Annotated in this window: 52 protein-coding genes (2 of these 52 running past the window's edge); 21 read left to right on the top strand and 31 right to left on the bottom strand. The window is 70.9% G+C overall.

From position 1 onward, the window contains the following. The 6 genes from gyrA to dnaA all read right to left on the bottom strand — a co-directional run. A protein-coding gene (gene gyrA, locus G7063_RS14920) for a DNA gyrase subunit A (protein WP_166415087.1) crosses the window boundary here: on the bottom strand, nt 1-69 show its beginning. It extends 2613 nt beyond the left edge of the window; 69 of the gene's 2682 nt are visible here — the first part of the coding sequence; it begins with the start codon at nt 67-69; its stop codon lies beyond the left edge, outside the window. A 70-nt stretch (nt 70-139) separates the two neighbouring features. After that, nucleotides 140-2167: a DNA topoisomerase (ATP-hydrolyzing) subunit B gene (gene gyrB / locus G7063_RS14915; protein ID WP_166415086.1), complete on the bottom strand. Its 2028-nt coding sequence runs from the start codon at nt 2165-2167 to the stop codon at nt 140-142. 328 nt (nt 2168-2495) lie between these two features. Then, nucleotides 2496-3038 (bottom strand): DUF721 domain-containing protein, encoded by a 543-nt coding sequence (locus G7063_RS14910; RefSeq protein ID WP_240916130.1) that lies wholly within the window; start codon nt 3036-3038, stop codon nt 2496-2498. Nucleotides 3039-3069: 31 nt separating this feature from the next. After that, nucleotides 3070-4281, bottom strand: a complete 1212-nt coding sequence (gene recF / locus G7063_RS14905; RefSeq protein ID WP_166415085.1) for a DNA replication/repair protein RecF — start codon at nt 4279-4281, stop codon at nt 3070-3072. Nucleotides 4282-4296: 15 nt separating this feature from the next. Next, nucleotides 4297-5427 (bottom strand): DNA polymerase III subunit beta, encoded by a 1131-nt coding sequence (dnaN, locus tag G7063_RS14900; RefSeq protein ID WP_166415084.1) that lies wholly within the window; start codon nt 5425-5427, stop codon nt 4297-4299. Between the two features lie 458 nt (nt 5428-5885). Next, on the bottom strand, nt 5886-7334 hold the full coding sequence (gene dnaA / locus G7063_RS14895) for a chromosomal replication initiator protein DnaA (RefSeq protein ID WP_166415083.1): 1449 nt from the start codon (nt 7332-7334) through the stop codon (nt 5886-5888). A gap of 411 nt (nt 7335-7745) precedes the next feature. Between dnaA and rpmH the strand changes: the two genes are divergently transcribed. The 8 genes from rpmH (at nt 7746) to G7063_RS14855 (ending at nt 15349) form a co-directional block, all read left to right on the top strand. Beyond that, nucleotides 7746-7883 (top strand): 50S ribosomal protein L34, encoded by a 138-nt coding sequence (rpmH, locus tag G7063_RS14890; RefSeq protein ID WP_206188174.1) that lies wholly within the window; start codon nt 7746-7748, stop codon nt 7881-7883. A gap of 3 nt (nt 7884-7886) precedes the next feature. Beyond that, a complete protein-coding gene (rnpA, locus tag G7063_RS14885) occupies nt 7887-8246 on the top strand; it encodes a ribonuclease P protein component (RefSeq protein ID WP_166415082.1) in 360 nt (119 codons plus the stop codon). Beyond that, entirely contained in the window at nt 8243-8617 is a 375-nt protein-coding gene (gene yidD / locus G7063_RS14880; protein ID WP_166415081.1) for a membrane protein insertion efficiency factor YidD, read from the top strand. The genes rnpA and yidD overlap by 4 nt, the downstream gene beginning before the upstream one ends. Continuing rightward, nucleotides 8617-9567, top strand: a complete 951-nt coding sequence (gene yidC / locus G7063_RS14875; RefSeq protein WP_166415080.1) for a membrane protein insertase YidC — start codon at nt 8617-8619, stop codon at nt 9565-9567. The genes yidD and yidC overlap by 1 nt, the downstream gene beginning before the upstream one ends. A 46-nt stretch (nt 9568-9613) precedes the next feature. Further along, nucleotides 9614-10114 carry a R3H domain-containing nucleic acid-binding protein gene (locus G7063_RS14870; RefSeq protein WP_166415079.1) on the top strand — a complete coding sequence of 167 codons (501 nt, stop codon included), beginning with the start codon at nt 9614-9616 and terminating at the stop codon, nt 10112-10114. Nucleotides 10115-12614: 2500 nt separating this feature from the next. Continuing rightward, nucleotides 12615-13253 carry a 16S rRNA (guanine(527)-N(7))-methyltransferase RsmG gene (gene rsmG / locus G7063_RS14865; RefSeq protein WP_240916128.1) on the top strand — a complete coding sequence of 213 codons (639 nt, stop codon included), beginning with the start codon at nt 12615-12617 and terminating at the stop codon, nt 13251-13253. A gap of 168 nt (nt 13254-13421) precedes the next feature. Next, on the top strand, nt 13422-14354 hold the full coding sequence (locus tag G7063_RS14860) for a ParA family protein (RefSeq protein ID WP_166415414.1): 933 nt from the start codon (nt 13422-13424) through the stop codon (nt 14352-14354). Beyond that, nucleotides 14351-15349, top strand: coding sequence for a ParB/RepB/Spo0J family partition protein (locus G7063_RS14855; RefSeq protein WP_166415078.1), 999 nt, complete (start codon nt 14351-14353; stop codon nt 15347-15349). Before G7063_RS14860 ends, G7063_RS14855 begins: the two co-directional genes overlap by 4 nt. Nucleotides 15350-15459: 110 nt before the next feature. On the opposite strand, the gene trxA is transcribed toward G7063_RS14855, so the two are convergent. The 3 genes from trxA to G7063_RS14840 all read right to left on the bottom strand — a co-directional run bounded on the left by trxA (nt 15460) and on the right by G7063_RS14840 (nt 19202). Next, a complete protein-coding gene (gene trxA / locus G7063_RS14850) occupies nt 15460-15786 on the bottom strand; it encodes a thioredoxin (protein ID WP_166415077.1) in 327 nt (108 codons plus the stop codon). Beyond that, on the bottom strand, nt 15786-16757 hold the full coding sequence (gene trxB / locus G7063_RS14845; protein ID WP_370520747.1) for a thioredoxin-disulfide reductase: 972 nt from the start codon (nt 16755-16757) through the stop codon (nt 15786-15788). The genes trxA and trxB overlap by 1 nt, the downstream gene beginning before the upstream one ends. 72 nt (nt 16758-16829) lie before the next feature. After that, entirely contained in the window at nt 16830-19202 is a 2373-nt protein-coding gene (locus tag G7063_RS14840; RefSeq protein ID WP_166415075.1) for a hypothetical protein, read from the bottom strand. 104 nt (nt 19203-19306) lie between these two features. On the opposite strand from G7063_RS14840, the gene G7063_RS14835 reads away from it, so the two are divergent. Next, nucleotides 19307-19693: a YchJ family protein gene (locus G7063_RS14835; RefSeq protein ID WP_166415074.1), complete on the top strand. Its 387-nt coding sequence runs from the start codon at nt 19307-19309 to the stop codon at nt 19691-19693. Between the two features lie 44 nt (nt 19694-19737). Here G7063_RS14835 and murJ read toward each other — a convergent pair whose 3' ends face one another. The 3 genes from murJ to G7063_RS14820 are packed head-to-tail and all read right to left on the bottom strand — an operon-like array spanning nt 19738 to nt 24199. Next, a complete protein-coding gene (gene murJ / locus G7063_RS14830; protein WP_240916127.1) occupies nt 19738-21441 on the bottom strand; it encodes a murein biosynthesis integral membrane protein MurJ in 1704 nt (567 codons plus the stop codon). Then, nucleotides 21438-23615, bottom strand: coding sequence for a DUF6049 family protein (locus G7063_RS14825; RefSeq protein WP_166415073.1), 2178 nt, complete (start codon nt 23613-23615; stop codon nt 21438-21440). The genes murJ and G7063_RS14825 overlap by 4 nt, the downstream gene beginning before the upstream one ends. Further along, entirely contained in the window at nt 23615-24199 is a 585-nt protein-coding gene (locus tag G7063_RS14820; RefSeq protein WP_166415072.1) for an NUDIX hydrolase, read from the bottom strand. Before G7063_RS14820 ends, G7063_RS14825 begins: the two co-directional genes overlap by 1 nt. Nucleotides 24200-24339: 140 nt before the next feature. Between G7063_RS14820 and G7063_RS14815 the strand changes: the two genes are divergently transcribed. Continuing rightward, entirely contained in the window at nt 24340-25791 is a 1452-nt protein-coding gene (locus G7063_RS14815) for a CCA tRNA nucleotidyltransferase (protein WP_166415412.1), read from the top strand. A gap of 71 nt (nt 25792-25862) precedes the next feature. Here G7063_RS14815 and G7063_RS14810 read toward each other — a convergent pair whose 3' ends face one another. From G7063_RS14810 to G7063_RS14755, 12 genes are all read right to left on the bottom strand, one after another. Beyond that, nucleotides 25863-26276, bottom strand: coding sequence for a RidA family protein (locus G7063_RS14810; protein WP_166415071.1), 414 nt, complete (start codon nt 26274-26276; stop codon nt 25863-25865). Between the two features lie 44 nt (nt 26277-26320). Beyond that, entirely contained in the window at nt 26321-27685 is a 1365-nt protein-coding gene (locus G7063_RS14805; RefSeq protein WP_166415070.1) for an alanine racemase, read from the bottom strand. After that, nucleotides 27682-29235 (bottom strand): amidohydrolase family protein, encoded by a 1554-nt coding sequence (locus tag G7063_RS14800; protein WP_166415069.1) that lies wholly within the window; start codon nt 29233-29235, stop codon nt 27682-27684. The genes G7063_RS14805 and G7063_RS14800 overlap by 4 nt, the downstream gene beginning before the upstream one ends. Then, nucleotides 29232-30974 (bottom strand): beta-N-acetylhexosaminidase, encoded by a 1743-nt coding sequence (locus tag G7063_RS14795; RefSeq protein WP_166415068.1) that lies wholly within the window; start codon nt 30972-30974, stop codon nt 29232-29234. Before G7063_RS14795 ends, G7063_RS14800 begins: the two co-directional genes overlap by 4 nt. Then, complete coding sequence (locus G7063_RS14790; protein ID WP_166415067.1) at nt 30971-31840, bottom strand: ABC transporter ATP-binding protein; 870 nt, start codon at nt 31838-31840, stop codon at nt 30971-30973. The genes G7063_RS14795 and G7063_RS14790 overlap by 4 nt, the downstream gene beginning before the upstream one ends. Beyond that, nucleotides 31837-32739: an ABC transporter ATP-binding protein gene (locus G7063_RS14785; RefSeq protein ID WP_166415066.1), complete on the bottom strand. Its 903-nt coding sequence runs from the start codon at nt 32737-32739 to the stop codon at nt 31837-31839. The genes G7063_RS14790 and G7063_RS14785 overlap by 4 nt, the downstream gene beginning before the upstream one ends. A 3-nt stretch (nt 32740-32742) precedes the next feature. Continuing rightward, complete coding sequence (locus tag G7063_RS14780) at nt 32743-33747, bottom strand: ABC transporter permease (RefSeq protein WP_166415065.1); 1005 nt, start codon at nt 33745-33747, stop codon at nt 32743-32745. Beyond that, a complete protein-coding gene (locus tag G7063_RS14775) occupies nt 33740-34735 on the bottom strand; it encodes an ABC transporter permease (RefSeq protein ID WP_166415064.1) in 996 nt (331 codons plus the stop codon). The genes G7063_RS14780 and G7063_RS14775 overlap by 8 nt, the downstream gene beginning before the upstream one ends. 46 nt (nt 34736-34781) lie before the next feature. After that, nucleotides 34782-36518, bottom strand: a complete 1737-nt coding sequence (locus G7063_RS14770) for an ABC transporter substrate-binding protein (protein WP_166415063.1) — start codon at nt 36516-36518, stop codon at nt 34782-34784. 258 nt (nt 36519-36776) lie between these two features. Further along, entirely contained in the window at nt 36777-38018 is a 1242-nt protein-coding gene (locus G7063_RS14765; protein WP_370520721.1) for an MFS transporter, read from the bottom strand. Between the two features lie 165 nt (nt 38019-38183). Further along, nucleotides 38184-39278: an inositol-3-phosphate synthase gene (locus G7063_RS14760; protein WP_166415061.1), complete on the bottom strand. Its 1095-nt coding sequence runs from the start codon at nt 39276-39278 to the stop codon at nt 38184-38186. Further along, the gene (locus G7063_RS14755; protein ID WP_166415060.1) at nt 39275-39931 is read right to left on the bottom strand and encodes a PadR family transcriptional regulator; all 657 of its coding nucleotides are present in this window, start codon (nt 39929-39931) and stop codon (nt 39275-39277) included. Before G7063_RS14755 ends, G7063_RS14760 begins: the two co-directional genes overlap by 4 nt. Before the next feature lie 255 nt (nt 39932-40186). Here G7063_RS14755 and G7063_RS14750 point away from each other — a divergent pair, with 255 nt between their 5' ends. The 5 genes from G7063_RS14750 (at nt 40187) to rplI (ending at nt 44470) form a co-directional block, all read left to right on the top strand. Beyond that, the gene (locus G7063_RS14750) at nt 40187-42565 is read left to right on the top strand and encodes a penicillin-binding protein (protein ID WP_166415059.1); all 2379 of its coding nucleotides are present in this window, start codon (nt 40187-40189) and stop codon (nt 42563-42565) included. Nucleotides 42566-42742: 177 nt separating this feature from the next. Next, a complete protein-coding gene (gene rpsF, locus G7063_RS14745; RefSeq protein ID WP_166415058.1) occupies nt 42743-43096 on the top strand; it encodes a 30S ribosomal protein S6 in 354 nt (117 codons plus the stop codon). A gap of 65 nt (nt 43097-43161) precedes the next feature. Continuing rightward, nucleotides 43162-43668 (top strand): single-stranded DNA-binding protein, encoded by a 507-nt coding sequence (locus tag G7063_RS14740; protein ID WP_166415057.1) that lies wholly within the window; start codon nt 43162-43164, stop codon nt 43666-43668. 86 nt (nt 43669-43754) lie between these two features. Then, complete coding sequence (gene rpsR, locus G7063_RS14735; protein ID WP_102510777.1) at nt 43755-43991, top strand: 30S ribosomal protein S18; 237 nt, start codon at nt 43755-43757, stop codon at nt 43989-43991. A 29-nt stretch (nt 43992-44020) separates the two neighbouring features. Then, entirely contained in the window at nt 44021-44470 is a 450-nt protein-coding gene (gene rplI / locus G7063_RS14730) for a 50S ribosomal protein L9 (protein WP_166415056.1), read from the top strand. 147 nt (nt 44471-44617) lie between these two features. Here the strand turns inward: rplI and G7063_RS14725 are convergent, their stop codons facing one another. Further along, nucleotides 44618-45262, bottom strand: a complete 645-nt coding sequence (locus G7063_RS14725; RefSeq protein ID WP_166415055.1) for an NUDIX hydrolase — start codon at nt 45260-45262, stop codon at nt 44618-44620. A 77-nt stretch (nt 45263-45339) separates the two neighbouring features. Here G7063_RS14725 and G7063_RS14720 point away from each other — a divergent pair, with 77 nt between their 5' ends. Continuing rightward, the gene (locus tag G7063_RS14720; RefSeq protein ID WP_166415054.1) at nt 45340-46782 is read left to right on the top strand and encodes an ADP-ribosylglycohydrolase family protein; all 1443 of its coding nucleotides are present in this window, start codon (nt 45340-45342) and stop codon (nt 46780-46782) included. A gap of 116 nt (nt 46783-46898) precedes the next feature. Further along, nucleotides 46899-47429 (top strand): hypothetical protein, encoded by a 531-nt coding sequence (locus tag G7063_RS14715; protein WP_166415053.1) that lies wholly within the window; start codon nt 46899-46901, stop codon nt 47427-47429. Between the two features lie 121 nt (nt 47430-47550). Here the strand turns inward: G7063_RS14715 and G7063_RS14710 are convergent, their stop codons facing one another. Both G7063_RS14710 and G7063_RS14705 read right to left on the bottom strand, forming a co-directional pair. Continuing rightward, nucleotides 47551-48021 (bottom strand): VOC family protein, encoded by a 471-nt coding sequence (locus G7063_RS14710; RefSeq protein ID WP_166415052.1) that lies wholly within the window; start codon nt 48019-48021, stop codon nt 47551-47553. 110 nt (nt 48022-48131) lie between these two features. Then, a complete protein-coding gene (locus G7063_RS14705) occupies nt 48132-49472 on the bottom strand; it encodes an MATE family efflux transporter (RefSeq protein WP_166415051.1) in 1341 nt (446 codons plus the stop codon). 309 nt (nt 49473-49781) lie between these two features. Between G7063_RS14705 and dnaB the strand changes: the two genes are divergently transcribed. Both dnaB and G7063_RS14695 read left to right on the top strand, forming a co-directional pair. Further along, the gene (gene dnaB, locus G7063_RS14700; protein WP_206188172.1) at nt 49782-51146 is read left to right on the top strand and encodes a replicative DNA helicase; all 1365 of its coding nucleotides are present in this window, start codon (nt 49782-49784) and stop codon (nt 51144-51146) included. Continuing rightward, on the top strand, nt 51143-51616 hold the full coding sequence (locus tag G7063_RS14695) for an NUDIX domain-containing protein (RefSeq protein ID WP_166415049.1): 474 nt from the start codon (nt 51143-51145) through the stop codon (nt 51614-51616). The genes dnaB and G7063_RS14695 overlap by 4 nt, the downstream gene beginning before the upstream one ends. A 146-nt stretch (nt 51617-51762) precedes the next feature. Here G7063_RS14695 and G7063_RS14690 read toward each other — a convergent pair whose 3' ends face one another. From G7063_RS14690 to G7063_RS14680, 3 genes are read right to left on the bottom strand one after another with little or no spacing between them, the layout of a single operon-like run. Continuing rightward, on the bottom strand, nt 51763-52749 hold the full coding sequence (locus G7063_RS14690; RefSeq protein ID WP_166415048.1) for an aldo/keto reductase: 987 nt from the start codon (nt 52747-52749) through the stop codon (nt 51763-51765). Nucleotides 52750-52805: 56 nt separating this feature from the next. Then, nucleotides 52806-53852, bottom strand: coding sequence for an alcohol dehydrogenase catalytic domain-containing protein (locus G7063_RS14685; RefSeq protein ID WP_206188171.1), 1047 nt, complete (start codon nt 53850-53852; stop codon nt 52806-52808). 35 nt (nt 53853-53887) lie between these two features. Continuing rightward, the gene (locus tag G7063_RS14680; RefSeq protein WP_166415047.1) at nt 53888-54787 is read right to left on the bottom strand and encodes an aldo/keto reductase; all 900 of its coding nucleotides are present in this window, start codon (nt 54785-54787) and stop codon (nt 53888-53890) included. A gap of 149 nt (nt 54788-54936) precedes the next feature. Between G7063_RS14680 and G7063_RS14675 the strand changes: the two genes are divergently transcribed. Beyond that, nucleotides 54937-55845, top strand: a complete 909-nt coding sequence (locus G7063_RS14675; RefSeq protein ID WP_166415046.1) for a helix-turn-helix domain-containing protein — start codon at nt 54937-54939, stop codon at nt 55843-55845. Here the strand turns inward: G7063_RS14675 and G7063_RS14670 are convergent. Then, the gene (locus G7063_RS14670) at nt 55830-56690 is read right to left on the bottom strand and encodes a LysR family transcriptional regulator (RefSeq protein WP_166415045.1); all 861 of its coding nucleotides are present in this window, start codon (nt 56688-56690) and stop codon (nt 55830-55832) included. The two genes, G7063_RS14675 and G7063_RS14670, sit on opposite strands and share 16 nt — an antisense overlap. A gap of 69 nt (nt 56691-56759) precedes the next feature. Here G7063_RS14670 and G7063_RS14665 point away from each other — a divergent pair, with 69 nt between their 5' ends. Beyond that, nucleotides 56760-57671, top strand: the 5' portion of a protein-coding gene (locus G7063_RS14665) for a DMT family transporter (protein WP_240916126.1). Its footprint extends 78 nt past the window's final position; only the first 912 of its 990 coding nucleotides appear in the window; its start codon is at nt 56760-56762; the stop codon falls past the right edge of the window.

Raw genomic sequence — 57671 nt, 5'->3', positions numbered from 1 at the left:
GATCCGTCCATGGTTGACGACGTTGTACGCGTCGCCGGTCGTCCCGTTCTCGGGGGTGTTCTCGCTCACCGTCTCGTTCCTTCGCTCGGCGCTGGGCCGGGTCGTGCGGGGGGTTCCTGTCGCTGGGGCCGGGCGGCCGTCAGATGTCGAGGAACCTCACGTCCTTGGCGTTGCGCTGGATGAAGGAGCGTCGCTGCTCGACGTCCTCGCCCATGAGCACCGAGAAGACCTCGTCGGCCGTGGCCGCGTCGTCGAGGGTCACCTGGAGCAGCGTGCGGTGCTCGGGGTCCATCGTCGTGTCCCAGAGCTCGGAGTAGTCCATCTCGCCGAGGCCCTTGTAGCGCTGGATGCCGTTGTCCTTGGGGATGCGGCGACCGGCGGCGAGGCCGGCGGCGAGCGCCTGGTCGCGCTCGGCGTCGGAGTACACGTAGTCGTGCGGCGCGTTCGACCACTTGAGGCGGTAGAGCGGCGGCTGCGCGAGGTACACGTGGCCGTGCTCGATGAGCGGGCGCATGAACCGGAAGAGCAGCGTGAGCAGGAGCGTCGCGATGTGCTTGCCGTCGACGTCGGCATCCGCCATGAGGACGATCTTGTGGTACCGGAGCTTCTCGATGTCGAAGTCCTCGGAGATGCCCGTGCCGAACGCCGTGATGAGGCCCTGGACCTCGAGGTTGCTCAACGCACGGTCGAGGCGCGCCCGCTCGACGTTGAGGATCTTGCCTCGGATCGGCATGATCGCCTGGTTGTAGGGGTTGCGTCCGCGGACGGCGGAGCCACCTGCGGAGTCACCCTCGACGATGAAGATCTCAGACTCTTCGGGCTTGTTGGACTGGCAGTCCTTGAGCTTGCCCGGCATAGACGACGAGCCGAGGAGACTCTTGCGCGTGGCCTCGCGTGCCTTGCGTGCGGCCATGCGGGCCTGGGCGGCCTGGACGGCCTTGCGGATGACGTCCTTGGCCTCGTTCGGGTGGGACTCGAGCCAGTCGCCCAGGCGGTCGTTGACGATGCCCTGGACGAAGGTCTTCGCCTCGGTGTTGCCGAGCTTCGTCTTCGTCTGGCCCTCGAACTGGGGCTCGCCGAGCTTGACGGAGATGACGGCGGTGAGGCCCTCGCGGACGTCGTCGCCCGTGAGGTTCTCGTCCTTGTCCTTGAGCAGACCCTTGGCGCGGGCGTAGCGGTTGACTAGGCCGGTGAGCGCCGCACGGAAGCCCTCCTCGTGCGTGCCTCCCTCGGTCGTCGAGATCGTGTTGGCATACGTGTGGACGGACTCGGAGTACGCGCTCGTCCACTGCATCGCGATCTCGACGGAGATGCGACGGTCGGTGTCCTCGGCCTCGATGTCGATGATCTCGGGGTGGACGACCTCGATCTTCTTCGTCGAGTTGAGGTGGCGGACGTAGTCGATGAGTCCGTGGTCGTAGCGGTACGTCACGGTGCGGTGCCGCGGCTCCTCGGCCTCGGCGTCGCTCGCAAGCTCGTCCTCGTCGACCTCGAGCGAGCGCTCGTCGGTGAGCGTGATCTGGAGGCCCTTGTTGAGGAACGCCATCTGCTGGAAGCGGGCGCGGAGCGTCTCGAAGTCGAAGATCGTCGACTCGAAGATCGTCGGGTCTGCCCAGAAGGTCTGCGACGTCCCGGTCTCCGTGGTCGCGGGGCCCTGGCGAAGCTCGCCGACCGGCTTGCCGCCGTCCGCGAACGACTGGTTCCACGTGAAACCATCGCGCTTGATCTCGGTCTCGACGCGCATCGAGAGCGCGTTGACGACGGAGATGCCGACGCCGTGGAGACCGCCCGAGACCGCGTAGCCGCCGCCGCCGAACTTGCCACCGGCGTGGAGGATCGTCATGACGACCTCGACCGTCGGGCGCCCCTCGGTGGGGTGGAGCGCCACGGGGATGCCACGACCGTTGTCGACGACGCGTACGCCACCGTCGTCGAGGAGGTTGACCTCGATGTGGTCGCAGTAGCCGGCAAGGGCTTCGTCCACAGCGTTGTCCACAACCTCGTACACGAGGTGGTGGAGGCCACGCTCACCGGTCGAGCCGATGTACATGCCGGGACGCTTGCGCACGGCCTCGAGACCCTCGAGGACGGTGATGGAGCTGGCGTCGTAGCTGGGAGCGGTGGACGTCGGGGTACCCGCGTCCGGGGTGCTCGGCTGGTCAGTCACTGGAAGAGGTGCTCCTCGGCTCGACGCTTGAAGTTCCGTGCTCTGCGGCGCTGCGCACGGTCTCCGGCCAAAGCCTGGACACCGTCGTGGCCGCGGGCCGACGGACGGCCCGCGCCCCCGGCCGCCCCGGTGCCGGGACGACGAACGAGCGTCGGTCGGGTGGCTTGCGACGCCCCCGCGAACGGGGTGCGGCCACGTGCCCGGCCCAACCTGTCCAGTCTACCTGTCACGGGCGGAATATCGGGCGTCAGACGCGTTGTCCACAGCGATTCTCACAGGCATGTCACGTCTTCCACGGGTCGATCCACAGACGCCTGTGGATAACAGGTCAGCCCCACGTATCCCGAGGTCCACGACCCTTGACGCGGCGGGGTCCGCGACCGAAGGAACGCGTCGTCGGACCGACGATCCGCAGCTCCTCGACGACGCCCTGACCGAGCTCCTCCGCGAGCCGGCCGAGCAGCGACGGGCGAAGGAACTCCAGCTGCGTCGCCCACGCCGTCGAGCCCGCCTGCACGACGAGCACCCCCTCGTCGAACGTCAGCGGCGTCGCATGGTCCGCGATGTCGTCACCGACGACGTCGCGCCACCGACCGATGACGCCGCCGACCGAGACCTCCTTCGTCCAGCCACGCTCAGCGAGCAGCCGGCCGACGACGTCGCCGAAGAGCTGCGGGTCCCGGCCGCCCGGACGAGCGCCAGACCGCTGCTCGGCGAGCGGCGACCGCGTCGTCACTCCCGGCCGAGCGCCCCGGTCCCGCGCCGCGGACCGTGCCCGGTTGAAGGCTTCCTTGGCGACCTGCTGCGGCGGGGGCAGCTCGACGAGCTCACGGACGTCGGGAGCCGGTCCGTCGGGGTCGACCGCGGGCACCCCTCGGGGCGAAGGGAGCTCGACCGGCTCGTCAGAGGACACGGCCGACCACGCCGTCCAGGACGTCGAAGCGTGCCCCGACGAGCGACTCCGGGACGTCGCCCGGGACCGCGGCCGTGATGAGCACCTGCCGCGCCGGCGCGACGAGGTCCGCGAGGCGCTGCCGACGCCGTACGTCGAGCTCGGCAAACACGTCGTCGAGCACGAGGACGGGCTCGCCGTCTTCGCGGGAGTCGACGACCCAGAGGTCGTCGTCGTTCCCGACTCCCTCGGTGAGCAGGTTGTAGGACGCGAGCCGCAGCGCGAGCGCGAACGACCACGACTCCCCGTGGCTCGCGTAGCCCTTCGCCGGCAGCCCGCCGAGCGTGAGGGTGAGGTCGTCGCGGTGCGGACCGACGAGGCACACGCCCCGCTCGACCTCCTTGGACCTCAGCCTCGTCATCGCCTCGAGCAGCTGCGACTCGATCGCCTCCGGCGCCTGAGGTGCGTCGGGCTCGGGCTCGTCGAGCGCCGCGGCGAGGCTCGAACGGTACGTGATCTCCGCGTGCCCCTGGCCCGCGCTCACCCGGCCGTACGCCTCGGCGACGAACGGCGCGAGACCCGCGACGAGCCGCTGCCGGACCGCGATGATCTCGGCCCCGAGCACCGCAAGCTTCGCGTCCCAGACGTCGAGGGTCCGCAGGTCGGGGGAGCCCTGCTCCTCACCGGGCACGGGCCGTCCGCGACGACGCGGGCCCCCAGCCGTCTTGAGCAGCGCGGACCGCTGGCGGAGCACCCGCTCGTAGTCCGCGATGACCGCGGCGAGACGAGGGCTCACGAGGATCATGAGGTCGTCGAGGAACCGTCGCCTGGCGTCGGGGTCGCCCTTGACGAGGACGAGGTCCTCCGGCGCGAAGAGCACCGTGCGCAGGATCCCGACGACGTCCCGCACCCGTGGCACGGGCGATCGGTTGATCCGTGCACGGTTGGCCCGCCCCGCGTTGATCTCGAGGTCGATCGTCGAGGCGCGATCGCCGCGCACGACGCGCGTACGCACCACGGCGCGTTCCTGACCTGCACGGATGAGCGCCGCGTCGGTCGAGACGCGGTGAGAGCCGAGGGTCGCGATATAGCCGATCGCCTCGACGAGGTTGGTCTTGCCCTGGCCGTTGGGCCCGACGAACGCGTTGACGCCGGGCTCGAGCTCAAGGTCGACCTGCGCGTAGGAGCGGAAGTCCTGCAGCGAGAGGTGGGAGACGTGCACCCGGACCTCCGGGTGTCAGCTCGCGAAGCGGATGGGGACCAGCAGGTAGCGGTAGTGGGTCTGGGACTCGCCCTCGAGCGAGTCCTGGCCCGTGAACTCGACCGGCTTGTTCGGGTGCGTGAAGCTCAGTCGGACGAAGTCCGTGCCGAGCGCGCCGAGACCGTCGAGCAGGAAGGTCGGGTTGAAGGCGACGGAGATGTCCTCGCCGACGAGCAGCGCCTCGAGGGCCTCGGACGCCTGCGCGTCGTCGCCCTGGCCCGCGTTGAGGACGACCTGTCCGTCCGAGAACGACAGGCGGATCGGGGTGTTGCGCTCGGCGACGAGCGAGACACGCTTGCTCGCCTCGATGAGCGCCGACGTCGCGACGACCGCGTGGATCGGCGTCTCGTCGGGGAAGAGACGGCGCACGGGCGGGTAGTCGCCGTCCGTGAGCTGCGACGTCGTGTGACGGCCACCGGCCTCGAAGCCGATGAGGTCGACGCCGGCGCCGGTGGAGAGGGCGACGGTGACGTCGCCGGAGGAGCCGAGCGACTTGGCGACCTCCGACAGCGTGCGGGCACGGACGAGCGCGACCTCGGAGATGTCGGTCTGCGAGGGGCGCCACGGCAGCTCGCGCAGCGCGAGCCGGTAGCGGTCGGTCGCGAGCAGCGTGATCGTCGAGCCCTCGAGCTCGGCACGGACACCCGTGAGCAGCGGGAGCGTGTCGTCCTTGCTCGCGGCGACGGAGACCTGGGCGACGGCCTCGGTGAGCTCGTCGCCCGAGATGACACCGACGACCTGCGGCATCGCGGGGAGTGCGGGGTAGTCCTCGACGGGCATGGTGAGCAGCGAGAAGCGGCTCGAGCCGCAGGTGACGTTGACCTTTGTGCCCTCGACGACGACGTCGACCGGGCGGTTGGGCAGCGCGCGCGAGATCTCCGCGAGCAGACGGCCGGAGACGAGGACCTCGCCTGCCTCGGACACCTCGGCGGGGATCTCGGAGCGCGCCGAGACCTCGTAGTCGAACGTCGAGAGACGAAGTACGCCGATGGGGTCGGCCTCGATCCTCACACCGGCAAGGACGGGCGCCGGCGGTCGTGCGGGCAGGGTCCGGGCCGCCCAGGTGACGGCCTCGGCCAGGACGTCGCGCTCGACGCGGAACTTCATCTGCTCGCACTCCTTCTGGTGTCGGTACCTGTGGGCTCGCACCGAGACACAGGACGGGAAGAACACTACGCGACCTCGCGGGTCGAGGTCACCTCGGGACGTGGGACCTCTGAGGCCTGTCTTTCCAGGCCGCAGCGTTCGTGCTCGTCACCCTCATGAAGGTGATGTGGATTCCCTCATGAGAGATCTGTCATCGTCGTCGTAGGGCTTGTGGATCCTGGGGAAACCACATGTCTGTGCAGGTCAGGTGACGAAACTTGTTGTTCCTCGAGCTCGTGGATCTCGTGTGGACAACTGCGGGTCGCTGTGGACGGCGTCTGTGTGCCCAGGCGTCGTCCCCCGTTCTGCATCGCCGCGTCCACAGATCCGTGGGTGTCGTCCACCGTTGTCCACAGGTCTGTGCACAGGTGTGGAAAGACATCCCACGTGACTCTCGACGCAACGTCGAGAGTTGGGCCCTAAGACCTGTGCTCGTGCTTGATCCGGCTCGTCAGCTCGGTCACCTGGTTGTAGATCGAGCGACGTTCCGCCATCTGCGCGCCGATCTTCCGGTTCGCGTGCATGACCGTCGTGTGGTCGCGGCCGCCGAACTCCTGCCCGATCTTCGGCAGCGAGAGGTCGGTGAGCTCGCGGCACAGGTACATCGCGATCTGCCGAGCCGTGACGAGCACGCGGGAGCGCGAGTTGCCGCAGAGGTCATCGATCGACAGGCCGAAGTACGCCGCGGTCTGGGCGATGATGCTGCCCGCCGTGATCTGCGACGCGTCCTCGTCCGTGATGAGGTCCTTGAGGACGATCTCGGCCAGACCGATGTCGACCTGCTGGCGGTTGAGGTTCGCGAACGCCGTGACGCGGATGAGTGCACCCTCGAGCTCGCGGATGTTCGTCGAGATCTTCGAGGCGATGTACTCGAGAACGTCGTCCGGTGCAGCGAGACGCTCGCCGGCGGCCTTCTTGCGGAGGATCGCGATACGGGTCTCGAGGTCCGGCGGCTGGACGTCGGTGATGAGGCCCCACTCGAACCGGGAGCGCAGGCGGTCCTCGAAGCCGTTGAGCTGCTTGGGCGGGACGTCCGAGGTGATGACGACCTGCTTGTTGGCGTTGTGCAGGGTGTTGAACGTGTGGAAGAACTCCTCCATCGTCTGTTCCTTGCCCTGCAGGAACTGGATGTCGTCGATGAGGAGGACGTCGACCTCGCGGTAGCGCCGCTGGAACGCCCCGGCGCGACCCTCACCGATCGAGTTGATGAAGTCGTTCGTGAACTCCTCGGAGTTGACGTAGCGCACGCGGACCCCGGGGTAGAGGCTCTTGGCGTAGTGGCCGATCGCGTGGAGCAGGTGCGTCTTGCCGAGCCCCGATCCGCCGTAGATGAAGAGCGGGTTGTAGGCCTTCGCCGGCGCCTCGGCGACCGCGACCGCGGCCGCGTGGGCGAAGCGGTTGGACGCGCCGATGACGAACGTTTCGAAGACGTAGTGGGCGTTGAGGCTGGTCGGCTCGAACGCCTGGGTCGAGGACGTCGCACCCGAGGGGTTGAACACCTCGGAGTGGGAGATGCGCTGGGGAGCTGCGGGCGCGGGCGTCGGCTCGACGGGCTCGTCCGCCGAGGGACGAGTGAGCGCCTGCTCTTCGTGGTCGTCGGCGAGCGAGGTGTCGACGGTGATGACGAAGCGGGCGTCTCGACCGAGCGCGTGCGTGAGCGCGTCGGTGAGCTCGGTGCGCACGCGGTTCTCGAGGTACTCGCGGGTCCACTCGTTGGCGACCGCCACGATGATCGTGCCCTCGGCGATGGCGAGAGGGCTGCCGAGCTTGATGAAGGCGATCTGCCGCGGGGTCATGTCGGGGCTCGCCTCGAGCTCCGTGATCGCTCTGGACCAGACCTCGGTGACGTCGACGTCTGCTGCAGACATCGTTCTCCTTCGTTCGGGTGACGGACGGCGAGCCTCGCACGGCCGTCGATGTCCACATAGTTTTCCACAGGTTGTGAACTTCGGGGACGCATGATGCTGGCGACCCTCACGCAGGGCGCTCGCATGTCTCCGCGGGGCCTTGTTCCGCGGCTGTGAGCACCTCACCCGTGACTGTCGGCCTGAAGCTGTGGCATGCTGAATGACAACGTTGTGACTTAGGGACGGCAGAGTTGCTGTCCACATCCTGTGATCTTCGACCCGCCGAAGGTCACAGCGGTCCGGCTTGACCGGGGGCGGCCTTTCGGCATAGCGTCAGACAGCCGTTCGGCACCTTCGTCGTGCCCGCGCGCCCTGATCCCTGGATCCTGTCTTCCGTGACAGGGACCCCATGTCAACGTTCTGGAGTTACTCGTGAGCAAGCGGACCTACCAGCCGAACAACCGGCGTCGTGCGAAGACCCACGGCTTCCGCGCCCGCATGGCCACCCGTGCCGGCCGCGCCATCCTCGCCGCACGCCGTCGCAAGGGCCGCGTCGAGCTCTCCGCCTGACCGGTGCTTCCCGCGGCGCACCGCCTTCGGCGTTCGACCGACTTCGGTCGGACGGTTCGCGAGGGCGTGCGCGCCGGACGATCGACCATGGTCGTCCATCATCTCGCCCCCGGCGACGCTGATGGACCGGCCATGGTCGGTTTTGTCGTTTCCAAGGCCGTGGGCAACGCGGTGACGAGGAACCTCGTCAAGCGGCGCCTGCGTTCCGCGATGGCGTCCCGGACCGATCGTCTCCCTGCGGGCAGCACGACGGTTCTGAGGGCCTTGCCTGCAGCCGCTGGGAGCGACTACGCCGTGCTCGTGCGCGACGTCGACCGGTGTCTGGAGCGCCTCACGCGCTCGAGCACGAAGGTCCGGGCGTGACCAGGCGCGGTACTGCGGACGTCGTCCGCACGGCGTGGAGGACGGTGGTCCGGCTCCCCGGACGGTTCCTGCTCCTGCTGCTGCGCGGCTACCAGCTCTTCATCTCGCCCATGACGCCGCCGTCGTGCAGGTTCTACCCGAGCTGCTCGGAGTATGCGGTGCGCGCGGTGCGGATCCACGGCGTCCTCAAGGGCGGCCGGCTCGCGGTGTGGCGGGTGCTGCGCTGCAATCCCTGGAACTACGGGGGCGTCGACGACGTTCCTGGTGACGTGAGACGCCCTGCGGTGCAGGTGACCGAATCGCGCAAGCCCGAGGCTCCGGAGCACACGTGCTCCCGGACCGACGTACCTGCCTGCATGGAGCTGTCCTGATGGAGTGGATGTATAGCCTGCTGTTCCCGATCCAGTGGGTGGTCGCCTGGATCATGTACGGGTGCCACTGGTTGCTCGAGCGAGTCGGCCTCGCCGGCGAGAGCGGGCTCTCGTGGGTCCTGGCCATCGTCGGTCTGACGCTCGTCATCCGTACGGCGCTCATCCCGCTGTTCTTCAAGCAGATCCACGCCTCGCGTGGCATGCAGGTCGTCGCGCCCGAGATGAAGAAGCTCCAGGCGAAGTACGCCAACAAGAAGGATCAGGCGTCCCGCGAGGCCATGGCCCGTGAGATGCAGGAGCTCTACAAGAAGCACGAGACGTCGCCGTTCGCGTCGTGCATGCCGCTGCTCCTGCAGATGCCGATCTTCTTCGCACTCTTCCGCGTCCTCAACACGCTGCCGCAGATCGCCTCCGGCCTGAACGATCCGATCGGTCCGATCAACAAGGTCGTCGCCGGTCAGATCGAGAGCTCGACGTTCTTCGGCGCACCGCTCTCGGAGACGTTCCTCAACTCCGACGTCACGCAGGTGAAGATCGTCACCGCGGTCCTCATCATCGTCATGTCCGTCACGCAGTTCTTCACGCAGCGTCAGCTGACGATGAAGAACATGCCGCCGTCGGCCCTCGAGGGCCCGGCCGCATCGATGCAGAAGAACATGATGTACATCTTCCCGGTCATCTTCGCGGTGTCCGGAGTGAACTTCCCCATCGGTGTCCTCGTCTACTGGACCATCTCGAACCTGTGGTCCATGGGCCAGCAGTTCTACACGATCCGCAAGATCCCGACGCCGGGTTCCGAGGCTGCGCGACGGCTCGAGGAGCGCAGGCGCGCGAAGGGCATCGTCGAGGTGACGACGGCCGACGGCACGACGACGACTGTCGCGCCGCCCGCAGGACAGCGCCAGCAGCCGATCTCGTCGCAGCGCCAGAAGCGCAAGAAGAAGAAGTGACCTGGCGCCGCCAGGATTCCTGACACGAACGCCCTAGGAGCATCAGGTGACGACCCAGAACACCGAGCCGAAGTCGACGACGAGCCGCCTCGAAGAGGAGGGCGAGATCGCCGCGGACTACCTCGAAGAGCTTCTCGACATCGCGGATCTCGATGGTGAGATCGACATGGACATCGACCATGGCCGTGCCACGGTCGAGGTCGTGGCAGACGACGCCGCGCAGCTGGCCGAGCTGGTCGGCGACGACGGCGAGGTCCTCGACGCTCTCCAGGAGCTCACGCGGCTCGCGGTGCAGGCGCGCACGGGCGAGCGCAGCCGGCTCATGCTCGACATCGCGGGATACCGTGCCGGACGCCGGGTCGAGCTGACGAAGCTTGCCGAAGAGACGATCGCGGCCGTCCGCGAGTCGGGTGAGTCGGTGGCCCTCGACCCCATGAACGCGTTCGAGCGGAAGGTCGTGCACGACGTCGTCACGGCTGCAGGGTTCACGAGCGAGTCGCACGGTGTCGACCCGGCGCGACACATCACGATCAGCCCCTCGGCCTGACCTGTTCCCGACGGCCCGCCTCCCTGCAGGGAGGCGGGCCGTCGTCGTTCCTACGGGTGGTCCCTTCGGATGCCCTTGCGCTTCGTCTCTCGCAACGCAACAGCTCTCCAGGCGATCCTCGTCGCACCACCGTTTCACGTGAAACATTGTGTGGTGGCTAGCGCGATCGGCGGCCGGGGTGTGTTCCGGTGGTCTTCGGATATCGGCGGTCGCCCAGTTGGTGTGGCGCCGATGAGACGGTCCACGGGGTCCGTCCAGCATTCACGGTGCGACCGGACCTCTGTGGTGTGGGACCCCGTGGTGGGCCCGGCGCGCGTCAGCCCGGTCCTGTGGTGGGAGTGTCTGCTCGGTGCTCGGTGCTCGGTGCTCGGTGCTCGGTGCTCGGTGCTCGGTGCTCGGTGTCCGGCGCTCGGACCCCAGGGTGAGCAGAGGTCGTCGAGTTCGCCCCCGGAGGTTGGAGTGTGGACCTTGTTCGCTCCTGCGCCGAGTTCCACCAGCTGCTGGCAGGTCGTGGGGAGGGCAGTGGCTCGCGCCCCTTCGCGCAAGCCGTGGCTTTTTGTGCCGTAGTCGCTCGACCCGGTCTGCGGGGGCCGGTGCACCCGGATGAGTGTCAGGAGGCCGGGCGAGCTGTGAACGGTGAGCTGAATGGCGAGAGCTGGCGTCGGCGCTGCGGCGACCGTGCCTACGGCAGATCGCGAGCGCTGATGGGGTGATGCGGATGCCTCTGTGTCTGGGCGGCTGCTGGGTTTCACGTGAAACGACGTGATCGCTCGGCCTCGGCAACACGCCTGGCGGTCGCGGCCTCGTGACTGAGTTGGCCGTGGGCGAAGCTGTGTCCCATGATCTGCCGACGGGTCTCCTTTGACGAGCGGTGAGCGGTTGAGGATCGAGCAGCTCAGGTGGCGACTTTGCTCCGGACCAGGAGGTGGACCTGGATGCGCCGGACCTTGCACGGGACCCGGAGCAGGCCTCGGACCCGGACCTGAAGTCGGACCAGGTGCCGAGGCCGGGCTAACCCCGGATCGGGAGCAGGAGGCGGACGCGAGCCTGGAACCGAATCCGGACGTGGCGCCGGAGCCAGCGCCCGAGCTCGAGTTCGAGCCAGCACGGTCGATGGCTCCGCCGTGTCCTGTCCGTACCAGTTCCTCACCTGGGCCAGCGGCGCGGTCACGTGTGACGCGTCCGAGTTTCGGGAACCGGGGCCCGGCGCGCAGTCGCGGATGGTGAGTCCAGTCCAGTCCGTCCGGCTCGCGACCTGCGTTGGGAGCGCCAGTGCTACGTCGACGCCTCCGCCGCGTGATGTGGCCGGGCCACATCTCCGAGTCGCGCAGCGCTGTACGAACGTCGACGCATCGATCTCCTTTCCCACGAGCCGACTGCGCAGTCACGCAGTGGATGCGTTGTGGCTTGGCACAACCTGTTCGGCGTCCGATCGAGCTGTGTGGCCCGCGTGGCTCATGTCTCGTGAGGAGCTTCCTGAGACTAGGGTCATCGAGGGGGCAGGTCGGCTCGTGCGGGCGGTGAAGGGGTGGGATCCCGTGTGCGAGCGGCGGGACGTCCTGGTCGCTCGTGCGCGCGGCGGAACGGCCGGAGCGCTTCTGCGCGTCGCTGAGTCGCTGCGTCGATACGAGAGGGCGCCGTGTTTCACGTGAAACGTCGACGTGGTCCGGACCCAAACCTGGGTTCGGGGTTGGGTCGCCTGCGGGTGTAGCTTCTCGGTTGAGCGGGGGACCCAGCGGGGTACGCAACGCTTTGCGCACATGTTGGCCGTCCTGCGTCGAGCAATGGGAACGTGCGCCGTCCGGAGGGCCGGCACGCATGGGGATCGAGCATGGCCGGGGTTCGGGGCTCCCGATGCGGCTCGAGCGGAGGGGCCGTGGTCGGTGAAGGACGGAGCTGGTCCTGTCGTAGTCGGCACCGCTGTCGCGCGACGGGTGTCGCCCTCTTGAGATCCCGGACGGCACTGCGCCGGACGTCGTGTCGGCAGTGTCGGAATGAGTAGCGACAGGTTGCACGATCGCTCGATGGATCGACCTCTCGCGTGGGGGAGGGTCTGGTCCCTGGTGGCCTCGAATGTTCGTCCCTGGCGTTGGCGTCGCGGGACACTGCACGGCGCCGGGCTCCGGTTCTGGCTCCGCGCCCAAGACGTGGGCCCCGGGTTCGGACCATTGGGTTGCGGACCCGCGACACGGATCTCCCGGCCCAGACCCCGGGGAGGCTCCCGCGGGGCAACGACTCTGGGGCGTGAGGTACAGGTGTCGGCGCGAGCAACCCACTGGCGTCGACGGATCAGCTCACGGCGTCGTGAGGGGACAGGGTGCAGGGCCCGCGCCTCGAGCGACCCGTGGCGGGACGTGGCTCACAGGGTCATCGTCGCCGCTCTCAAGTGTCGGAGGTGAGGGGTAACCTAGGACGGAATCCCGAGCCGAAGGAGTCCCGCGTGGCTGCAACCCCCCAGGTACACGACGACGTTTCACGTGAAACACCGTCCGTGGAGGCCGTGGCCGAGCAGGACATCACGTCGGAGGACCCGCGGCTTGTCGAGTACTTCGGCGAGTCCTTCACGACGGTGCGCGCCTTTCACGACGCGCTCGTCGACCAGGGTGAGCTCCGTGGACTTATCGGCCCCCGTGAGGTTCCGCGACTGTGGTCGCGACACATTCTCAACTCGGCCTCCGTCGTTCCGTTCCTCCCGGAGGAAGGGACGATCGTCGACCTCGGATCTGGGGCAGGTCTTCCGGGGATCGTCATCGCTGCGATGCGTCCGCGTGCGCAGGTGCTGCTCGTCGAGCCGATGGAGCGGCGATGCACCTGGCTCAGCGAGGTCGCGGACGCCCTCGGGCTCGGGAACGTCGAGGTGAAGCGCGGTCGAGCCGAGGAGTTCCACGACGCCTTCGAGGCTGACGCCGTGACAGCACGCGCGGTCGCTGCGCTCGACAAGCTCGGACGTTGGGCCTTCCCGCTGCTCAAGCGCGGGGGAGAGCTTGTCGTCCTCAAGGGACGCTCCGCACAGGACGAGATCGACGCTGCGACCAAGGTGCTGCGGAAGTACGGCGCGACCGACGCCCAGGTGCATGAGGCGCCGACGATCGACGGCCTCGACACGACGTCCGTCGTCACCGCGACGCGTACCCGATGACGCGGACTCGATGACGCACGACGAGCGATACCCCAGGCCGGAGCCTCAGGGACGAGAGGGAGACGCGTGACCGACGACGCCACGACAGCGCGCACGACGAACGATGTTTCACGTGGAACATCGCCGTACGAGCACCAGAGCCACGAGGAGCGGCGCCGTTCCCAGATCATGGAGAGCGTGCCCTCGTTCGAGGACGACACACCGCTCGCTGCGCAGCTCGCGCTCGACGCGCGCCGACGCATCAGTCTCCGTGGTCGCAGGTTCCCCAAGCCTGAGCGGACGCGCATCATCACGGTCGCGAACCAGAAGGGCGGCGTCGGCAAGACGACGTCGGCCGTCAACCTCGCGGCCGGCCTTGCGCAGTCGGGCCTCAACGTCCTCGTCATCGACAACGACCCGCAGGGCAACGCGTCGACCGCGCTCGGCGTCGAGCACCGCTCCGGCACGCCCTCGGTGTACGACGTGCTCGTCAACGACACCCCGATGCGGGACGTCGTCCAGCGCTGCCCGGACATCGAGAGCCTCTGGTGCGTCCCCGCGACGATCGACCTCTCCGGTGCCGAGATCGAGCTCGTCTCGCTCGTCTCGCGGGAGACTCGGCTCCGCCGAGCCCTCGACGCGTACCTTGCCGAGCGCGAGGCAGCAGGGGAGGAGCGGCTCGACTACGTGCTTGTCGACTGCCCTCCGTCCCTCGGCCTGCTCACCGTCAACGCGTTCGTCACTGGGCGCGAGGTACTCATCCCCATCCAGTGCGAGTACTACGCGCTCGAGGGGCTCAGCCAGCTGCTCAAGACGATCAGCATGATCCAGTCGCACCTCAACCAGGAGCTCCACCTCGCGACGATCCTCCTGACGATGTACGACGGCCGCACCAACCTCGCGCAGCAGGTCGCCGCAGAGGTGCGCGAGCACTTCCCCGACCAGACTCTGCTCACCGCGATCCCGCGCTCGGTCCGCGTCTCCGAGGCGCCCTCGTACGGCCAGACCGTCATGACGTACGACCCCAACTCGACGGGCGCCCTCGCCTACCTCGAGGCGGCCCGCGAGATCGCGGAGCGCGGAACGACCACCCCCACCCCGGAGCAGAGGCAGGACGCATGAGCGAGAAGAGGCGAGGACTCGGCCGCGGGCTCGGGGCCCTCATCCCCACGACGTCGACCGAAGAGCGTCCCGTCGACGTCTTCTTCCCCGGCGGCGGTTCCACCGCCGCGACGATCGCCACGACCATGACTCCCGTGGACATCGTCGACGACGAGGGCCTGGTCCCCGTCCCCGGTGCGACGTTCCTCGAGATCCCGCTCGACGACATCCGGCCCAACTCGCGACAGCCCCGCACCGTCTTCGACGAGGACGACCTCAACGAGCTCATCGGGTCCATCACCGAGATCGGCGTGCTCCAGCCGATCGTCGTGCGTCCCGACCCGAGCGGCGAGGTGCCCTACGAGCTCATCATGGGCGAGCGCCGCTGGCGCGCGTCGCGCGAGGCCGGCAAGGAGACGATCCCCGCGATCGTCCGCGTCACCGAGGACGACGACCTCCTGCGGGACGCCCTGCTCGAGAACCTTCACCGCGCGGCCCTCAACCCGCTCGAGGAGGCCGCCGCGTACCAGCAGCTCCTCGACGACTTCGGTTGCACCCACGAGGAGCTCGCGACCCGCATCTCGCGCTCCCGCCCGCAGATCTCCAACACGCTCCGTCTCCTCAAGCTGCCGGCGCTCGTCCAGCGCCGGGTCGCTGCGGGGGTCCTCAGCGCCGGTCACGCCCGTGCACTGCTCGGGCTTCAGGATGCCGCCGCGATCGAGCGGCTCGCCCAGCGCATCGTCGCCGAGGGTCTCTCAGTCCGCGCGACCGAAGAGATCGTCGCGCTCGGAGGCCTCGAGCCGCGCCCCGCGCCCCGCAAGCCGCGTGCCGGCACCCGTAGCGCGGCCGTCGACGAGCTCGCGACGCGCCTCTCCGACCGCTTCGAGACGCGCGTCAAGGTCAACCTCGGACGCGCACGCGGCAAGATGACGATCGAGTTCGCGTCGGTCGAGGACCTCAACCGGATCCTCGACGTCATGGTCCCCGACGACCCGGGCATCCTCCGCAAGCGCTGAACGCCCCCAGGCGGCCGTACGCACGCTGAAGGCCCCGATCCAAAGGATCGGGGCCTTCAGTCGTCACAGAGGCCGTTCAGCGCCTCCAGCGCGTATAGCAGGGGAGCGGGTCAGCCCGTGAGGACATCCTCGAGCTCCTTGGCGAGCACCTGGCGCGGACGTCCGCCGACGATCGAACGGACGAGCTCGCCGCCACGGTAGATGTTGATCGTCGGGATCGAGATGATGCCGTACGCGGCCGTCGTCGCCTGGTTCTCGTCCGTGTTGAGCTTGGCGACCTTGACGCGGTCCTTGAACTGGACCGCGAGCTCCTCGACGATCGGGGCGACCTGGCGGCACGGGGCGCACCACGGGGCCCAGAAGTCCACGAGCACCGGGACGTCGGCGCCGAGGACCTCGTCGGCCCACGTCGCGTCGGTGACTGTGACGGCACCCATCATGCCTCCACGGCGACGGCCGCAGGGGCGTCGTCGAGAGCCGCGAGGAAGTGCTGCGCGTCGAGCGCGGCCGAGCAGCCCGAGCCGGCCGCCGTGATCGCCTGGCGGTACGTGTGGTCGACAGCGTCGCCGCACGCGAACACGCCCGAGATGTTGGTGCGCGTCGAACGGCCCTCGACGACGATGTAGCCGTTCTCGTCGAGCTCCACCTGACCCTTCACGAGGTCCGTGCGCGGCTCGTGGCCGATCGCGACGAACAGCGCGGTCGCGTCGAGCACGCGCTCCTCACCCGTCACAGTGTCGCGGAGCGTGAGCGCGCTGACCTTCTCGTCACCCGAGATGCCGACAACCTCAGAGTTCCACGCGAACGTGATCTTCGGGTCGTTGTGGGCACGGTCCGCCATGATCTTCGACGCCCGGAGCTCGTCACGACGGTGGATCATCGTCACCTTCGAGCCGAAGCGCGTGAGGAACGTCGCCTCCTCGACCGCGGAGTCCCCGCCGCCGACGACCGCGATGTGCTGGTCCTTGAAGAAGAAGCCGTCGCACGTCGCGCACCACGAGACGCCGCGGCCCGAGAGCCGCTTCTCGTCGTCGAGACCGAGCTCGCGGTACGCCGAGCCCGTCGCGAGGATGACGGCGCGAGCGCGGTACACGTTGCCCTCGGAGGACGTGACGACCTTGACGTCGCCGGTGAGGTCGACCTCGGTCGCGTCGTCCCACTCGATCTCGGCGCCGAAGCGCTCAGCCTGCTGCTGCATGCCCGCCATGAGCTCGGGACCCATGATGCCGTCGGGGAAGCCAGGGAAGTTCTCGACGTCCGTCGTGTTCATGAGGGCGCCGCCCGCCGTGAACGCGCCGGCGAGGACGAGGGGGGCCAGGCCGGCACGCGCCGCGTAGACGGCAGCCGTGTACCCGGCAGGACCCGAACCGACGATGATGAGGTCGCGGACGTCCCCGCTGGTCTCGATGCTCACGTGCTCTCCACTCTTGAGGTCTGCCCCCGGTCAACACCGGGCGGCACGCAGGTTGTTCCCCGCTGGTCAGGACACCGAGATCTCACGGATCTCGGCACGGTTCTGCCCCGACGTCTGCGGGAGCTCGGTGAACCACAGGACGATGTGCTCCGCCTCGACGGGCTTCGTCAGCTCGATCTCCATGTCCTTGGCGACGGGCCCCTCGAAGAGGATCGTCCCGCCGTCGGGCTTTGCCGGGTCGGTCGCGCGGACCTGCATGTGGCCGCCCGTGCTGTTCGACTGGATGTAGACCGTCGAGACCGGCGCCTTCTTCTCGAGCGTGACCGCGATGCCGACACCGCGCTTGCCCATGCCGGCGAACGTCGGCGACCGGTACGTCCGTGTGTACCAGAACGTTGTCGGGTCGAGGTCGATCGCGCGCGAGACGGCCTCCGGGTGCTCGTTCTCGTCGCCGTCCGGGTCGAGCTGCTGCGCGGAGTCGATCGCGGGCAGGACGGGCGGCGTGGTCGATGTCGCGGGGGACGAGGGTTCCCCGTTCGCGCCCGTCTCGACCGGCCTGGCGTTCGAGCCCCACTGGAACGGCGACCTGAAGCCCGTGAGGTTGTCCACCGACCACAGCACGCCGCCGAGGACCGCGACGAGCGCGACGACGAGCACCATGGCTGTCGGGTTGAAGCGGAACGACGTAGGCCTCGACGTGCGGGCCTGGCCACCGGGACGGGGCGCCTGACCCGGACGGGGCGTCGCTCCGCCCGGGTCAGGGACGAGAGAGTCCCACGACGGTGCGGAGCCGGTGCCGCCCGATGCGGCGGCGACGGTCACGCCGGGAGCGGTCCCGCTCGCCGCGGCGAACGATGGTGACGGGGCTGCCGCCGGACGTACGCCCGTCGCGGACGCGCCCGCGGTCGTCGACGCTCCTGCCGCGCCGCCGAGACCGCCGGACGCCGCTGCGCCGGACACCGCAACGCCCGCCGCCGAGGCGCTCACTGCCATGCCTGAGGCGGCCGCGCCGGCACCGGCGACGGATCCGGCGACAGCGCTCGCGATGCTCCCGCGCGCCGCGCCCGCGACGCCGGTGCCCGCGGTGCCCGCCGCTGCGGCGGTTCCAGCAAGAGCAGCGCCACCCGCGAGGGCTGTGCCACCGACGGCGCCTGCTGCGGCACCCGCCGCGGCGCTCGTCGAGGCACCCAGCACGCTCGTGCGCCGTACGGGAGCCGCGGAGGGCGGAGGCTGAGGAGTCCCGGGGATCGTGGGCGCGAGGGCGCTCGCGTCGAACATGCCACGCACCGACGTCCGCGCGGGGGACGACGGCGGCGTCGGGACGCCAGGCACGAGGGCCGCGTCAGCGAGGGCCTCGCCGACCGAGGCGGCGTCGACCGAGGCGGCGTCGACCGGAGGCACGTCGGGTGCCGGGACCGGAGGGGCGGGAGCGAAGGACGGCGGTGCGGCGCCGTGCGGGGTCTCGGGGACGACCTCGTCGACCGTGGATCCGGTCGCGTCGTGAGCGTCGGCGCCCGCGATCTCGTCGCCCGCAGCAGCGTCGGCCGAGACCTCGTGAGGAACGGCACCGCCGTCGGGGAGCTCGTCCGCGGTCGGGTAGTCGGCCGGCTCGTCGTCAGGCTGCGGGACGTCGCCCCCGGCGATGTCAGCCGCGTCGGCCACCGGAACGTCCGGCGTCGGGGGAGCGGGCACCGCACGCGGCGCCGGCAGCCTCACCTCGCCCCACGGACCCAGCTCCTCCGCGATCGCGCTCGGCGCGCGCAGCGACGGCGTGAGCGTCGTGAGGAGCGAGGCAGCGATGCTCGCGAGAGCGACCGCCTCGACGTCGTCGTCCGCCGGGGAGTCGAGTGCGCCGTGAGGCACCGGTACGTCGCCGATGCGCTGCCCGGTGAGCGCGAACTGCAGCAGGCGTCCGAGGCCCGCGGCGTCCGCGGGCAGGCTCGCGCGCGAGCCCCCGAGCGTGCCGTCGGCGAGCGCCCCGTCGAACCCGAGCCCCTCGACCTGGACCTTGCCCGGAACGACGTGGACGACACCCGGACGCAGCGCGACATGGTGCACCCCACGCCTCTCGGCGACAGCGAGGGCCTCGGCAACCTCGCCGACGAGCGCACGCGCCTCCGCGCCCGAGAACGGGCCGTCCGCGTGGACGATCTCCTCGAGGGTGCGTCCCGACGGGCGCTCGACCACGATGTACGGGGAGGCCTCGACCTGGCCGACATCGAGCACGCGCACGAGGCGCGGGTCCATGACGAGCGACGCGCGACGCGCCTCGTCGAGCGCGACGGTCGCGCGCGGCCCCGCGACGAGCGTGACGAGCACGTCCCGCCCGAGGATCTCGTCCTCGCCCCGCCAGCGCTCGGCATCCTCGACGTCGTACGGGACGCGCTCGCGCAGGCGATACCGCTCGGCGATGAGGTCTCCGACGTGCGACTCGGTCACGGTGCCCCTTCCGGTGGACTCCTGGGCCACGTGGCACGTGCCGCGCCGCCCGCGGTCAATCCTACGGGGGCGGGTCGCCCCGAGGGTGAGGCTAGCGTGAGAGCATGCCCACCACCTGCCCCTGCGGCTCCGGCTCACCGCTCGGGACGTGCTGCCTGCCGATCCTTCACGGGGAGCGGCCCGCCGCGACGGCCACGGAGCTCATGCGCTCCCGCTACACCGCGTACGTCCGCCACGATGCGCAGCACGTGTGGCGGACGTGGCACCCCCGTACGCGCCCGGCCGAGCTCGACCTCGACGACGGTCCCGCGTGGAGCGGGCTGACGATCCACGGCGCGACGGGCGGCGGACCCGACGACGAGACGGGCACGGTGACGTTCACGGCGACGTGGGACGGGCCCGACGGCGGCGGACGCATGCACGAGACCAGCAGGTTCGCGCGCCGCGCGGGCCGCTGGTTCTACGTCGACGGCGACGTCGACGAGGCCTGAGGAGCGCCAGGGCCGAGCAGCACTGGGGCCGAGCAGCGCGGGTGTCAGCCGCGGCGGCGGACGACACGCAGGACGAGACCGCGCAGCGCGGCGGTCTCCTCGACACGCATGAGCCGCAGCAGGCCCAGGTAGACGAGCCCGATGACGAGGCCGACGACGACGCACGCGAGCACCGCCCACGGCCATGACGCCGACGCCCGCTCCCCGAACGTCGAGAGCACACCGAACCCGGCCGCGCCCCCGACGAGCGCCGCGATGCCCGCCCTGACGTGCAGCCTGATGACGCGCGGCCCGTCGATCCCGCCGAGCCGGCGCGAGAGCGAGCCGGCGCGCAGCAGCACGCCCGCGAGGTTCGAGAGCGCCATCGCGGCCGCGACGCCGACGACCCACAGCTTCGGCGGCAGGACGAGCGACCCGATCCATGACCCTGCCGCAAGGGTGAGCGCGATGGGGATCTGGATCGCGAAGACGGTCCGCCCGTCCTCGAACGCGAAGTACACCCACTTCATCGACACCATCGCGCCGAGCGGCGCGAGGCCCAGCGCCATGACCCCGAGCACCTGCGCGACCGCCTCCTGGCTCGCGAGCGACATCGACGGGACGAGGACGCGGACGAGCGGCTCGCGCAGGACGACGAGCACGGCCGTCGCGAGGATCGTGAAGACGCCGATCGTGCGGAGCCCCCGCGACAGGTCGCGGCGCACGAGGTCGTCGCGGCCGGCGTGCGCCGCCGCCGCCATGCCCGTGAAGAGCGCGGTCGCCACGGACACCGTGACGAGGGAGTGGGGCAGGAGGTAGATCATGAGCGCCTGCGTGTACGCGCTCGGGCCGGCGACGCCCGCGACGGCAGCAGAACCGTCGCCCGCGGCCCACGGGGCCGACGACGCGATCCGGGTCGTCAGCGCGACGACGCCCTGGTCGAGGAACGTCGCCGCGAGGGTCCACATCGCGACCTTGCCGGCCGTGCGCAGGCCGGCGCCCCGCGGGTCGAGGTTCGGGCGGACGCGGACGCCCGCAGCGCGCAGCGCCGGGACGAGGACGACGGCCTGCGCGACGATCCCGAGCGTCGCGGTCCCCGCGAGGAGCGCGATGCGCGGCGTCGTCCACCAGGCGACGGCGTCGAGCGGGGCTGACGGCTCGTACCAGCCGTAGATCGCGATGAACACGCCGAAGCCGAGGATCGAGACGACGTTGTTCATCGCAGGGGCCCACATGCCGGGGCCGAAGATCCTGCGGGCGTTGAGCACCTGCGAGAGCACTGCGTACATGCCGTAGAAGAACAGCTGCGGGGCGCACCAGAGGGCCATGACGACGCCGAGCGCCTGCTGCTCGGGCGACCACCGGGAACCACCGAGCGCGAGGACGACGAGGCCCGTGCCGAGCATGAGGACGGCCGTGAGCGCGACGAGCGCGAGTGCCGCGCTCGTCACGAGCTTGTCGACCGTCCGAGCGCCGTCTCGGCGTGCGTGCGCCTTGACGATCGCAGGTACGAGGACGACGTTGAGCATGCCGCCGAGCACGACCGTGTGGATCATCGTCGGGATCTTGTTGGCGACGTCGAACGTGTCGGCGGCCACGCCCGTCGCGCCGATCGCGCCGACGAGGAGGATGTTGCGGACGAACCCGAGACCGCGCGACGCCGCCGTGCCGGCTGCCATGACGAGGCTCGACCTGCCGAGGCTCGCGCCGCCTGAGGACCCTGCTCCGTCGGAGGTCCCCGGCTCGTCCGAGGGGCGGGTGTCGCTCACGCGTCCTCCATCGGGCGGATCGGGGCCGTGCGGCGGGCCGAGCGGCCTCGGCGGATCGTGCGGACGACGCCGCCGAGGACGAGCAGCGCGAGCAGCCCGGCGATGACTGCCGTGCCGACGGTCTCCCACTCGGCCCGTACCCGGACGTCGAAGGCGTACGGCTCCGCGACGACCACGCCGTCAGGGCCCGTGAGTCGGACGAGCACCCTCACGTCGCCCGAGCCGATCGCGCGCACCGGCACCTCGACGCTCTGCTCGGTCCCGGGCTCGAGCGTCGCCTGAGGGACGTCGAGGACGTTGAGCCGCGGGTCGTCGGGGACGAGCGCGACGCCGACGGCGATGCTCACCGGGAGGTCGTTGCGGATGCGGATCGGCAGGTTGCCGTGATCCGAGATGAGGTTGATGTCGCTGCCTGCGACGACCGAGATGCCGGCGAGCATCTCTTCGACCTCGTCACGTGCCGCCTCGAGCAGCCGCACTCGATCCGGCCTCCGGTCGCCCCACGCGACGGACAGCGCGGCTGATGTCGTCGCGGCGGGGCCGGCGCTCAGCAGCCCCGGGTCGGGCGTCACCTCAGCGAACTTTCGGATGTCGCCCACACGGCCCCAGGCCAGCGCGACCGTGCTGGGGCGGAGCGATGCGACAGGCGTCGCGCTCACGGGCAGCGGATCGCGTGACGCGGCCGCCTGCGGCGTGCCTGCGAGCGTCGAGACGGGAACGAGGTCGACGAGCCGGTCCTCGCCGAGCGTGCTGAGAACGTGTGCGAGGGCAGTGGGGTCGGGGGACCAGTCGCGGTCGGTCGCGACGACGAGGTGAGGGAGCGTGGCGACAGGCTCCTCCGCGACGGTCGCGAGCTCCGCGAGCAGCAGCAGGAGGTCGTGGGACCTGGTCGCGGAGGCGACGGCCGCAGGGAGCGTCGGGTCGAGCGCCGACGTCGCGGCGACGAAGAGCTCGTCCAGACGCGTGTCCGGCACGAGCGCGGTGACGTCGCCCGCGGCCGTCGGCACGGTCGTCGAGCCGGGAGCCGTCGTGGGGCCCGTGCCCGCGAGACCGTCGTCGACGACGACGAGCCTGCGGCCCACCCTGGCGGCTGCCTCGAGGAGCTGCGACGACGCGGTCCCCGACGCCGGCAGCGCGAGGTCGGTGCGCCACGAGCCGGCGGCACGGCGGGCCGCGCCGACAGGGTCGTCAGCCGGGGTCTCACCGTCGTCGGTGGGATCGTCGGGCTGCTCGGGCGAGACGGGGGGCTCGCGGTCGTCCGCGAGGGGGGCGACGTCCGCGGCGGCGAGCGCGGCGAGGTCGGGGTCGTAGCGGTCCGTCGCGAAGACGTCACGCCCGGCGGCCCCCGCGAGCAGCGCCGTCGACCACGCGACGGTCTCCGGGGTGCCGGACGCCGCCTGCTCGACGAGCGCCGGGTCGACGACCCACGAGACGTTGCGCGTCCCGGCGGTCCCCGCGACGATCCGCTCGAGGCGGCCTCCGACCGCGGTCTCGGAAGCGATCTGCGTCGTCCACCCGGGGAGGTCGGTCGGGTCCGGTGCGGGCCCCGTGACGGGGACGAGGATCGACAGCCGGACAGGGTCGGCGTCTCCCGACGGTGCCCACGTGAGGAAGCCGCGGCCCTCGCCCACCTGACCGCGCGCGTCGTCCGCGAGCGTCACCACGAGGCCGCGGACGCCGCTCGACTCGGGGTAGGGCAGGAGCCGCAGGTCGCTCGCGGGCACCTCGAACGTCACGCTTCTCGACGCACCCGGGGCGAGGGGCTCGTCGAGGTCGACGTCGGCGACGGGCGTCGGCACCAGGGTCGTCACCTCGCCGGCGGCCCACCCGCGCAGCGCCTCGCGCGACGAGAGCCGGTAGCGGACGACGCCGAGGTGCGCGTGCGCGGCCTCGAGCGGCTCGTCCGTCGTGTTCGTGAGCAGCGCCGACACCGTCACGTCGTCGTCGACCCCGACAGCCGTCGGCGTCACCTGCGTGACGACGACCGCGGGGGTCGGCGTGACCTCGTCGGTCGCGACCGGGCCCGACCCGGGCACCGCCGCCGTGGCGGGGGGTGTGCCGAGCGAGAGCGGCGCGAGCACGAGCGCTGCGGCGATCGCTGCGCGGAGCCCCGTGCGGCCGAGCACGCGCGCCCCGCCGCCCCGCGCGGGGCGACCTGTGCGTCGTACGGCCATCAGGTCGCCGTGCCGCGGGTACGCCTGTCGTGCCCGAGCAGCGAGCGCACCTCGGCCGCGAGCCGACGCTCGTTGGGGTAGGAGAGCACCGTGTCGAGATCCGTGAGCGGCACCCACGCGACGTCCTCGGCCTCGTGGTCAGGGTCGCCCTCGACCGTGAGGAAGCCGCCGACGGCGTCGAGCAGGAAGTGGTGGACGACCTTGTGGACGCGCCTGCCGTCGCCCGAGAACCAGTAGTCGATCGCTCCGATCCGCTCGACGATCTCCCCGAGGATGCCGGTCTCCTCGTGGATCTCGCGGACCGCGGCCTCCTCCGGCGTCTCGACGCCCTCGAGGTGCCCCTTGGGCAGGCACCACTCGAGGCGGCCGGCCCGGTTGCGGCGGGCGATGACGGCGACGGACGGCGTGCCGTTCTCGAGCCCGACGACGAGCCCGCCGGCCGACGTCTCCTCGACGACGGGCAGCTGGGAGGTCGAGTGCACGACCGAGCGGCGCACCGCCACATGGTCGATGCGCAGCGCGTGCCCGCCGGGTGGCGAGGGGACGTCGGGACGCCCCTGGCTCTCGGCCGCGTGCTCCTGCATAACGCCACTGTAACGAAGGCCACGGGGTGACCGAGCCACGAACCGCTGGGCCGGTAGGCTGCCGGGCGCTCCATCTGGCACGCTTGGACGTCGTGGACGACGACCTTCTCACCCCGCACGGCCCCCGGACGCTCGAGCAGATGCGCCGCCGGGCGCTCACCGTCGTCGCCTCCCTGCCACCCGAGGTCCTCGAGCTCGGCGAGGTCTTCGCCGCCGCAGGTCACGAGCTTGCGCTCGTCGGCGGACCGGTCCGGGACGCGTTCCTCGGCCGTGCGTCGAACGACCTCGACTTCACGACGTCCGCGTCCCCCGACGAGACGCTCGCGATCCTCGCCCGCTGGGGCGACGCCCACTGGGACATCGGCAAGGCCTTCGGCACGATCGGGGCCCGCCGTTTCGCGCGGCTCGACCGCGCGGACGTCGTCGTCGAGGTGACGACGTACCGCAGCGACGAGTACGACCCTGAGTCCCGCAAGCCCGTCGTGACCTTCGGCGACACCCTCGAGGGAGACCTCTCACGCCGCGACTTCACGGTCAACGCCATGGCGCTGCGGCTGCCGCAGCTCGAGCTCGTCGATGTCCACGGCGGTCTCGAGGACCTCGCCGCAGGCGTCCTGCGGACGCCGATCGCTCCCGAGCTGTCGTTCGACGACGATCCGCTGCGCATGATGCGCGCCGCGCGCTTCGCCGCCCAGCTCGGCCACGAGGTCGAGCCCGCGACGTACGCCGCGATGACCGCGATGTCCGACCGCCTGACGATCGTCTCCGCCGAGCGCATCCGTGCCGAGCTCGACAAGCTCCTTCTCGCGCCGTTCCCGCGCCGCGGCCTCGAGGTCCTCATGGACACGGGCCTCGCCGCGCACGTCCTTCCTGAGCTCGCGACCATGCGCGAGACCGTCGACGAGCACCGTCGGCACAAGGACGTCTACCAGCACACGCTCACCGTCCTCGAGCAGGCCATCGACCTCGAGACGGGCGCGGACGGCCCCGTGCCCGGCCCGGACCTCGTGCTGCGGCTCGCCGCGCTCCTGCACGACTGCGGCAAGCCCGCGACGCGCCGCTTCGAGGACGACGGCTCCGTGAGCTTCCACCACCACGAGATCGTCGGTGCCAAGCTCACGACGAAGCGCCTGCGGGCGCTGCGCTACGACAAGGAGACCGTGCAGCAGGTCTCGCGGCTCGTCGAGCTGCACCTGCGGTTCCACGGCTACGGCGACGGTGCGTGGACCGACTCGGCCGTGCGGCGCTACGTCACGGACGCCGGACCGCTCCTCGAACGGCTCCACCGGCTCACGCGCGCCGACTGCACGACCCGCAACAAGCGCAAGGCCTCACGCCTGCGCGCCGCGTACGACGACCTCGAGCAGCGCATCGCGACGCTTGCCGAGGCCGAGGAGATCGCCGCGATCCGTCCCGCGCTCGACGGCGGCCAGATCATGGCGGCTCTCGGCATCAGGCCGGGTCCGCTCGTCGGACGCGCCTACAAGCACCTGCTCGAGCTCCGCATGGATCGCGGCCCCATGAGCGAGGACGAGGGCCGTGAGGCGCTCCTCGCCTGGTGGGCCGCGCAGCCCGAGGCCACCGAGAGCTGACACGGCACGGCCCCCTGCACCGTCCACGAGCAGGGGGCCGTACCTTGCGCCGGACGAGGTCCGGACGTGCGTCAGTCCGCGACGATCGCGAACGCGTCGATCTCGACGAGCATCTCCTCGCGCGGGAGGCCCGTGAAGACCGTCGTGCGCGACGGCAGGACGCCCGTCGTCGAGTGCTCCTCGACGAAGGCCCCGTACGCCTCGTTCATGATGGGGAAGTCCTCGCGGCGCGTGAGGTAGACCCGCAGCATCATGATGTCGTCGAACGTCGCGCCCGCGGCCTCGACGATCGCGAGGACGTTGCGGAGCGTGCGCGTCGTCTGCGCCGCGACGTCGCCGGGGAAGAGGTACTCGCTCGTCGCCGGGTCGACCGGGCCCTGGCCCGAGACCTGGACGAACGGGCCGCGGCGGACCCCCTGGTGGAAGGTGTGCGCGGGGGCCGGCGCGTCCGGCGTGCTGACGGCGACCTTGGGTCCGACGGTCATGGTTCTCTCCTCGATGGTGACGTGCTGCGCCGACGTCCGTGACGTCAGAGCTGGGTCTCGACGACGTCGACGGCGTGGCCGTCGGCGTCGACGAGGATGGCCGTGCGCCACTTGTCGAACGCGGTGCACGGGTGGGAGAGGCCGAGCGTGACGACCTCCCCGGGCTGGAGCGACGCGGGACCCGGTGCGCCCGGCTCCGCCTCGGTGTGGCGCAGGTAGGCGTGCTGGTCGTCGACCTTGACGATCTCCCACCCCGGCAGCCCGAGGGGCACCGGCAGGTCGATGTCGTAGGGGACGTGGCGGCGGCCCGCGCCGATGATCGCGAGGCCCGGCTCGGGCGTCGAGAGGACCTGTGCGTGGACCCGCAGCGCGGGCTGCGGGACGGTCACGACCCAGTCGGCCGGCATGCGGGACCAGGGGTCGGCGCGTACGAGGAGCCCGTCGTCGTGGGTGAGGTACGCGCCCGCGCGGACGACCGGACGGACCTCGACCGGCGAACGGTGCCCCGGGGGCACGATCGAGCCCGGCAGGGTGTCGAGCACGACGTCGAGGTAGGCGCTGCCGCCGGCCGAGACGACGACGCCCGGCGTCTCGTCGGGCGCCGCGGCCGGGGTGAGAGAGATGACGCCGCCGGCGACGAGCCGGCCCGCGAGCTCGCGCAGCTCGCCGACGAACCGTCGGACCGCGGCGAGCGCCGCGGCGTCGTGCCCATGGGTCACGGAGCCCTCGTAGCCGCTCACACCGCGGACCTGCACCCGCTGCGCGTGCGCGAGGCGACCGAGCGCCTCGGCCTCCTGGAGGCTCCGCGCGCCTGCACGGCCGCCGCTCGCGCCGAGCTCGACGAGCACGGCCGGGACGGGCGCGCCAGGCTCGGCCGAGCCCGGGATCCCCGCGAGGATGCCCGCGAGCACCTCGATGCCACGCGCCGAGTCGACCTGGACGAGAACCTCGAGGGGCCGACCGAGGGCGGCGCGGCGCGCGAGCTCCGCGCACAGCCAGCGCAGGTCGCGCGCGTCGAGCATCTCGTTGGCGACGACGACACGGCGCAGATCCGCGAGCTCCCACGCGAGGACAGCGCGCAGCTGGGCTCCGTCGGCCACCGTGAGACCCCATGCGCCGGCCGCGATCTGGCGCGCCGCGAGCTGCGGCGACATGTGCGTCTTCGCGTGCGGCGCGTGAAGGACACCACGGGCGGCAGCGACGTGTGCCATCGCCGCGAGGTTGTTGTCGAGCGCGTCCGCGCCGAGCGTGAGCAGCGGCCACGAGAAGAGGGGGTCGTCAAGAGACGGACGGTCGACCGCGAGGCGCGCCCGCAGCTCCTCGATCGGCAGCGCGCCGTCGAGGCACAGGCCCTTCGTCCAGGGCCCGAGGACGGTCCCGGTCGCCGTCCTCGTCGTCGTCGCAGTCATCGTCGACCGCCTTCCGGGTCGGGGCGCAGCGCGCGCCCGGGCGTGGCTCCCGTGAGCCGTCCGTCCGTGAGGACCTGCACTCCGGCGACGACGACGTCGTCGATGCCCTCCGCAGGGAGACGCGGGTCGTCGTACGTCGCACGCGCCGCGAGACGGTCCGGGTCGACGAGCACGAGGTCGGCCACCGCGCCGACCGTGAGCGTCCCGCGCGCGAGCGAGTGCGCGCGTGCCCCGCGACCTGCGAGGTGCTCGGCGGCATCCGCCCACGACCACGGCCCCGTGGGCGCGAGCATGCGGGCGAGGGTCGCGGGGAAGGTCGCCCAGCCGCGCGGGTGCGGGCGGGAGCCGGGGTAGATCGAGTCGGAGCCGACCGTGTGGCCGCCGTGCGTCGCGAGCGCGGTGAGGGACGCCTCCGTGCCCGTCGGGGGCTGCTGGAAGATGCACGTGACGCGCAGGTCGGACGCGACGAGGAGGCGCAGCGCTGCGTCAGCGGGTGTCGTGCCGAGCCGCGACGCGACCTCGAGCAGCGCGAGCCCCTCGGTCCACGCGAGATCGCCGGGGACGGAGGCGAGCGTCACGCGCGGCCAGAGGTCGTCGAGCGTCGCGAGGTGCTCGCCGACGCGTGCGGCGGTCGCCGGGTCGCCGAGCGCCGCGCGCGTCGCTGCGGCGTCAGCGAGCGGCAGCCACGTCGGCAGGGCGACCATCGAGAGGATCGAGCAGCCGCGGAGGAAAGGGTAGGTGTCGTGGGTCATGCTCACGCCGCGGGCCTCGGCCGCGGCGAGCGCCCCGAGGACCTCGGCGGCCGGGCCGTGCAGGTGCGAGACATGGGTCCGCACGCCCGTCGCGAGAGCGAGGTCCGCGAGCTCGCCGAGAGCGCGGGCCGCGTGCTCCTCGTAGCCGCGCATGTGGCTCGCGTGGACGAGGTCGCGGCGTGCGACCTCCGTGAGCAGCGCCTCGAGCTCGGCCCGGTCCGCGTGCGCGGCCGGCACGTACTCGAGACCGGTCGACAGGCCGACGGCGCCGTCGTCGAGCGCCTCGCGCAGCAGCGCGACGATGCGCGCGCGTGCGTCGTCGTCCGCCGGGGCGTCCGACGCGCCGAGCACCGCGTGCCGGATCGTGCCGTGCGGCGCGAGGTAGGCGACGTTGACGGGGACCGCGCCCTCGTACGTCGCGAGCAGGTCCGCGACGGAGCCGCCGCGGAACGTCGGGTGCGCACCGAGGATCCCGGCGAAGTACTCCCCGGCCCAGCCACGGCCGTTCGGGTCCGGTGCGTACGAGACGCCGTCAAGACCGAGGACCACGGTCGTCACGCCCTGCCGCAGGAGCGCGGCCTGGACGTCGGCGTCGAACACCGCCGACTCCGCGTGCGAGTGCGCGTCGACGAAGCCGGGCAGCGCGACGCGCCCGCCCGCATCGAGGACCGGTCCCTCGGGAAGGTCGACGCCGCGGCCTGCGGGCACGACGGCGGAGACCCGGTCACCCGTGACATGGAGGTCGACGGGTGCCGAGAGATGCGTGCCGAGCGGGAGGCGGGCGCCGCGGACGATCACTCCGGGGTCCCGTCGGCCGGCGCCGCCGCGAGACCCGCGTCGCCGTGCTCGTTGCCCTCGTGCCACCCACCGACATGGCCCTCGGGGCCCGCTGCGGCGAGGGTCGCCGCGAGGTCGATCGGCCAGCCCGGCAGGCCCGGCAGCTGCTGCCAGGGGAGGGGACCGTCGAGGGGGCGGTGCTCGACGCCCGCGGCCGCGAGGCGCGGCAGGTGGGCGTCGACGAGGCGCGCGCGGAACTCGTCCTGCGCCGCCGACCCGAGGGAGCGGTCCGTCGCGGGCGACCACGCGACCTCGGCGAACGCCGCGAGGCGCGGGAACGCCGCGTAGTCGCGCCGTCGGGCGTCGTGGAGGTACTCCGACCACAGGCACGCCTGGACGCCGAGCACTCGACCCGGGCCCACGGGGCCCGTCCGTGCGAGCACGTCGTCCGGCAGCGGCTCGAACGCATACACGTCCTCGAGCGTGCGTGCGAAGCCGACAGGCACCGGCTCGTCCTCGCGCTCCGAGGCACGGTGGTCGAGGTAGACGACCTGCTCGGGCGCCATGACGACGTCGTGGCCCGCCTGGGTCGCCCGGACGCCGGCCGCGAAGCCGCGCCACGACGTGACGATCGCCTGCTGCGGGAGGTGCTCGGTCACACCCTCGTCCCACACGACGGGCCGGCGACCGCGTGCGAGGACGTGCTCGGCCAGACGGCCGAGGAACCAGCCGTGCAGCTCTGCGACCGAGCCGAGGCCCAGGGCCTCGGCCTGCGCGACGACGTGCGGCGCGTCGAGCCACAGGTGCGGCGGGACCTCGTCGCCGCCGATGCCGAACCAGGGCCCGTCGAACACCTCGACGAGCTCGTCGACGACGGTGCGGAAGAAGTCGAGGCTCGCCTCGGACGGGTCGAGCACCTGCGTCGAGATGCCCCACGTGGTGCGGACCTGGTGCGGCTTCTTCGACACGCCGAGCTCGGGGTACGCCGCGATCGCGGCCTCGACGTGACCAGGCACGTCGATCTCCGGCATGACCTCGACGCCACGGGCGCGCGCGTACGCGACGATCTCGCGCAGGTCGTCCTTCGTGTAGAAGCCGCCGTGCGGGCGGCCGTCGAGATTGGGGAAGCGCCACGAACCGACCTGCGTCGTCGGGCGCCACGAGCCGACCTCGGTGAGCCGGGGGAACGCGTCGATCTCGACGCGCCAGCCCTGGTCGTCCGTGAGGTGCAGGTGGAGCACGTTGAGGTGGTGGGCTGCCGCGAGGTCGATGAACCGCAGGACGTCGGCCTTCGGCAGGAAGTGCCGGGCGACGTCGAGCAGGATGCCGCGCCACGCGAAGCGGGGGGCGTCCTCGACCTGGATGACGGGAAGCTCGATCCGGCCCGCGTTCCGCACGGGACCGCGCCGGAAGCCGTCGGGACCTGCGAGCTGGCGCAGGGTCTGCACGGCGGCGAAGGCTCCGGCGAGGTCGCCCGCGCCGATCCGCACGCGCGTGCCGGTGCGGCGGGTCGTCAGCGTGTACCCGCCCGCAGGGAGGACGGGGTCGATCTCGAGGACCACGGGTGCGTCGACCTCGTCCGTGAGGACGAGGTCGACACCGTGGGCTTCCGCGGCGTCACGGGCCCAGGCGCGGGCTGCCGGACGGAGCTGAGGAGCGACATGCATCCGCGAACCGTCGTGGAGGGCGACGGTCCCCTGACCCGCGGCGACAGATCGCGGGAGGGGGAGCAGGCTGCGTGACGCCGCGGAGCCGGTCACAGGCCGCTGGTGCCGAAGCGGTCGCCGGGGCCGGCGCCGCTCGCGAGCTCCTCGCGGACCTCACGGCGGAGCTTGCCCTGGTTGGTGGGCTCGGGCGCCGCGGAGAGAAGCAGCTTCGTGTAGTCGTGCTGCGGGTTGAGGATGACCTCGTCCGACGGCCCACGCTCGACGACCTTGCCGCGGAACATCACGAGGATCTCGTCGGAGAAGTGTCGTGCGGTTGCGAGGTCGTGCGTGATGTAGAGGACGCCGAGGTTCTCCTCGCGCTGCAGGCGGGCCAGCAGGTTGAGGACACCGAGGCGGATCGAGACGTCGAGCATCGAGACCGGCTCGTCAGCGATGAGGAACCGCGCGCCGGGCGCGAGTGCCCGGGCGATCGCGACGCGCTGGCGCTGGCCGCCCGAGAGCTCGTGCGGACGACGCTGCGCGTAGCTGTTCGCCGGCGTGAGGTTGACGCGCTCGAGGAGCTCGTTGACCGTGGCGTCGAGGTCGCTGCGCGACTTCGACCGGCCGTGGATCCGCAGGGGACGCTCGAGGTGGTGAGCGATCGAGTGGAACGGGTTGAGCGACGCGAACGGGTCCTGGAAGACCATCTGCACGTTGTTGCGGTAGGAGCGCAGCGCGGCGCCGTGCGTCGCGGAGTCCTTGCCGTCGAGGAGGATCTGGCCGGACGACGGCGTCTCGAGCTTCGCGATCATGCGGGCGACGGTCGACTTGCCCGAGCCGGACTCGCCGACGAGCGCGATGGTCTTGCCGGGCTCCAGCGTGAAGCTCACGTGGTCGGCCGCGCGCAGCTGGCTGCTCTTGAGGCCCTTGCGGATCTTGAAGTCCTTGGTGAGGTCGCGGACCTCGAGGCTCTCGGTCACTTGCCCGCCTCCGTCTCGGTCATGCCGGAGCGGACGAAGTCGCCGCGCTCGCCGAAGAGGCTGGGGAAGGACCCGAGGAGCTTCTTCGTGTAGTCGTGCTGGGGTGCCCCGAGGATGTTCTCGGCGGTGTCGAGCTCGACGATCTCGCCGGCACGCATGACCGCGATGCGGTCGGAGATCTCCAGAAGGAGCGGGAGGTCGTGCGTGATGAAGACGACCGCGAAGTTGAAACGCTCGCGGAGCCGCATGATCTCGCGGAGGATGCCTCGCTGGACGACGACGTCGAGAGCCGTCGTCGGCTCGTCCATGATCATCACCTGCGGGTTGAGCGCGAGGGCCATGGCGATCATGACGCGCTGGCGCATACCGCCGGAGAGCTCGTGCGCGTAGGAGCCGAGCCGGTTCGGGTCGACGCCGACGAGCTGGAGCAGCTCGGCCGAGCGCTCCTCCTTCTCCTTGCGCGACATCGACGGACGGTGCGTCGTGAAGATGTCGAAGATCTGGGCGCGGATCGAGATCACCGGGTTGAGCGAGTTCATCGCGCCCTGGAAGACCATCGAGACCTTGTCCCAGCGGAACGTCCGCAGGCCCTTGCCGTCGAGCGCGACGACGTCGATGTCCTCGCCGCTCTCGTCGTGGAAGATCACCGAGCCGCTCGTGAGGAGCGCCGGCGGCTTGAGGAGCCGGTTGAGGCCGTAGGCGAGGGTCGTCTTGCCGCAGCCGGACTCGCCGGCGAGGCCGAGGATCTCGCCCCGGTTGAGGGTGAGCGAGACGTGCTTGACGGCCTCGACCGGGGGCGTGACCTCGTAGGTGACGGAGACGTCGGTCGCCGTGAGGACGGGCGTCTGCTGTGCGAGGTAGGCCTCGTGGGCCGCAGAGCTCAGGGGTGCCGTGACCATGGTTCAGGCCTCCTTCGTCGTGGCGGAGGACGTGACCTCGGCGCCGGCCTTGCGCGCCTTGCGGACGCTCTTGACGGCGGCCGGTGCGTTGCGGAGCTTGGGGTTGATGATCTCGTCGATCGAGAAGTTGATGAGCGAGAGACCGCAACCGAAGAGGGCGATGAGGAGGCCCGGCGGGACGAACCACCACCAGGCGCCGACCTGGAACGCGTTGTGCGCCATCGCCTGGTTGAGCATGACGCCCCAGGTGAGCGAGCCGGAGGGGCCGAGACCGAGGAAGGAGAGGCCGGCCTCCGCGAGGATCGCGGCGACGAACGCCCCGAGGAACTGCGCCGCGAGGAGCGGGAGCAGGTTCGGGAGGATCTCGACGGTGATGATGCGTAGGGGGCGCTCGCCGGCGACGCGTGCGGCGGCGACGTAGTCGCGGTTGCGCAGCGATCTTGCCTGGGTCCTCAGGACGATCGCGGGTCCGGCCCAGCTGGTGAGGCCGAGGATGATCGCGATGACCGTGAGCGAGCGGTTCTCGAGGTAGGCCGCGATGACGATGATGAGCGGGAGGCCCGGGATGACGAGCATGATGCTCGTGATGAGGGAGAGGACCTCGTCGGTCCAGCCGCCGAGGTAGCCCGCGACGATGCCGAAGACGAGCGAGAGCAGGATCGCGATGACACCGGTGACGAGACCGACCATGAGCGATCCGGCCGCACCTTCGGCGAGCTGGGCGAGGACGTCGGCACCGAGGTTGTTGGTTCCGAGCAGGTGCCCGGAGCCGGGCGGCAGGAACCGGTCGGAGTCGTAGTTGCGCGGGTCCTGCGTCACGTGCGGCGCGATGAGCGCGAAGGCCGTGATGCCGAGCGTGAGGACGAGGCCGATGGCGAGCTTGCCGGAGAAGCTCGGCAGGAACGACTTCAGTCCGCCGCGCTGCGGAGCGCCGCTGAGCGCTGGTGCGCCGGCCGCCTGGGCGAGCGCCGTGTCCGGAGTGGTCTGGGTGGTGGAGTTGTCAGACATTCTGGCGCGCCCTCGGGTCGATGAGTCCGTAGAAGATGTCCATGAGGAAGTTCGCCGCGAGCACCGTGAGGGTGATGACGAGGAACACTCCCTGCATGAGCGCGAAGTCCTTCTGCGTCACCGCGGTGATCATGAGCTTGCCGATCCCGGGGTAGGAGAAGACCTGCTCCATGACGATCGATCCGGCGACGACGAAGCCGAGGGTGATCGTGAATCCTGCGAGCGAGGGGAGCGACGCGTTGCGCGTCGCGTAGGTGAGGAAGACGCGGGAGGGCTTGAGCCCCTTGGCCTCGGCCGTCGTCACGTAGTCCTCGGAGAGGGTCGCGACCATCATGTTGCGCATGCCGATGAGCCAGCCGCCGACGGACGAGATGACGATGGTCGCCGCGGGCAGGACCGCGTGCTTCGTGGCGCTCGCGATGAACTCCCACGACATCTCTGGCCCGCCGCGGAACTCGCGGGCCGAGTAGCCGCCGATGATCGGGAACCAACCGAGGTTGACCGAGAAGATCGCGACGAGCACGAGCGCGAGCCAGAAGTACGGGATGGACTGCATGAGTGCGGAGCCGGGGATGAGGCTGTCGACCCACGTGCCGCGCTTCCAGCCCGCCCAGGCGCCGAGCCCGACGCCCAGGACGAAGGCGATGACGGTCGCGGTGCCGACGAGGATGAGGGTCCAGGGGAGCGCCTCGCTGAGGAGCTCGGTGACCGGAGTCGGGTACTTCGTGGTCGAGATTCCCAGGTTGCCCTGGAAGAGGTTCGACCAGTACCGCGTGTACTGCTCCCAGAGGGAGTCGTCGGGAGAGCCGAAGAGGAGCTGGATCGTCTTCTCCATGGCCGGGGTGACCTCGCCACCCTGGCGGAGAAGGTTCTCCCGGAAGATGTCGGCAGGATTGCCGGGCATCAGCTTGGGGATGAAGAAGTTGAGGGAGATGGCTGCCCAGAGGGTCACCAGGTAGAAGGCGATCCTTCGGATGTAGAACTTCATGGCGTTGCCGTCCTCACTTCGATCCAGCTCCTCTTCGGCTCAGGTGTCACTTGCTCGGGCCGGTGATGCTCGAGAGCACGACACCCGAGGAGACGGAGCCCCATGCGGCCGGGAAGGCGAACATGTTGCTCTCGGTCGGCCAGTTGCCGTAGTCGACCGTGTTGAACCACGTCTGCGTGGCGTTGATGATGAGCGGGATGTACGGGAGGTCGCGGACGATCTCCGTCTGGATCTTGCCGTACGCCTCCTTCTTCGCTGCCTCGTCACGCGTGCCGGCCGCCGTGGCGATGGCGTCGTCGACGATCTTGTTGGAGTAGCGCGTCATGTTCCACTCGCCGGGCTCGAGGTTCGTCCCGACCTTCTGGGTGTGCGTACCGGCGAACCAGTCGCGGTAGAGCTGGAACGGGTCGGACAGCGACGTGCCGACCATGCCGCCGATGATGAGCTCGTAGTCACCGGAGAGACGCGCGTTGGAGAAGCCGTCCCAGTCGGTCGTCTCGACCTTGACCTCGATGCCGGCCGCCTTGGCCTGCGAGGAGATGAGCTCGACCGCGGAGACGTAGTCGGACCAGTCGGAGATGACCTTGAGCTTCATGGAGACCTTCTGGCCATCCTTGGCGAAGATGCCGTCCGAGCCCTTGGCGTAGCCGGCGTCGGTGAGGATCTTCTCGGCGCCCGCGACGTCGGCCGTCTGGCCGATCTCCTTGGGCATGCCGTCGGCGATCCACTTGTCGTCACGACCGAGGAGCGCGAACGTGGGCGAGATGGTGCCGGCGAGGCCGACGAACGCCTTGTCGTTGATCGTCTTGCGGTCGAGCGCGAGGCTGAGAGCGTTGCGCACGGCGACGTCCGTCTGGGCACCCTTGCAGCCGAGGTCGGCGTTGGCGCAGGTGTAGAGGACGGTCGGGTCCATCGGCGTGTTGACCATCGCGATGTCACCGGTGCCGGTGAGCGACTCGGGGTTCGGCACGAAGAGCGACATGTAGTCGATCTCGCCGGCCTGCATCATCGCCTGAGCAGAGCTGTTGCCGTCGATGCCGAGGTACTGGACCTCCTGGAGGGCCGGCTTGCCGGTCTGCCAGTAGTTCGGGTTGGCCTTGAGGGTGTACGACGCGGAGGTCGCGGCCTCGAGGACGAACGGGCCGGTGCCGACGGGCGCCTTGTCGTTCGCGAAGGCGACGAGCTTCTCGAGCTCGGTGAACTCGCCGAAGACGTGCTTGGGGACGATGAACGTCGCGCCGAAGATCGCCCACTCGTTGGTGAAGGACGGGGCGTTGAACTTCAGCTTGACGGTCGTGGCGTCGACGGCCTCGGCCGAGTCGATGTAGTTCGCCTTGGCGACGTTGGTGAAGGAGAACACGACGTCGTCGGCCGTGAAGTCCTTGCCGTCGTTCCACTTGACGCCCGCGCGGAGCTTGATCGTCGCCTCGGTGCCCTCGGCGTTGAACTCGAAGGACTCACCGAGCATCGGCGTGGCCGGGTCGGCCGACGTCTTGTTGTAGTGGAAGAGCGTCTCGTAGATGGGGCCGAGCGCGCCGTGCAGGACGGTCGGCGCGTACGGGTTGAAGTTCGCGGTGATCGGCGTCTGCGAGCCGGCGAACACGACGAGCGGGCGGTCGACCTTCTCGGCCGGCTTGTCGGACGGCGCCGAGGAGCCACCCGCACCGGGCTTTGACGTCTCTTCGGTCTTGCCGTCGCCCGAGCATGCGGTGGCGAACAGCGCGACGCTGGAAACCAGCGCCACCAGCGGGATGAGCCGCTTGCGGCTTCCTGTACGGAGCATCGTTGGTCCTTTCTCTGCGGCGCAGCACTGCACCGACGAGTCCTCCACCGTGGAGGTCTAGAGCCATAGTAAGGAAGGGTTACTTAAATCTGCACCCCTGGCGCAGGGTCGTTACCAAGATGAGACTTAGTTAGGCATCCGTCCTGACTAACTCGCACAGAAGCCCCGTGGGTGCGGTCTCACGCTGCCATCCAGCGAGGAAGCGCTCCCATGGATAACGAACAGTGTGACACACGTCCCAGCGCGCCACCCGGGGAGTCAGGCCCCGGTGACCCCGACGACCTCGCGGGGCTCGCGCACGCCGCGTCGGGCGTACACGACCGCGACGACGACGTACACGACGGCGAGCGCCGCGTACAGCGGCCGCGAGTAGCCGCCGTCCGGGAGGGCCGCGGCGGCGAGCGCCGCCGCCCCGATGAGACCCGTGTTGTACAGGACGTCGTACAGAGCGAACGCGCGTCCCCGGAAGTCGTCGGCCGTGTCCCGCTGGACGATCGTGTCGACCGCGATCTTGGCGCCCTGCGACGACAGCCCGAGCGCCGCCCCCGCGACGAGCATCATCGGGAGCGACACGTGCACGGCCAGTGCGGCCTGGGCGAACGCCCCCAGACCCAGGCACACGAGGATCCACGGCCGCTGGCCGAGCCGCGCGCCGAGCGTCGGCGAGAGCACGACCGCCGCCGCAAAACCGAGCCCCGTCGCCGCACCGATCTGCGCGAACACCGCGAGCCCGCCCGACGCGTCCGACGGGGAGGCGAGGTAGTTCTTCGCGAGGAGGATCCCGTAGACCATCGTCATGCCGAAGAGGAACCGGTGCAGCGACATGACGACGAGCGCCTGCCCGGGCGTGCCCCGCCGCGCGAGGTAGCGCGCCCCCGCGACGAGGTCGCGGGCCATGACGCCGAGCGAGTCCCGCAGGGGCGTGCGGTCCGGCTCCTCCGGGCCCAGACGGTCCCGGCGCAGGCGCAGCGCGAGAGCCGACGCCGCCGACATGAGCAGCGCCGCGACGACGACAGCGGCCGCATCCTTGAGCCGGCCGGCAGGTGCGACGAGCCCGATGAGCAGCCCCAGCCCCGCGCCGACGCCCGACGACACCGCGCCGAGCGTCGGGAGCAGCGAGTTCGCTGTGAGCAGCAGCTGCCCGTCGACGAGCCGCGGCAGGCCCGCCGACAGGGCCGAGAGCAGGAAGCGGTTGATCGACAGGTTGACGAGCGCGAGCGCATAGATCCCGACGCCGAGATCCTGGCCGGCCGGCGTCGCCAGCATGAGCCCACCGATCACGAGGGCGACGAAAGCCCGCACGAGGTTGCCGACGAGCAGCACCTGACGGCGACGCCAGCGGTCGAGAAAGACCCCTGCCCACGGCCCGACGATCGTGAACGGCGCGAGGAGCACAGCGAATGCGATCGCGACCTGGCCCGCGCTCGATGCGCGCTCCGGCGAGAAGAAGAACAGGGTCGCGAGGCCCGCCTGGAACATGCCGTCGGCCGACTGGCTCACGATCCTGATCGTGAACAGCCGTCTGAAGTCACGGATCCTCAGGAGGGTCCGGAGCTCGGCGAGTACGCGCACGCGCCCACGCTATCGGCCACCTGCAGGAACGGGAGAACCCCCGCGCCGTGCGGCGCGGGGGTTCTCCCGTCGATCTGGTCCCGGAGAGCCGGGTCAGCGCTCGATCTCGCCCGCGAGGAAGGCCTCGAGGCGGGCGCGGCCGACGCCGTCCTCCATCTGGAGCGGCGGCGACTTCATGAAGTACGTCGCAGCAGCGTGGATCGGGCCGCCGACGCCGCGGTCCTTGGCGATCTTCGCCGCGCGGAGCGCGTCGATGATGATGCCGGCCGAGTTCGGGGAGTCCCAGACCTCGAGCTTGTACTCGAGGTTGAGGGGGACCTCGCCGAACGCGCGACCCTCGAGGCGCACGTACGCCCACTTGCGGTCGTCGAGCCACGCGACGTAGTCCGACGGGCCGATGTGGACGTTGCGGTCCTCCTTCTTGCCGGCCAGGGGGCCGTCCTCGAGGTTGGACGTCACGGCCTGCGTCTTGGAGATCTTCTTGGACTCAAGGCGCTCACGCTCGAGCATGTTCTTGAAGTCCATGTTGCCGCCGACGTTGAGCTGGTACGTCCGGTCGAGGATGACTCCACGGTCCTCGAAGAGACGCGCGAGCACGCGGTGCGTGATGGTCGCGCCGACCTGCGACTTGATGTCGTCGCCGACGATCGGCACGCCGGCCTCCTCGAACTTCGCGGCCCACTCCGGGTCGGACGCGATGAAGACGGGGAGCGCGTTGACGAAGGCGACCTTCGCGTCGATGGCGGCCTGCGCGTAGAACTTCGCGGCCTTCTCCGAACCGACGGGGAGGTAGCAGACGAGGACGTCGACCTTGTTGTCCTTGAGCTGCTGGACGACGTCGATCGGCTCGGCGTCAGACTCCTCGATGGTCTCGGCGTAGTACTTGCCGATGCCGTCGAGGGTGTGGCCGCGCTGGACCGTCACGCCGAGCGGCGGGACGTCCGAGATCTTGATGGTGTTGTTCTCCGAGGCGAAGATCGCCTCCGAGAGGTCGAAGCCGACCTTCTTCGCGTCCACGTCGAGCGCCATGACGAACTCGACGTCCTTGACGTGGTACTCGCCCATCTGGACGTGCATGAGGCCGGGGACCTTCTGGTCGGCCGGGGTGTCGCGGTAGTAGTGGACGCCCTGGACGAGCGACGCGGCACAGTTGCCGACGCCGACGATGGCGACGCGGATGGAGGTCATCCTCGCTCCTTGCTGGTTGTGCCGGGACGCTGCTCGTCCGCGGCTTCGTTCTGAGTGGTGCTGCCCGTTGCGCGGCGCGCCGCGGACCGCGGAGCACGGGCACGCCCGCGCTCGGTGTCGATGAGCTCGTCGAGCCAGGCGACCTCGTGCTCGACCTGCTCGAGGCCGTGCCGCTGAAGCTCGAGCGTGTACTCGTCGAGACGCTCGCGGGTCCGGCTCGCGCTCTCGCGCACCATCTCCAGGCGTTCGGCGAGCCGCGTGCGACGTCCCTCGAGGATGCGCAGGCGGGTCTCGGCGTCGGTCTTCCCGAAGAGGGCGAACCTGACGTCGAAGCCCTCGTCCTCCCAGGCCGCGGGGCCCGAGGACGAGAGAAGCCCCTGCAGGTGCTCCTTGCCGTGCGCCGTGAGCTCGTACACGATGCGCGAGCGACGTCCGGAGAGCGCGTGCTGGGGAGGCGCGTCCGTCGTCTCCGTGCCGGCGATGAGCGCGCGCTGCTCGAGCGAGCGCAGTGCCGGGTAGAGGGAGCCGTACGAGAGGGCGCGGAACGACCCGAGCAGCACGTTGAGCCGCTTGCGCAGCTCATAGCCGTGGAGGGGGGAGTCCGCGAGGATGCCGAGGATCGCGGTCTCGAGGACCTCCGACCGTGCGCGCACCCTGCACCTCCTCCTGGGTCGTCCGGGGCGCCGTGGCCCCGAGGACGTGTCGATGTATCGAACCGATACATCGACGAGCGTAGGACGCGCCGCCCGCCGCCGCAAGCACCCGCGCGTGCGCTGCGTCACCGCCCCTGTGAAGATCGTGCGGAGCACGCGGGGCAGGGCCGGGCAGAGTCCGGGTCGGGTCCCCCGCCGGCGCTGCGCGAGCGCATAGGGTGCCTACGGCCGTACCAGCGACAAGAAGGGGCCACCGTGACCGGGACGAGGAAGGCAGCGAGCGCGAAGCGTGCCGCCGCACCGGCGTCGGGCCGTCGCCGTCTGTTCAACTACCCGCGAGCGGGCCGAGGCCGCATCCACCGCTGGGTGCCGTCGTGGCGCTTCGTCCTCACCTCGGTCCTCTTCGTCGGTGCCGTCGGCGTCGGGGCACTCGTCACCGCCTACGCGCGCACCGAGATCCCCGAGGCCTCCGCCTTCGCGCTCGCCCAGACGACGACCGTCTACTACTCGGACGGCACGACCGAGATGGGCAAGTTCGTCGAGAACAACCGCGAGATCATCGCCGACGACGTCATCCCCGACGTCGTCAAGGATGCCGTCGTCGCCGCCGAGGACCGGACGTTCTGGGAGAACGCAGGGGTCGACGTCAAGGGCATGGCCCGCGCGCTGTGGGTCAACGTCACGACCGGCAAGCGCCAGGGCGGCTCGACGATCACGCAGCAGTACGCCGAGCGCTACCTCGGTGACGAGACCGTCACCGACTACGTCGGCAAGCTCAAGGAGGCGCTGCTCTCCCTCAAGCTCGGGCAGCAGGCCGACAAGGACGAGATCCTCTCCGGCTACATCAACACGATCTACTTCGGTCGCGGCGCCTACGGCATCCAGACCGCGGCCCAGGCCTACTTCGGCGTCGACGCCAAGGACCTCACGACGGCCCAGGCCGTCCTCCTCGCCGGCATCATCCCGTCGCCCACCAACTTCGACCCGCGCACGAGCGAGACCAACGCCGAGCGCCGGTTCGACTACGTCCGGGACTCGATGGTCCTCACCGGCGCCCTCACCCAGGCCGAGGCCGACAAGCTCAAGATGCCCAAGACCATCGAGGTCAAGCGGTCCAACTCGCTCGCCGGCCCGCGCGGCTACCTGCTCGACATGGTGCGGCGCGAAGTCGTCGCCGCGGGCCTCACGACCGACGAGGAGATCGGCGCCGTCGGCCTGAAGATCATCACGACGATCGACCGCAAGGATCAGGCCGCGCTCCAGGAGACCATCCAGAAGGAAGGCCTCCTCGAGGGCTCCTCGAAGAACCTCCGCGCCGCAGCGGTCGCCCTCGACGCCAGCACGGGTGCGATCCGTGCGCTCTACGCGGGCGAGGACTACACGAAGGTCCAGCAGAACCGCGTCACCCAGGACCGCGCCCAGGCCGGCTCGACGTTCAAGCCCTTCACGCTCGTCGCCGCTCTCGAGGCCGGGCACACCCTGGACGACCGCTTCAACGGCAACAGCGGCCGCCGCTTCGACGGCATCAAGGATCCGGTGCGGAACTTCGGCGGCACCAACTGGGGCAACATCAGCCTGCTGCGCGCCACGGAGAACTCCGTCAACACCCCGTTCGTCGAGCTCAACCTCGAGCTCACCCCCGAGGTCACCAACGCCGTCGCCGTCCGCGCAGGAATCCCGACCGACACCCCGGACCTCAAGGACGTGCCCTCGTCCGTGCTCGGCGTCGCGGCCGTCCACCCGATCGACATGGCGGAGTCCTACGGCACGCTCGCCTCCGGCGGTCTCCACAACGACCCGTTCATCGTCGACTCCGTCCGTCGGATCGGCGGAGACTCCGACATCTACCGCGGTGCCAAGGCACCCGAACGCGTCATCGAGGCCGACGTCGTCAACGAGACCACGTACGCGCTCACGCAGGTCGTCCAGCACGGCTCCGGCACGACCGCCAAGCAGCTCGGCCGCCCCGTCGCCGGCAAGACCGGCACGTCGAACGACAACCGCTCCGCATGGTTCGTCGGCTACACCCCGCAGGTCGTCACCGCCGTGGCCCTCTACCAGAGCGGCGACGACGGCAGCCAGCAGTCGATCGACACGTTCCGGGGCTACCGCGAGATCACCGGCGGCACCGCGCCCCTCGACATCTGGACGTCGTACATGACGAAGGCGCTCGACGGCGTCCCCGTCGTCGACTTCCCCGCCCGCGCCGTCCCCGAACGCCCCACGCCGACGGACACCCCGAGCGTGGAGCCGACCGACGAGCCCTCCGAGACGCCCAGCGACGAGCCCACGACGCCGCAGGCAGCGGCCGTCCCGGGCGGCATCGTCGGCGTCAAGGAGGAGACCGCGCGCCGTCTCCTGTCGAGGGCCGGCCTCGAGGCCGTCGTCATCTATCGCGAGGACGCGAACATCCCCAAGGGGCTCGTCATCGAGTCCCAGCCGGGCGAGGGCACCGAGGTCCCCCCTGGCTCGAGCATCACGATCGTCGTCTCCTCCGGGCCCCCGGCCACGCCCGACCCCACGCCGACCGACGACCCGACCGAGCCGGAACCCCCGGACCCCACGACAGAACCGGCCCAGGACCCGACGACGCAGCCCGCGGACGCACAGGGCGGGGAGGGTCGGGAGCCATGACCTCGGTGGACGGGCCTGAGCGGTCCGTCACACCGTTGGTGAGGGTGCCGACGTTTCCGGTACCCTGACACCCTGCCCTGCGTCGACCGTCCGCCATCGGACGTGCCCGCCGCAGGGAGACGCAACAACCCTCCTGTCACGGAAGTCCCGTGGCCGCCAAGTCCAGAGGAGGTGGGTATGAGCCTGCGTCAGTACGAGCTGATGATCATCCTTGATCCCGAGATCGAGGAGCGCACCGTCGCCCCGTCGCTCGACAAGTACCTCACGGTCGTCACGACCGAGGGTGGGTCCGTCGACAAGATCGACATCTGGGGCCGCCGTCGTCTCGCCTACGACATCAAGAAGAAGTCCGAGGGGATCTACGCGGTGGTCGACTTCACCGCGACCCCCGCGACCGCCAAGGAGCTCGACCGCCAGCTCGGCCTCAACGAGGTCGTCCTGCGCACGAAGGTGCTCCGCCGCGAGGAGTCCAAGGCTGCAGCGGCTCCCGCCGTCGCCGCCGAGGTCCCCGCCGAGGCCGACGCTTCCTGACGTCTCCACGCTCCACCCCCGCCGGCAGCAGCCGGTGGGTCCCGTACATCTCGAAGGAGTAGGCAATGGCTGGTGACACCGTCATCACCGTGGTGGGCAACCTCACCGCGGACCCGGAGCTCCGTTTCACCCCGTCGGGTGCAGCGGTGGCCAACTTCACGGTGGCCTCCACGCCCCGCGCCTTCGACCGCCAGTCGAACGAGTGGAAGGACGGCGATGCGCTGTTCCTCCGTTGCTCGGTCTGGCGCGAGGCCGCCGAGAACGTCGCAGAGACCCTCACCAAGGGCATGCGCGTCATCGTGCAGGGTCGGCTGACCCAGCGGTCGTACGAGACCCGTGAGGGTGAGAAGCGCACCGTCGTCGAGCTGCAGGTGGACGAGATCGGTCCGTCCCTGCGGTACGCCTCCGCCAAGGTCACGCGAGCCCAGCGCTCGGGTGGCGGCGGTGGTGGCAGTTTCGGCGGCGCACCCCAGGGTGGTGGTGGCGGTGGCTACCAGCAGCAGAACGACCCGTGGGCCACGTCCGGTCCCGCCTCCTCCGGCGGCGGCTTCTCCGACGAGCCCCCGTTCTGACCGTTCCCCCGCCCGGGACACAGACACGACGACCCTCCGCCCGCCTCGCGGCGCGGAGGGACAGCACCTGACAAGGAGCCCCCACGATGGCCAAGGCCGTTGTCCGCAAGCCCAAGAAGAAGTCCAACCCGCTGAAGTCCGCGAAGATCGACGTCGTCGACTACAAGGACTCTGCGCTCCTGCGCAAGTTCATCTCTGACCGCGGGAAGATCCGTGCGCGCCGCGTCACGGGTGTCTCCGTCCAGGAGCAGCGTCAGATCGCGCGCGCCGTGAAGAACGCGCGCGAGATGGCCCTCCTGCCCTACTCGTCCTCGGCTCGCTGAGCCGGCGCCACGAAGGGAAATCACAGAAGATGGCAAAGCTCATCCTCACGCACGAGGTCTCCGGCCTCGGTGAGCCCGGCGACGTCGTCACCGTCAAGGACGGTTACGCGCGCAACTACCTCGTCCCCCGTGGCCTGGCGACCGCCTGGTCCAAGGGTGCCGAGTCCGAGGTGACGGCGATCCGCAAGGCCCGCAAGGCCCGCGAGATCGCGACGCTCGAGGGTGCCCGCGCTGTGCGCGACGCGCTCCAGGGCAAGCCGTACGCCGTGTCGGCCAAGGCCGGCAACGGTGGCCGCCTCTTCGGCGCCGTGACGACCGCGGACATCGCCGCGGCCGTCGAGGCTGCCGGTGGCCCGAAGCTCGACCGCCGCAAGATCGAGGTCGGCCAGACGATCAAGTCGACCGGCGAGTACACCGTGTCGGTGCGCCTGCACGCCGAGGTCGCCGCGAACGTCAAGATCAAGGTCGTCGCCGCCTGAGCGCAGCGCTGACCAGCGAAGCCCGGTACCCCGTCAGGGGTGCCGGGCTTCGTGCTTCTGCGCGGCTGCCTCCCCGCGCCCGACGTACGAGACCCCGCGCCGCCGTGGCTCGATAGCCGATCCGACCGGCTCAGGTGGTCGGATCGGCTATCGAGCCACGGGGGCCGGGTCGGCGGGGTGGGTGAAGAGGGCGGCCGGCTTGCCGACGGTGCCGCGGCGTTGCTCGCCCGAGTCCACGAGCCACGGCAGCGCCCAGCGGCGGAACGTGTCGGGCTGCAGGCGCTCGCCCGCGACCGCCTCGTGGAGCTCGCGGAGCTCCGTCATGGGGAAGGGCTCGCCGAGCAGCCGGTTCGGGTCGGGGCGCGTGGCGTGGTCCGCGCGGACGCGCGCGACGGCGAGGTCGACGATCGCGTCGTGGTCGTGGTCGAGCCCGTGGGCCTCGGCGACAGGCGCGGGCTCGAGGCCCGCGAGCGTGCTGGCCGGGACGACGGCGAGGTGCGCGACGGACAGGACCCATCCGCGATCGTCGCGCTCGGGGTCGTCGAGGACGCCGAGCTGGACGGGCTCGAGATCGTGGAGGCCAGCCTTCGCGGCGAGGGAGCGGCGGACGGCGTCGGCGAGGCGTTCGCCCGCGTGAAGGAAGGTCCCGGGAAGGCGTCGGCCACCCGTGCGGTGGTCGACGACGAGCGCGACGACCAGCGCGCCGTCGACGACGGAGAGGACCGCAGTGTCGACGGCGACCGAGGGGCGCGGGTAGTCCGTGAGCCTCTTGCCGTGGGAGTCGACGTGCATGTTGACATCTAATCATGTCCGCGCTTATTCTCTCGATAATCGCAAGTTTCAGCATATCGACCTTCAGGGAGGTCAGCATGGTGCTCACCACGCAGCAGAAGGACCGCGCCGTCGGCGTCGTCCTCGGCGCCGCCCTCGCCGACGCTGTCGGAGCCCCCTACGAGTTCCAGGCGCCGCTCGCCGCAGACCAGCCCGTGAGGCTCGCCGCCGGCGGCACCTTCGGCTGGGAGAAGGGGGAGTGGACCGACGACACGTCGATGGCCGTCCCGATCCTCCGCGCCCTCGCCGCGGGCGAGCCGCTCGACGACGCCGCGACGCTCGGAGGCATCGTCGGCGCCTGGAAGGACTGGGCCCGCGACGCCAAGGACGTCGGCATCCAGACCCGTCAGGTGCTCGGCCGCGCCGAGTCCACCGAGGCGTCAGCCGTCGCCGCCTCGGACGCCCTCCACGCGGAAACCGGACGCTCGGGCGGCAACGGGTCGCTCATGCGCCTCGCGCCCGTCATCGTCGCGACGCTCGACGACGCCGGACGCACCGCCGCGGCCGCCGCCCGCCAGTCCACGCTCACCCACCACGACCCCGAGGCCGCCGAGGCCTGCGTCCTGTGGGCCCTCACCGTCCGCCACGCAGTCCTCACGGGCGAGGCCGACCTCCGCGCCCTGCCCGCCGACCGCGCCGCCCACTGGGCCGCGCTCCTCGACGAGGCCGAGGCGCACCTGCCCGTCCACTGGTACGGCTCCAACGGGTGGGTGCGCTCGTCGCTCCAGTCCGCCTGGTCCGCCGTCGTCCACGGCACCGACTACCGCAGCCGCGTCGAACTCGCCGTCCGCGGAGGCGGTGACACCGACACCGTCGCCGCGATCACCGGCATGCTCGAGGGCGCGCTCGCCGGGCACTCCCGCCTGCCGCTCACGTGGCTGCGCCACCTGCACGGCTGGGGCGGACGCGACATCATCGCGACCGGGGACGACCTCGCACGCCTCACCGAGATCGTGCTCGACGGGGCGCCGGGCAGGCCGGGCGCGTGGCCGCGCGTCGAGCGGATGCCCGTCTCGGACGACACGACGCCTCCCGTCGCGCACCCCGACGACCCGGGCGTCCTCCTCGCGGACCTCTCGGCGCTCGACGGCCCGCCCGCCGGGGTCGACGCCGTCGTCTCGCTGTGCCGCGTCGGCACCGCGCAGCCCGCACCCGCCGCCGGGGTGCGGCCCGAGCACCACGTGCGCGTGCGGCTCATCGACCAGCAGGGGACGAACCTCGACCCTGCCGCCACGCTCCGCGAGGTCGCGGACGTCATCGCCGACCTCCGCGCCGAGGGCCGCACCGTGCTCGTCCACTGCTACGAGGCCCGCAGCAGGACCGCCGCAGCCGCCGCGGCCTATTCGGTGCTGCGGTTCGGGGTCGAGCCCGAGACCGCGCTCGAGCGCTCGATCAAGGTCCTGCGCCACGCCAACCCCCGGGGCTTCCTCCGCGACGCTGTGCGGAGCCTTACGCCGCGGGACGGGGCGGCGACGCGCTGAGCCCGTGGACGTGACCCGCCCGTGCTCCGGCGCGTCACGTCCACATCCCTCGTAACGGGACGAAATCATCCCAAGGTCGGATGCTCGGGGTCGTGGCGTCGTCCTAGCGTGGGCGGATGGCAGGCCATCTCGTACGACCCGGTCAGGCGCGTCGCGCGCGCGTCGTCGCCGTCGTCGGTCTGGTGCTCGTCACCCTCTACGCGGCCGTGGCCGCCGTCCAGGCCCTCGTCCTCAACCCGCTCGCGGCCGCGCCCGGCCGCTCGCTCGCGCGCATCATCGACGACGTCGAGGCGAACCACGACTCGCTCGGTACCTGGGTGACGCTCGGGGTGCTCGTCGGCGGCGTGCTCCTCGCGCTCGTGCTCGCGCTCATCACGTGGCTCTCCGCTGCACCGCGTCCCTGCCTCGTCGCCGCATGGTTCCTCGGGATGCTCGCCGCCGGCTCGCCCGCCTACTTCATGGCGAGCTTCGGGCCCGGCACGGCGCTCGCCGACACGTACGGCACCAGCGGCGCCGACAGCTCGACATGGGGCCTGCCGCTCCATCTCCTCTCCGGAGCGGCGCTGCTCGCGCTCGTCGGCGTGCTCGTCCGCGACGCCCGCCGCACCGGCCCCGTCGGGCTCGCACGCCCCCTGCCCCCTGCTTGAGGCGCTGCTCCCCGGTACCCACGCGGCTTCCGGCGCCCGTACCTCCCGACGGACTGATGCGTTCCTCCCATCGAACGGGGGTGCTGCGTCGATCCGTCGTGGTGGTGGGTCGAGCGGGGAGTCAGCCCTCCGTGCCTCGCTCGTCGAGCGCCGCACGCGTTCCCGCCGTCCAGCCGCCGCCGTTGTCGACGACGAGGCAGAACTCGTTGCCCTCCGGGTCGCGCAGGACGACGTACCCGTCGCCGTCGTCCCCGATCTCCCGACCGCCCGCGAGCGTCGCCCCGAGCGCGACAGCGCGTGCGGCCTCCGCGTCCGCATCCGTGGCGAGCACGTCGAGGTGCAGGCGGTTCTTCGGAGAGCTCTTGGGCTCCGGGACCTGCTGGAACGCGAGGAACAGCGGGTCCGCGTCGACCACGGCCCACCCCTCGTGCTGCAGGACCCAACGCGTGCGCAGCAGGCCGGCCCAGAACTGGGCGAGAGCAGCGGGGTCGGCGCAGTCGACCACGATCTCCTGCAGGGCGAGACGGGGTGCGGGGTGGCTCGTCGCGTCCGAAGGCGCTGCAGCGGGCGGGGTGTCGGTCGTGTCGGTCATGCGCCGAGCGTAGCGACGCCGATCCGTTGCTCGACGGATCGACGCTCTCCCCCCGTCGGACCGGGGGAGAGCGTCAATCCGTGGGGAAGGGTGAGAGAGGGGGCGTCGGGTCAGGAACCCGTGACCATCCACGCCGTCGTGCGCGCGCGCAGACCTGTCGTCAGCGCCCGCGCCAGCATGAACACGCCGCTGAACGCGAGCCACAGCCACACGACCCCCCACGCCCCGGACGGCGCCCACGCGCGCACGGCGAGCGCGCACGGCACGTACGCGACGAGCGTGGCCATGCCCGCCCAGGCGAGGTAGCGACCGTCGCCCGCACCGATGAGCACGCCGTCGAGCACGAACACCCAGCCCGCGAGCGGCAGCAGCACGGACGTCGTCACGAGGCCCGCGACCACCGCGCGACGCACCTCCGCGTCCTCGGTGAACAGCGGCGCGAGCAGCGGTGACGCCGCCGCGACGATCACGCCGAGGACGGCGCCGGCGCCGAGACCCCACTGCAGCGTGCGCCGCAGGACCGTGCGGACCCGCGCCGTGTCGCCCGCGCCGAGGCCGTGGCCGACGAGTGCCTGCGCGGCGATCGCGAGGGCGTCGAGCGCGAACGCCGTGAGGCCCCACACGCTGTTGACCACCTGGTGCGACGCGAGCGTCACCGCCCCCAGCCCTGTCGCGACCCACACCGTGAGGAGGATCGCGAGCCGCAGCGAGAGCGTGCGCACGACGAGCGGAAGTCCACCGCGCGCCGACGCCCAGATGCCGCCTCGTTGCGGCCGCAGGCTCACGCGCTCCCTGCGTGCGAAACGGACGACGACGACCACGAGGACGACGGCCATCGCGAGCTGCGCGACCGCCGTGCCCGCGCCCGAGCCGGCGATGCCGAGCCCGAGGCCCCACACGAGCGTGACGTTGAGGACCGTGTTGAGGATGGCGCCGCCGACCGCGACGTACAGCGGTGTGCGCGTGTCGAGCATGCCGCGCAGGACGCCCGTCGACGCGAGGACGACGAGCATGCCGGGCAGCCCCGGCACGGACCAGCGCAGGTAGTCGGTCGCGTGCCGTGCCACGTCCGTGTCCGCGCCGAGCAGCCCGATGACGTGCGGAGCCGCGAGACCGAGCCCGGCCGCGAGGGCGAGGCCGAGGGCGAGCGCGAGCCACAGCCCGTCGATTCCCGCCTGGAGAGCCTCGGCGCGGTGGCCCGCGCCCGCGCGGCGCGAGACGGCGGCCGTCGTCGCGTACGCGAGGAAGACGCAGAGGCCGACGACGGTCATGAGGATCGTGCTCGCTAGGGAGAGCCCGGCGAGCTCTGCGGTGCCGAGGTGACCGACGACGGCGGAGTCGACGAGGACGAACACGGGCTCGGCGACGAGGGCGCCGAGGGCGGGGACGGCGAGCGCGAGGATCGACCTGTCCAGCGCGCGATCACGTGATCGTTCAGCTGGTGGACGCATGGAGGACAACTTTCTGTCCACAGGCGTGAACGGCGGAATCTTGCGGATCGTGAAGCGGTGTGACACCGCGCTCCCATGTTATCCCCCGAGTGATCCACAGGCTGTGGGTTCCCTGACGGGCTGTTTCCACAACCGTGGAGTTCGCTGTGGATAACTCGGTGCACGACGACGTTGGCCCCACGGACCGTCGCGCCGTAGTGTGCGGGTGTCCCGGGCCCGTCGGCCCGGACCACCCACCGAGCCCGGATGTCCGAGGCTCGAGGGACGATCCGGTGGAGCGGCCACCGGGTCGCACGAGAGGCGGGGCGCATGTCGGCGGAGCACAACGACGAGTACGGCAGCCCCGAAGGCCGCACCTTCGACCGCACCCCGCCCCAGGACATCGCCGCCGAGCAGTCCGTCCTCGGCGGCATGCTCATCTCCAAGGACGCCATCGCGGACGTCGTCGAGGAGCTCAAGGGCAACGACTTCTACCGGCCCGCCCACGAGCTCATCTACGACGCGATCATGGACCTCTACGGTCGCGGCGAGCCGGCCGACGCCATCACGGTCCTCGCCGAGCTCACCAAGCGCGGCGAGGTCGGGCGCATCGGTGGCGCCCCCTACATCCACGAGCTCATCGCGATGGTGCCCACCGCCGCGAACGCCGGCTACTACGCCCGCATCGTGCGCGAGCGCGCCATCCTCCGCCGCCTCGTCGAGGCCGGCACCCGCATCGTCCAGCTCGGGTACGCCGCCGACGGCGGCGACGTCGACGAGATCGTCAACAACGCCCAGGCCGAGGTCTACGCCGTCACCGAGACCCGCGCGACCGAGGACTACGTCATCCTCGGCGAGGTCCTCGGCTCCACGGTCGACGAGATCGAGGCCGCGGGAAGCCGCGGCGAGGGCATGGTCGGCGTGCCGACCGGATTTGCTGATCTTGATAAGCTGACTAATGGTCTTCACCCAGGTCAGATGATTGTTATCGCCGCCCGTCCGGCCATCGGAAAATCGACCCTCGCCATTGATTTCGTGCGCGCCGCGGCAATTAAGAACAACCAGGCTGCCGTTGTTTTTAGTCTTGAGATGAGCAAGACCGAGATCACGATGCGTCTGCTCTCCGCCGAGGCGCGCGTGCACCTGCAGAAGCTGCGCAACGGCTCGATGAGCGACGACGACTGGCAGAAGCTCGCCGGCACCATGGGCCGCATCTCCGAGGCCCCGCTGTTCATCGACGACTCCCCGAACATGTCGCTCATGGAGATCCGCGCCAAGTGCCGCCGCCTCAAGCAGCGCCACGACCTCAAGCTCGTCGTCATCGACTACCTGCAGCTCATGACGTCCGGCAAGCGCGTCGAGTCGCGCCAGCAGGAGGTCTCCGAGTTCTCCCGTGCCCTCAAGCTCCTCGCCAAGGAGCTCGAGGTCCCCGTCATCGCGCTCTCGCAGCTCAACCGTGGCCCTGAGCAGCGCACCGACAAGAAGCCCGCGATGAGTGATCTGCGTGAGTCCGGCTCGATCGAGCAGGACGCTGACATGGTCATCCTCCTGCACCGCGAGGACGCCTACGAGAAGGAGTCGCCGCGCGCGGGCGAGGCCGACCTCATCGTCGCCAAGCACCGTAACGGCCCCACCGACACGATCACCGTCGCGTTCCAGGGCCACTACTCGCGCTTCGTGGACATGCAGGCATGAGCGAACGCACGGGCTACGCCCTCATCCCCGCCTCCTACGTGTTCCTGCGACGGGGCGAGGAGGTGCTGCTGCAGCACCGCGCCGGCACCGGCTACATGGACGGGCACTGGGTCGCGGGCGCCGCCGGGCACGTCGAGCCCGGGGAGACCGCCGCCCGGGCCGCGGTGCGTGAGGTCGCCGAGGAGCTCGGCGTGACCGTCGACGTCGCCGACCTGCGGCTCCTCACCGTCCTGCAGCGCACCGACGGCTCCGACGCGCCCATCGAGCAGCGCATCGAGTGGTTCTGGACCGTCGAGACCTGGGCCGGCACGCCGCGGATCGTGGAGCCGCACAAGTGCGACGGCCTCGACTGGTACGCCCTCGACGCCCTGCCCGAACCCGTCCCGCACTACGAGCGCTTCGTCCTCGACGGCCTGCGCACCGGGACGCTGCCGGTCGCGAGCTCCTTCGGGTACCCGTCGCAGGCCTGACCTCGCCGAGGCTCAGGGGGCTGACTGGACGGCTGACGCGCGCAGGTGAGGTCACCCGATCTGCTCTCGAGCGGCCCGGGGAGGTCGCCTCGACGGTCAGGTGCTGGACCAGGCATCGCCACGGGACCCACGGCCGCAGCCGCCGATCACAGACCCACCATCCGCATCCCCGACTCGCCGTACCTCTCGCCCTGCACGGGCCTGTCACGTACCAGCGAGTCGAGACCCGCGAGCTCTTCCGAGGTGAGATCGAGGTCCGCAGCGCCGAGGTTCTCGGCGACCCGCTCGAGACGCCGCGTCCCTGGGATCGGCACGATCCACGGCTGCTGGGCGAGCAGCCATGAGAGCGCGACCTGCCCGGGCGAGACGTGGTGCGTCTGTGCGACGTCCCTCACCGCGCCGAGAAGTCGTTCGTTGAGGGACCGGTTCTGCTCCGAGAACCTCGGGATCGTCGTCCGGACGTCCCCCGGCGTGAACGTTGTGGTCGGGGTGACCGTGCCCGTGAGAAAGCCCTTGCCGAGCGGGCTGAACGGGACGAACCCGATGCCCAGCTCGGCCAGGACGGGCAGGACCTCGGCCTCAGGGTCACGGGTCCACAATGAGTACTCGCTCTGAACTGCCGTCACCGGGTGGACGGCGTGCGCACGACGGATCGTCCCCGCGCCCGCCTCCGAGAGCCCGAGGTGGGCGACCTTGCCGGCCGCGACGAGCTCGCCGACGGCGCCCGCGACCTCTTCGATCGGCACGTCCGGGTCGACACGGTGCTGGTAGAAGAGGTCGATGCGCTCCGTGCCCAGACGTGACAGCGACTCATCGGCGACACGACGGATCTGCTCGGGCCGCGAGTCGAGCCCGACCACGTGGCCGTCCCGGATGTCCCAGCCGAACTTCGTCGCGATGACGACGTCGTCCCGGATCGGGGCGAGCGCCTCTCCGACGAGCTCCTCGTTGACGTAGGGGCCGTAGACCTCGGCCGTGTCGACGAAGGTCACGCCGAGGTCGACGGCACCCCGGAGAACCGCGATCATGTCCTCGCGGGAGCCAGGATTGGGCCCGTACGACTGGGACATTCCCATGGCGCCGAGGCCGATCGCGGACACGACGAGGTCGCGGCCGAGCGTGCGGGTGTGCATGGAAGGACTCCTTCAGGTGGGCTGTCGGGCTGAGGTGGTGCTGCGCCGCCGCGTCCTCAGGGACGCAGCGACACCTTGAGGGACTCACGTGAATCCATGAGCCGGTACGCTTCGGCGGCATCGACGAGCGGCAGCGTGCGGTCGAAGACGAGCCCTGGCTCGAGGTCGCCCGCGAGGACCTCCGCGATCGCAGCGTCCTGGTAGGCGCGTACCGGTGCCGGCCCTCCTGCGAGCCGCGCGTTCCTGCCGAACAGCGAGCCGAACCCGACGGGCGCCGACTCGTACTGCGGGACGCCGACGCGCGAGATGACACCACCCGGTCGCACGATTCCGTACGCCTGCTCGTACGCCGGCATGTGCCCCACAGCTTCGAGCACGACGTGCGAGCCCTCGCCGTCCGTGAGGTCCATGACCTGTGCGACACCGGCCGCGCCGCGCTCTGCGACGACGTCCGTCGCGCCCCAGAGCCGCCCGAGATCCGTGCGGGTGACGTGGCGTCCCATGAGGATGATGCGCTCAGCTCCCATCCGTCGCGACGCGAGCACGGCCGAGAGACCTACCGCACCGTCACCGACGACAGTGACGGTCGTGCGTGGGCCGACCCCACCCATGAGCGCCGCGTGATACCCGGTGAGGTAGACGTCGGACAGTGCGAGGAGCGAGTGGAGCATCGTCTCCGTCGCCGACGCCGGGTCGAGGTCGGGCACGACGGCGAGGCTGCCGTCGGCGAGCGGGATGCGCGCAAGCTCGGCCTGGAGGCCTCCGGTCTCCGGGCGCCCGTAGAAGCCGCCGTGCGGGCACGACGTCTGGAAGCCCTCCCGGCAGAACACGCACGTGTTGTCGGAGAAGGCGAACGGGGCGACGACGAAGTCGCCGACGCGGACGGTGCGCACCTCGGCTCCCACCTCCTCGACGACGCCGATGAGCTCGTGACCCATGGGTCGGGCGGGCCCGGCCGGGAGCGAGTGGTACGGGTGGAGGTCGGACCCGCACACGCAGGCGCGGACGACGCGGACGATGGCGTCGGTCGGAGCGTGCAGGACCGGGTCCGGGACGGTCTCGACGCGGACGTCGCCCGCGCCGTGCATGTAAGTGGCTCGCATGGAAGGTGCCTCTCTGTGGGGCGGTGGGGTGGGACTCAGGCCTCGGGGATCGGACGACCGAACGACTCGAGGGTGATCGTCGAAGGGTCGGGGCCGCCGCGGACCCCCGTGTCGAGGGCGTCGATCGCGGCGAGATCCTCGGCCGTGAGGTCGAAGGTGTCGATCGCGAGGTTCTCCGCGATGCGGTGAGGAGTCACGGACTTGGGGATCGCGGAGCGTCCCTGCTGCACGTGCCAGCGGAGCATGACCTGCGCGGGCGTCGCGCCGTGCGCGGCGGCGATCGCCGAGATCGTCGGGTCCTCGAGCGTCGAGCGACGTCCCTCGCCGTAGCCGGGGTAGAACGTGATGCCGCCGATCGGCGACCACGCCTGCGTGAGGATCCCGAGCTCGGCGTGAAGAGCACGGAGCTCGGGCTGGCTGAAGTACGGGTGCACCTCGATCTGGTTCACCGCCGGCACGACCGACGCGGTGTCGAGCAGTCGACGGAGGTGCTCAGGCATGAAGTTGCTCACGCCGATCGCGCGGACCGCTCCGTCTGCGAGCAGCGTCTCGAGCGCACGGTAGGCGTCGAGGGTGAGATCGAAGCGCGTGGGCAGCGGCTGGTGGAGCAGCAGGAGGTCGATCTGCTCGACGCCGAGCTTGGTGGCCGACTTCTCGAAGGCGTGGAGCGTCGCGTCGTACCCGTAGTCGCTGATCCAGACCTTCGTCTCGACGATGACCTCGTCGCGGGTGACGCCAGAGGCAGCGAGCGCCTTGCCCACCTCGCGCTCGTTGCCGTACGCGGCGGCCGTGTCGATGTGGCGGTATCCGAGGCGCAGCGCCTCGGCGACCGCGTCGACGGTCTGCTGCTGCGGCGTCTGGAAGACGCCGAGGCCGAGGGCAGGGAGCGTGAGCCCGCCGCCGAGCGGGATCTGAGGAACGTGAGAATCGGTCATGACTCTGACGGTACGAATCTCGACGACGACGAGGAAGGCCCTGGCGGTACCCCGCTGGCGAGGACCCCGTGCGGCCGGGCCGCGACCTTCGCGATCGGGGTACCAGCAGGCCCTCCCCGTCGAGGGGTGGCCCGACGTACCGTCGAGCCATGGATCTGAAGGCCGAGACCCGGGAGTTCCTCACGACACGCCGCGCGCGGCTCACCCCCGTCCGAGCGGGGCTGCCTGCCTACGGTGGTCATCGTCGCGTCCCCGGGCTGCGCCGCGAGGAGGTTGCGATGCTCGCGGGCGTCAGTGTCGACTACTACACGCGCATGGAACGCGGGAACCTCGGCGGCGTCTCGGAGGAGGTTCTCGAGGCGCTCGCGGCCGCGCTCCAGCTCGACGAGGCCGAGCACGGCCACCTCTTTGCCCTTGCGCGTGCCGCGCACGCGAGCGGTGCGAGCCGGGCTCGCGCCCGACGTGCCCGACCCGCGTCGTTGCGTCCCGTCGTGCAGCGCACGCTCGACGCTCTGCGTGACGCGCCCGCGCTCGTGCGCAACGGTCACCTCGACATCCTCGGCGCGAACCCCCTGGGGCGCGCGCTCTACTCACCGCTGTACGACTCGCCGACGGCCGTCCCGGGACGGCCGGTCAACACCGCGCGCTTCCAGTTCCTCGACCCGGAGGCCGCAGAGCGCTTCTGGGGCGACGCGACCGCACGCATCGCGCACGACGCGGTGGCGATCCTGCGCGCCGAGGCCGGCAGCAACCCGTACGACGTCGGCCTCACGAACCTTGTGGGCGAGCTCTCGACCAGGTCGGAAGAGTTCCGACAGCTGTGGGCCTCGCACGATGTCCGCTACCACCGGTCGGGGACGAAGGTCTTCCATCATCCGGTCGTCGGGAGGCTGGAGCTCGACTACGAGGCGCTCATCCTGCCCGCCGACGCGGGGCTCCAGCTGAACGTCTTCACGGCGGATCCGGGCTCAGCGTCGGAGGACGGGCTCGCGCTGCTCGCGTCGTGGGCCGCGACGCAGGCGCCGGCGGGTGCCGAGATGCCTCAGGTCGACGCGTAGAGCTCCGTCACCGTGTGGACGAGCTCGTCGAGGCCCGCGGGCCTCGCGTCGCGCAGCCACACGAGGCGCACCGCGATGCGCGGGCCGTCCTTGATCGGTCGGTAGGTGACGCCCGGGCGCGGGTGGTGGTCCGCCGTCGCCTGCGCCGTCGTGCCGACGCCGCGGCCCGCCGCGATCGCGTCGAGCCACGAGTCGACGTCCGTCGACTCGACGAACGTCGGCAGCGTCGCCGCTCCCTGCCACAGGTCCGAGCCCGTCGTTCCCGTGCGGGGGTCGATGACGACGGTGCGCCCCGCGATCTCCGCCATCGTCACCTGGCGACGGCGCGACCACAGGGCGTCGTCCGACGCGAACGCCACCAGACGACGCTCGAGACCCACGACGAACGAGCCGTAGCGGCGGTCGTCGACGGGCCTGCGCACGATCGCGACGTCGCACCGCCCCTCGGCGAGCCCCGAGGTCGGGGAGTTGAACCGCACGAGCTCGAGCCCGACCGCCGGGTGCTCGCGAGCCCACCGCCGCTGCAGCGGCGCGGTGTGCCGGCCGAGCGCCGACCACGCGTACCCGAGCCGCAGCAGCCCGTGCCGCGACCGCACGAACTCGCTGAACCGACCCGCCTCCGCGAGCACCCGACGGGCGTGGGGGAGGACCTGCAGACCGAACGCCGTCGGCTCGCAGCCGCGGGGCACACGCTGCAGGACGCGGTCGCCGAGTGCCTGCTCGAGCGCCGCGACCGTGCGCGACACCGACGCCTGCGACACGCGCAGCAGCAGAGCCGCGTCCGTGAACGACCCGGTCTCCGCGGCCGCGACGAACACCTCAAGCTCCCGCACCGTCCAGTCCATGACCTCAGGGTATGGCAGGCATGCATCATGCACTAGGAGAAGGACAGTCGCGCGCCTACCGTTCGACGCATGAGCCTCCTCGCGGCGCGCGGCACCATGCCCGCACCCAGCCCGACACCTCCGGCACACCCCGCCGGCCTCGTCGGCAACCCCTCCGCGCAGTCGACGCCCGACCGAGGCAGCGACATCCGCGTGACCACCGCCGGCACGCCGACGACGAAGGACCGCGCCGTCGGCATCGGCCTCATGCTCGGCGGCACCGTCTCCGGACAGGCCGGGGCCGCGCTCGGCGCGACGGCCTTCCCGCTCATCGGCCCCGTCGGCGTCGTCGCCCTGCGCCAGCTCGTCACCGCGGCCGTCCTCGTGCCCACGGTGCGGCCCCGCATCCGTGGCCGCAGCCGGGAGCAGTGGCTCCTCGCGCTCGGCCTCGTCGCCGTCTTCAGCGTCATGAACCTCTCGCTCTACCTCGCCGTCGAGCGGCTCGGCCTCGGCCTCGCGGTGACGATCGAGTTCCTCGGCCCGCTCGCCGTCGCGATCCTCGGCTCCCGGCGACGCCTCGACCTCGCGTGCGCGGTGCTCGCGGGCGTCGGCGTCGTCGTCCTCACGAACCCCGGCCCGACGACCGACGTCGTCGGCATCGCGCTCGCCCTCGCCGCCGCAGCCACGTGGGCCGCATACATCCTGCTCAACCGAGCCGTCGGCCAGCAGTTCTCAGGCCTCGACGGGCCCGCGCTCGCGAGCGGCCTCACGGCCCTCGCGTGGCTGCCCGTCGCCGCCTGGTGGTTCACGCAGCACCCGCTCACCTGGCACGCGCTCGCGCTCGGGGCCGGCTGCGCGATCCTCGCGTCCCTCGTGCCGTACGTCGTCGACGTCCTCGCGCTGCGCCGCGTGCCCGCACCCATGTTCGGGACGTTCGCGAGCATCAACCCCGTGTGGGCCGCCCTCATGGGCTGGCTCGTGCTCCACCAGACGCTCGACGTC

It is taken from the genome of Sanguibacter sp. HDW7, from assembly GCF_011300875.1.
Taxonomy (GTDB): Bacteria; Actinomycetota; Actinomycetes; order Actinomycetales; family Cellulomonadaceae; genus Flavimobilis.
Note: the sequence above shows the minus strand (reverse complement) of the source record. Positions and strands in the feature narration are given on the sequence as shown.

What these genes read in the sequence shown, in the direction of transcription:
- rplI (WP_166415056.1), top strand. Translation starts at nt 44,021, where the DNA reads ATGGCAAAGCTCATCCTCACGCACGAGGTCTCCGGCCTCGGTGAGCCC.
- G7063_RS14725 (WP_166415055.1), bottom strand. Translation starts at nt 45,262, where the DNA reads ATGCACGTCGACTCCCACGGCAAGAGGCTCACGGACTACCCGCGCCCC.
- rpsF (WP_166415058.1), top strand. Translation starts at nt 42,743, where the DNA reads ATGAGCCTGCGTCAGTACGAGCTGATGATCATCCTTGATCCCGAGATC.
- trxA (WP_166415077.1), bottom strand. Translation starts at nt 15,786, where the DNA reads ATGGGTGCCGTCACAGTCACCGACGCGACGTGGGCCGACGAGGTCCTC.
- G7063_RS14825 (WP_166415073.1), bottom strand. Translation starts at nt 23,615, where the DNA reads ATGGCCGTACGACGCACAGGTCGCCCCGCGCGGGGCGGCGGGGCGCGC.
- G7063_RS14715 (WP_166415053.1), top strand. Translation starts at nt 46,899, where the DNA reads ATGGCAGGCCATCTCGTACGACCCGGTCAGGCGCGTCGCGCGCGCGTC.
- G7063_RS14675 (WP_166415046.1), top strand. Translation starts at nt 54,937, where the DNA reads ATGGATCTGAAGGCCGAGACCCGGGAGTTCCTCACGACACGCCGCGCG.
- G7063_RS14740 (WP_166415057.1), top strand. Translation starts at nt 43,162, where the DNA reads ATGGCTGGTGACACCGTCATCACCGTGGTGGGCAACCTCACCGCGGAC.
- G7063_RS14710 (WP_166415052.1), bottom strand. Translation starts at nt 48,021, where the DNA reads ATGACCGACACGACCGACACCCCGCCCGCTGCAGCGCCTTCGGACGCG.
- G7063_RS14835 (WP_166415074.1), top strand. Translation starts at nt 19,307, where the DNA reads ATGCCCACCACCTGCCCCTGCGGCTCCGGCTCACCGCTCGGGACGTGC.
- G7063_RS14695 (WP_166415049.1), top strand. Translation starts at nt 51,143, where the DNA reads ATGAGCGAACGCACGGGCTACGCCCTCATCCCCGCCTCCTACGTGTTC.
- dnaB (WP_206188172.1), top strand. Translation starts at nt 49,782, where the DNA reads ATGTCGGCGGAGCACAACGACGAGTACGGCAGCCCCGAAGGCCGCACC.
- G7063_RS14705 (WP_166415051.1), bottom strand. Translation starts at nt 49,472, where the DNA reads ATGCGTCCACCAGCTGAACGATCACGTGATCGCGCGCTGGACAGGTCG.
- G7063_RS14720 (WP_166415054.1), top strand. Translation starts at nt 45,340, where the DNA reads ATGGTGCTCACCACGCAGCAGAAGGACCGCGCCGTCGGCGTCGTCCTC.
- G7063_RS14820 (WP_166415072.1), bottom strand. Translation starts at nt 24,199, where the DNA reads ATGCAGGAGCACGCGGCCGAGAGCCAGGGGCGTCCCGACGTCCCCTCG.
- dnaN (WP_166415084.1), bottom strand. Translation starts at nt 5,427, where the DNA reads ATGAAGTTCCGCGTCGAGCGCGACGTCCTGGCCGAGGCCGTCACCTGG.
- G7063_RS14670 (WP_166415045.1), bottom strand. Translation starts at nt 56,690, where the DNA reads ATGGACTGGACGGTGCGGGAGCTTGAGGTGTTCGTCGCGGCCGCGGAG.
- G7063_RS14770 (WP_166415063.1), bottom strand. Translation starts at nt 36,518, where the DNA reads ATGCTCCGTACAGGAAGCCGCAAGCGGCTCATCCCGCTGGTGGCGCTG.
- G7063_RS14680 (WP_166415047.1), bottom strand. Translation starts at nt 54,787, where the DNA reads ATGACCGATTCTCACGTTCCTCAGATCCCGCTCGGCGGCGGGCTCACG.
- G7063_RS14780 (WP_166415065.1), bottom strand. Translation starts at nt 33,747, where the DNA reads ATGTCTGACAACTCCACCACCCAGACCACTCCGGACACGGCGCTCGCC.
- G7063_RS14760 (WP_166415061.1), bottom strand. Translation starts at nt 39,278, where the DNA reads ATGACCTCCATCCGCGTCGCCATCGTCGGCGTCGGCAACTGTGCCGCG.
- G7063_RS14855 (WP_166415078.1), top strand. Translation starts at nt 14,351, where the DNA reads ATGAGCGAGAAGAGGCGAGGACTCGGCCGCGGGCTCGGGGCCCTCATC.
- dnaA (WP_166415083.1), bottom strand. Translation starts at nt 7,334, where the DNA reads ATGTCTGCAGCAGACGTCGACGTCACCGAGGTCTGGTCCAGAGCGATC.
- G7063_RS14685 (WP_206188171.1), bottom strand. Translation starts at nt 53,852, where the DNA reads ATGCGAGCCACTTACATGCACGGCGCGGGCGACGTCCGCGTCGAGACC.
- G7063_RS14805 (WP_166415070.1), bottom strand. Translation starts at nt 27,685, where the DNA reads ATGACTGCGACGACGACGAGGACGGCGACCGGGACCGTCCTCGGGCCC.
- G7063_RS14785 (WP_166415066.1), bottom strand. Translation starts at nt 32,739, where the DNA reads ATGGTCACGGCACCCCTGAGCTCTGCGGCCCACGAGGCCTACCTCGCA.
- rpsR (WP_102510777.1), top strand. Translation starts at nt 43,755, where the DNA reads ATGGCCAAGGCCGTTGTCCGCAAGCCCAAGAAGAAGTCCAACCCGCTG.
- G7063_RS14690 (WP_166415048.1), bottom strand. Translation starts at nt 52,749, where the DNA reads ATGCACACCCGCACGCTCGGCCGCGACCTCGTCGTGTCCGCGATCGGC.
- G7063_RS14860 (WP_166415414.1), top strand. Translation starts at nt 13,422, where the DNA reads ATGGAGAGCGTGCCCTCGTTCGAGGACGACACACCGCTCGCTGCGCAG.
- yidC (WP_166415080.1), top strand. Translation starts at nt 8,617, where the DNA reads ATGGAGTGGATGTATAGCCTGCTGTTCCCGATCCAGTGGGTGGTCGCC.
- G7063_RS14810 (WP_166415071.1), bottom strand. Translation starts at nt 26,276, where the DNA reads ATGACCGTCGGACCCAAGGTCGCCGTCAGCACGCCGGACGCGCCGGCC.
- G7063_RS14815 (WP_166415412.1), top strand. Translation starts at nt 24,340, where the DNA reads ATGCGCCGCCGGGCGCTCACCGTCGTCGCCTCCCTGCCACCCGAGGTC.
- G7063_RS14775 (WP_166415064.1), bottom strand. Translation starts at nt 34,735, where the DNA reads ATGAAGTTCTACATCCGAAGGATCGCCTTCTACCTGGTGACCCTCTGG.